54 protein-coding genes and 2 pseudogenes (1 of these 56 only partly in view) are annotated in these 56,463 nt (G+C 62.6%); 32 read left to right on the plus strand and 24 right to left on the minus strand.

Features of this window, described 5'->3' with window-relative positions; genetic code table 11:
* Positions 1–243: 243 nt before the first annotated feature.
* From ACQQ2N_RS17185 to ACQQ2N_RS17195, 3 genes are all read right to left on the minus strand, one after another.
* The gene (locus ACQQ2N_RS17185; protein WP_440222791.1) at positions 244–1,086 is read right to left on the minus strand and encodes a GAF domain-containing protein; all 843 of its coding nucleotides are present in this window, start codon (positions 1,084–1,086) and stop codon (positions 244–246) included.
* Positions 1,087–1,107: 21 nt separating this feature from the next.
* Entirely contained in the window at positions 1,108–1,578 is a 471-nt protein-coding gene (locus ACQQ2N_RS17190) for a hypothetical protein (protein WP_440222792.1), read from the minus strand.
* Between the two features lie 234 nt (positions 1,579–1,812).
* Entirely contained in the window at positions 1,813–2,169 is a 357-nt protein-coding gene (locus ACQQ2N_RS17195; RefSeq protein WP_440222793.1) for a hypothetical protein, read from the minus strand.
* A 99-nt stretch (positions 2,170–2,268) separates the two neighbouring features.
* On the opposite strand from ACQQ2N_RS17195, the gene ACQQ2N_RS17200 reads away from it, so the two are divergent.
* The gene (locus ACQQ2N_RS17200) at positions 2,269–2,676 is read left to right on the plus strand and encodes a hypothetical protein (RefSeq protein ID WP_440222794.1); all 408 of its coding nucleotides are present in this window, start codon (positions 2,269–2,271) and stop codon (positions 2,674–2,676) included.
* An 8-nt stretch (positions 2,677–2,684) separates the two neighbouring features.
* On the plus strand, positions 2,685–3,857 hold the full coding sequence (locus tag ACQQ2N_RS17205; protein ID WP_440222795.1) for an extracellular catalytic domain type 1 short-chain-length polyhydroxyalkanoate depolymerase: 1,173 nt from the start codon (positions 2,685–2,687) through the stop codon (positions 3,855–3,857).
* A gap of 88 nt (positions 3,858–3,945) precedes the next feature.
* On the opposite strand, the gene ACQQ2N_RS17210 is transcribed toward ACQQ2N_RS17205, so the two are convergent.
* The 9 genes from ACQQ2N_RS17210 to ACQQ2N_RS17250 form a co-directional block, all read right to left on the minus strand.
* Positions 3,946–4,479, minus strand: a complete 534-nt coding sequence (locus tag ACQQ2N_RS17210; RefSeq protein ID WP_440222796.1) for a hypothetical protein — start codon at positions 4,477–4,479, stop codon at positions 3,946–3,948.
* A 29-nt stretch (positions 4,480–4,508) separates the two neighbouring features.
* Entirely contained in the window at positions 4,509–4,931 is a 423-nt protein-coding gene (locus ACQQ2N_RS17215) for a BON domain-containing protein (RefSeq protein WP_440222797.1), read from the minus strand.
* A 181-nt stretch (positions 4,932–5,112) separates the two neighbouring features.
* Positions 5,113–5,832 (minus strand): glycosyltransferase, encoded by a 720-nt coding sequence (locus tag ACQQ2N_RS17220; protein ID WP_440222798.1) that lies wholly within the window; start codon positions 5,830–5,832, stop codon positions 5,113–5,115.
* Positions 5,784–6,380, minus strand: a complete 597-nt coding sequence (locus ACQQ2N_RS17225; protein ID WP_440222799.1) for an SAM-dependent methyltransferase — start codon at positions 6,378–6,380, stop codon at positions 5,784–5,786. Before ACQQ2N_RS17225 ends, ACQQ2N_RS17220 begins: the two co-directional genes overlap by 49 nt.
* On the minus strand, positions 6,374–7,084 hold the full coding sequence (locus tag ACQQ2N_RS17230) for a PIG-L deacetylase family protein (RefSeq protein ID WP_440222800.1): 711 nt from the start codon (positions 7,082–7,084) through the stop codon (positions 6,374–6,376). Before ACQQ2N_RS17230 ends, ACQQ2N_RS17225 begins: the two co-directional genes overlap by 7 nt.
* A gap of 20 nt (positions 7,085–7,104) precedes the next feature.
* On the minus strand, positions 7,105–7,734 hold the full coding sequence (locus ACQQ2N_RS17235; protein ID WP_440222801.1) for a dehydrogenase: 630 nt from the start codon (positions 7,732–7,734) through the stop codon (positions 7,105–7,107).
* A gap of 365 nt (positions 7,735–8,099) precedes the next feature.
* Positions 8,100–9,287: a UDP-galactopyranose/dTDP-fucopyranose mutase family protein gene (locus ACQQ2N_RS17240; protein ID WP_440222802.1), complete on the minus strand. Its 1,188-nt coding sequence runs from the start codon at positions 9,285–9,287 to the stop codon at positions 8,100–8,102.
* On the minus strand, positions 9,284–11,479 hold the full coding sequence (locus tag ACQQ2N_RS17245; protein ID WP_440222803.1) for a family 1 glycosylhydrolase: 2,196 nt from the start codon (positions 11,477–11,479) through the stop codon (positions 9,284–9,286). The genes ACQQ2N_RS17240 and ACQQ2N_RS17245 overlap by 4 nt, the downstream gene beginning before the upstream one ends.
* The gene (locus tag ACQQ2N_RS17250) at positions 11,476–12,711 is read right to left on the minus strand and encodes a glycosyltransferase (RefSeq protein WP_440222804.1); all 1,236 of its coding nucleotides are present in this window, start codon (positions 12,709–12,711) and stop codon (positions 11,476–11,478) included. Before ACQQ2N_RS17250 ends, ACQQ2N_RS17245 begins: the two co-directional genes overlap by 4 nt.
* Positions 12,712–13,249: 538 nt before the next feature.
* Between ACQQ2N_RS17250 and ACQQ2N_RS17255 the strand changes: the two genes are divergently transcribed.
* From ACQQ2N_RS17255 to galE, 9 genes are all read left to right on the plus strand, one after another.
* Positions 13,250–14,227, plus strand: coding sequence for a methyltransferase (locus tag ACQQ2N_RS17255; RefSeq protein ID WP_440222805.1), 978 nt, complete (start codon positions 13,250–13,252; stop codon positions 14,225–14,227).
* A gap of 316 nt (positions 14,228–14,543) precedes the next feature.
* Entirely contained in the window at positions 14,544–15,386 is an 843-nt protein-coding gene (locus tag ACQQ2N_RS17260) for a dimethylarginine dimethylaminohydrolase family protein (protein WP_440222806.1), read from the plus strand.
* 470 nt (positions 15,387–15,856) lie between these two features.
* The gene (locus ACQQ2N_RS17265; protein WP_440222807.1) at positions 15,857–16,999 is read left to right on the plus strand and encodes a PAS domain-containing sensor histidine kinase; all 1,143 of its coding nucleotides are present in this window, start codon (positions 15,857–15,859) and stop codon (positions 16,997–16,999) included.
* Positions 16,996–17,400, plus strand: a complete 405-nt coding sequence (locus ACQQ2N_RS17270; protein WP_440222808.1) for a response regulator — start codon at positions 16,996–16,998, stop codon at positions 17,398–17,400. Before ACQQ2N_RS17265 ends, ACQQ2N_RS17270 begins: the two co-directional genes overlap by 4 nt.
* Before the next feature lie 108 nt (positions 17,401–17,508).
* A complete protein-coding gene (locus ACQQ2N_RS17275; protein WP_440222809.1) occupies positions 17,509–18,879 on the plus strand; it encodes a sigma-54-dependent transcriptional regulator in 1,371 nt (456 codons plus the stop codon).
* Between the two features lie 278 nt (positions 18,880–19,157).
* Positions 19,158–19,682 carry a hemerythrin domain-containing protein gene (locus tag ACQQ2N_RS17280; protein ID WP_440222810.1) on the plus strand — a complete coding sequence of 175 codons (525 nt, stop codon included), beginning with the start codon at positions 19,158–19,160 and terminating at the stop codon, positions 19,680–19,682.
* A gap of 94 nt (positions 19,683–19,776) precedes the next feature.
* Positions 19,777–22,170 (plus strand): catalase, encoded by a 2,394-nt coding sequence (locus ACQQ2N_RS17285; protein WP_440222811.1) that lies wholly within the window; start codon positions 19,777–19,779, stop codon positions 22,168–22,170.
* Between the two features lie 97 nt (positions 22,171–22,267).
* Entirely contained in the window at positions 22,268–22,453 is a 186-nt protein-coding gene (locus ACQQ2N_RS17290) for a hypothetical protein (protein ID WP_440222812.1), read from the plus strand.
* A gap of 50 nt (positions 22,454–22,503) precedes the next feature.
* Complete coding sequence (galE, locus tag ACQQ2N_RS17295; protein WP_440222813.1) at positions 22,504–23,505, plus strand: UDP-glucose 4-epimerase GalE; 1,002 nt, start codon at positions 22,504–22,506, stop codon at positions 23,503–23,505.
* 60 nt (positions 23,506–23,565) lie between these two features.
* Here the strand turns inward: galE and ACQQ2N_RS17300 are convergent, their stop codons facing one another.
* Both ACQQ2N_RS17300 and ACQQ2N_RS17305 read right to left on the minus strand, forming a co-directional pair.
* Positions 23,566–23,973, minus strand: a complete 408-nt coding sequence (locus ACQQ2N_RS17300; RefSeq protein ID WP_440222814.1) for a fasciclin domain-containing protein — start codon at positions 23,971–23,973, stop codon at positions 23,566–23,568.
* A gap of 1,109 nt (positions 23,974–25,082) precedes the next feature.
* Positions 25,083–25,298, minus strand: coding sequence for a hypothetical protein (locus ACQQ2N_RS17305; protein WP_440222815.1), 216 nt, complete (start codon positions 25,296–25,298; stop codon positions 25,083–25,085).
* A 183-nt stretch (positions 25,299–25,481) separates the two neighbouring features.
* On the opposite strand from ACQQ2N_RS17305, the pseudogene ACQQ2N_RS17310 reads away from it, so the two are divergent.
* Together ACQQ2N_RS17310 and ACQQ2N_RS17315 are read left to right on the plus strand one after the other, a co-directional pair.
* Positions 25,482–26,402, plus strand: a pseudogene (locus ACQQ2N_RS17310) (integrase core domain-containing protein); the annotation flags it as partial.
* 1,212 nt (positions 26,403–27,614) lie between these two features.
* A complete protein-coding gene (locus tag ACQQ2N_RS17315; RefSeq protein WP_440222816.1) occupies positions 27,615–28,376 on the plus strand; it encodes an EAL domain-containing protein in 762 nt (253 codons plus the stop codon).
* 109 nt (positions 28,377–28,485) lie between these two features.
* Here ACQQ2N_RS17315 and ACQQ2N_RS17320 read toward each other — a convergent pair whose 3' ends face one another.
* The 4 genes from ACQQ2N_RS17320 to ACQQ2N_RS17335 form a co-directional block, all read right to left on the minus strand.
* Entirely contained in the window at positions 28,486–28,764 is a 279-nt protein-coding gene (locus ACQQ2N_RS17320; protein ID WP_440222817.1) for a hypothetical protein, read from the minus strand.
* A gap of 256 nt (positions 28,765–29,020) precedes the next feature.
* Positions 29,021–30,445 (minus strand): Ig-like domain-containing protein, encoded by a 1,425-nt coding sequence (locus ACQQ2N_RS17325; protein WP_440222818.1) that lies wholly within the window; start codon positions 30,443–30,445, stop codon positions 29,021–29,023.
* 549 nt (positions 30,446–30,994) lie between these two features.
* A complete protein-coding gene (locus tag ACQQ2N_RS17330; RefSeq protein WP_440222819.1) occupies positions 30,995–32,071 on the minus strand; it encodes a serine hydrolase domain-containing protein in 1,077 nt (358 codons plus the stop codon).
* A gap of 423 nt (positions 32,072–32,494) precedes the next feature.
* Positions 32,495–32,920, minus strand: a complete 426-nt coding sequence (locus tag ACQQ2N_RS17335) for a CBS domain-containing protein (RefSeq protein WP_440222820.1) — start codon at positions 32,918–32,920, stop codon at positions 32,495–32,497.
* A 52-nt stretch (positions 32,921–32,972) separates the two neighbouring features.
* On the opposite strand from ACQQ2N_RS17335, the gene ACQQ2N_RS17340 reads away from it, so the two are divergent.
* The 9 genes from ACQQ2N_RS17340 to ACQQ2N_RS17380 all read left to right on the plus strand — a co-directional run bounded on the left by ACQQ2N_RS17340 (position 32,973) and on the right by ACQQ2N_RS17380 (position 40,528).
* Positions 32,973–33,812, plus strand: a complete 840-nt coding sequence (locus ACQQ2N_RS17340; protein ID WP_440222821.1) for a transglutaminase-like domain-containing protein — start codon at positions 32,973–32,975, stop codon at positions 33,810–33,812.
* A 173-nt stretch (positions 33,813–33,985) separates the two neighbouring features.
* Positions 33,986–36,388 carry a DEAD/DEAH box helicase gene (locus ACQQ2N_RS17345; RefSeq protein ID WP_440222822.1) on the plus strand — a complete coding sequence of 801 codons (2,403 nt, stop codon included), beginning with the start codon at positions 33,986–33,988 and terminating at the stop codon, positions 36,386–36,388.
* A 107-nt stretch (positions 36,389–36,495) separates the two neighbouring features.
* Complete coding sequence (locus ACQQ2N_RS17350; RefSeq protein ID WP_440222823.1) at positions 36,496–37,212, plus strand: ribonuclease H-like domain-containing protein; 717 nt, start codon at positions 36,496–36,498, stop codon at positions 37,210–37,212.
* Between the two features lie 122 nt (positions 37,213–37,334).
* The gene (locus tag ACQQ2N_RS17355) at positions 37,335–37,682 is read left to right on the plus strand and encodes a hypothetical protein (protein WP_440222824.1); all 348 of its coding nucleotides are present in this window, start codon (positions 37,335–37,337) and stop codon (positions 37,680–37,682) included.
* 839 nt (positions 37,683–38,521) lie between these two features.
* Entirely contained in the window at positions 38,522–39,538 is a 1,017-nt protein-coding gene (locus ACQQ2N_RS17360) for an SDR family oxidoreductase (RefSeq protein ID WP_440222825.1), read from the plus strand.
* Entirely contained in the window at positions 39,535–39,861 is a 327-nt protein-coding gene (locus tag ACQQ2N_RS17365) for a hypothetical protein (RefSeq protein ID WP_440222826.1), read from the plus strand. The genes ACQQ2N_RS17360 and ACQQ2N_RS17365 overlap by 4 nt, the downstream gene beginning before the upstream one ends.
* 8 nt (positions 39,862–39,869) lie before the next feature.
* Positions 39,870–40,103: a VOC family protein gene (locus tag ACQQ2N_RS17370; protein ID WP_440222827.1), complete on the plus strand. Its 234-nt coding sequence runs from the start codon at positions 39,870–39,872 to the stop codon at positions 40,101–40,103.
* 14 nt (positions 40,104–40,117) lie between these two features.
* Positions 40,118–40,285 carry a VOC family protein gene (locus ACQQ2N_RS17375; RefSeq protein WP_440222828.1) on the plus strand — a complete coding sequence of 56 codons (168 nt, stop codon included), beginning with the start codon at positions 40,118–40,120 and terminating at the stop codon, positions 40,283–40,285.
* A 78-nt stretch (positions 40,286–40,363) separates the two neighbouring features.
* On the plus strand, positions 40,364–40,528 hold the full coding sequence (locus tag ACQQ2N_RS17380; RefSeq protein ID WP_440225823.1) for a hypothetical protein: 165 nt from the start codon (positions 40,364–40,366) through the stop codon (positions 40,526–40,528).
* A gap of 23 nt (positions 40,529–40,551) precedes the next feature.
* Here ACQQ2N_RS17380 and ACQQ2N_RS17385 read toward each other — a convergent pair whose 3' ends face one another.
* Positions 40,552–40,701 (minus strand): hypothetical protein, encoded by a 150-nt coding sequence (locus tag ACQQ2N_RS17385; RefSeq protein ID WP_440222829.1) that lies wholly within the window; start codon positions 40,699–40,701, stop codon positions 40,552–40,554.
* 410 nt (positions 40,702–41,111) lie between these two features.
* On the opposite strand from ACQQ2N_RS17385, the gene ACQQ2N_RS17390 reads away from it, so the two are divergent.
* The 4 genes from ACQQ2N_RS17390 to ACQQ2N_RS17405 all read left to right on the plus strand — a co-directional run bounded on the left by ACQQ2N_RS17390 (position 41,112) and on the right by ACQQ2N_RS17405 (position 42,798).
* Positions 41,112–41,498 (plus strand): BON domain-containing protein, encoded by a 387-nt coding sequence (locus ACQQ2N_RS17390; RefSeq protein WP_440222830.1) that lies wholly within the window; start codon positions 41,112–41,114, stop codon positions 41,496–41,498.
* A 29-nt stretch (positions 41,499–41,527) separates the two neighbouring features.
* Positions 41,528–42,052 (plus strand): hypothetical protein, encoded by a 525-nt coding sequence (locus ACQQ2N_RS17395; protein ID WP_440222831.1) that lies wholly within the window; start codon positions 41,528–41,530, stop codon positions 42,050–42,052.
* Between the two features lie 53 nt (positions 42,053–42,105).
* Positions 42,106–42,303 (plus strand): CsbD family protein, encoded by a 198-nt coding sequence (locus tag ACQQ2N_RS17400; protein WP_440222832.1) that lies wholly within the window; start codon positions 42,106–42,108, stop codon positions 42,301–42,303.
* A gap of 84 nt (positions 42,304–42,387) precedes the next feature.
* A complete protein-coding gene (locus ACQQ2N_RS17405; protein ID WP_440222833.1) occupies positions 42,388–42,798 on the plus strand; it encodes a CBS domain-containing protein in 411 nt (136 codons plus the stop codon).
* A 111-nt stretch (positions 42,799–42,909) separates the two neighbouring features.
* On the opposite strand, the gene ACQQ2N_RS17410 is transcribed toward ACQQ2N_RS17405, so the two are convergent.
* The 3 genes from ACQQ2N_RS17410 to ACQQ2N_RS17420 all read right to left on the minus strand — a co-directional run bounded on the left by ACQQ2N_RS17410 (position 42,910) and on the right by ACQQ2N_RS17420 (position 47,499).
* Complete coding sequence (locus tag ACQQ2N_RS17410; protein WP_440222834.1) at positions 42,910–45,087, minus strand: hypothetical protein; 2,178 nt, start codon at positions 45,085–45,087, stop codon at positions 42,910–42,912.
* Positions 45,088–45,131: 44 nt separating this feature from the next.
* Positions 45,132–46,586 carry a hypothetical protein gene (locus ACQQ2N_RS17415; RefSeq protein ID WP_440222835.1) on the minus strand — a complete coding sequence of 485 codons (1,455 nt, stop codon included), beginning with the start codon at positions 46,584–46,586 and terminating at the stop codon, positions 45,132–45,134.
* Between the two features lie 667 nt (positions 46,587–47,253).
* The gene (locus tag ACQQ2N_RS17420) at positions 47,254–47,499 is read right to left on the minus strand and encodes a helix-turn-helix domain-containing protein (protein ID WP_440222836.1); all 246 of its coding nucleotides are present in this window, start codon (positions 47,497–47,499) and stop codon (positions 47,254–47,256) included.
* Positions 47,500–47,947: 448 nt separating this feature from the next.
* Between ACQQ2N_RS17420 and ACQQ2N_RS17425 the strand changes: the two genes are divergently transcribed.
* The 6 genes and pseudogenes from ACQQ2N_RS17425 to ACQQ2N_RS17450 form a co-directional block, all read left to right on the plus strand.
* Positions 47,948–48,412 (plus strand): hypothetical protein, encoded by a 465-nt coding sequence (locus ACQQ2N_RS17425; RefSeq protein ID WP_440222837.1) that lies wholly within the window; start codon positions 47,948–47,950, stop codon positions 48,410–48,412.
* A 700-nt stretch (positions 48,413–49,112) separates the two neighbouring features.
* Positions 49,113–49,793, plus strand: coding sequence for a hypothetical protein (locus tag ACQQ2N_RS17430; protein WP_440222838.1), 681 nt, complete (start codon positions 49,113–49,115; stop codon positions 49,791–49,793).
* The gene (locus ACQQ2N_RS17435) at positions 49,790–51,649 is read left to right on the plus strand and encodes a hypothetical protein (RefSeq protein WP_440222839.1); all 1,860 of its coding nucleotides are present in this window, start codon (positions 49,790–49,792) and stop codon (positions 51,647–51,649) included. The genes ACQQ2N_RS17430 and ACQQ2N_RS17435 overlap by 4 nt, the downstream gene beginning before the upstream one ends.
* Positions 51,646–52,605: an ATP-binding protein gene (locus tag ACQQ2N_RS17440; protein WP_440222840.1), complete on the plus strand. Its 960-nt coding sequence runs from the start codon at positions 51,646–51,648 to the stop codon at positions 52,603–52,605. Before ACQQ2N_RS17435 ends, ACQQ2N_RS17440 begins: the two co-directional genes overlap by 4 nt.
* Before the next feature lie 4 nt (positions 52,606–52,609).
* Positions 52,610–53,941: a hypothetical protein gene (locus ACQQ2N_RS17445; RefSeq protein ID WP_440222841.1), complete on the plus strand. Its 1,332-nt coding sequence runs from the start codon at positions 52,610–52,612 to the stop codon at positions 53,939–53,941.
* Between the two features lie 319 nt (positions 53,942–54,260).
* Positions 54,261–54,554: pseudogene (locus ACQQ2N_RS17450) on the plus strand (VC1465 family Xer recombination activation factor); the annotation flags it as partial.
* 135 nt (positions 54,555–54,689) lie between these two features.
* Here ACQQ2N_RS17450 and ACQQ2N_RS17455 read toward each other — a convergent pair.
* Together ACQQ2N_RS17455 and ACQQ2N_RS17460 are read right to left on the minus strand one after the other, a co-directional pair.
* Positions 54,690–56,291 (minus strand): hypothetical protein, encoded by a 1,602-nt coding sequence (locus tag ACQQ2N_RS17455; RefSeq protein WP_440222842.1) that lies wholly within the window; start codon positions 56,289–56,291, stop codon positions 54,690–54,692.
* Positions 56,292–56,295: 4 nt separating this feature from the next.
* Positions 56,296–56,463, minus strand: the 3' end of a protein-coding gene (locus tag ACQQ2N_RS17460; protein ID WP_440222843.1) for a hypothetical protein. Its footprint extends 186 nt past the window's final position; 168 of the gene's 354 nt are visible here — the last part of the coding sequence; its start codon lies beyond the right edge, outside the window; its stop codon occupies positions 56,296–56,298.

Below are 56,463 nucleotides of genomic sequence, written 5' to 3' on the forward strand. Positions count from 1 at the left end.
TTGCAGACGCGGCCGAGGCTTCGTCGACGACGGGTATGCCGAGCATCTCTTCGCTGGCCTGATCCGCGTGCTCGTTGGCGCGTCCGAAGTCGTCGAAGCTCCTCGCCGTATCCCCGAGATGTGGTGACGGAGATTTCGCACGCAGGAGCCAAATCAATGATGAGCAAAACCGGCGATGTGATGGTGCTTACGGCGGTCGTTCAGGATTCCACAAGCTTTGACTGCCGGCTCCCCGATACGGGACTACTGCGGGCCGCCGGAATGAAGATGAAGGTGCGACGCAATGCTTGCCGCGAGTGACTCGACACGGGCGAGCACATCGGCGCCGAGTTGGGCAGGTTTGGGATCGAGCACGCACAGCGTGCCGAACAACGTGCCGTCAGCGAGATTGAGCGGCACCGAGATGTGACTCTCGAAGCCGTAGATCTGTGGGGCGTGGTGTCTGGAGTACACCGGATCCTTGCTAGCTTCGCCGAAGCTCGTAGTTTGACCGGCCCGCAGCTCGCGGCAGATCGTGGTCTCGAGGATCAGGTCTTGACCGGGGCGCAACCCGAAATCGAGAAGGTCATTCACCGCGCATGTCGTCCACCTGTTCTCGGTCACGCGTGCGACGGCCGAGAAGCGCATGCCCGTGACGGTGCACACCTCCGCGAGGATCTTCTGCAGGTCGGGAACCTGAGATACCGCGGCGATCTCCGCGGCGCGAACATCGTGCGTATTGGAATCGCCGTCTACCTCTTGATGCGACAGCTTGACGGCCTCAAGCGTCGCGGCCTCAACCAACCGCTGAACGGCCGGCGCGGACGTGCGAAGCCAACCCGTCGACCCCACGAGATGGATGTGCTTTCCGATCAAGCGCACGTCAGCGAGGCGATGCTCGGCAATGAATCGTCCGGCGTGGCTCAGGAAAATCTGCTGCCAAGACTGGCTAGGCGCACGGTCAAGAAGTGCGACCAGTATGGTTTCGCGGGCAGGCTCCGACGCCGCGCCGGGCATGTCGAATCCGACGAGGTAAGGCGTGTCAGCCATGAGGTGTGCGGTGTGTGCCGCGACGGCGGCGAAGTCCGCCAGTGTCTCACCTTTCACGTGGCCACCGGGATCGAGCCCTCATGGCGCTTCCATCATCGGCTTGCGCAGCCTGAGCCGGCCGAAGCGCACGTCGAGCGTCTGCAGGAACATGCGTAGGTCGTCCTCGCGGCCAGCGACTTGCTGGTGGAGCGAGGCGGCCCTGAAGCCGGGTTCCCTGCGCTCTGGGTAGCCGACGCGTAACGCGCGCTCGGCGATGATCACGCGCAGCACAGCCTTCTCCCTCTCGTACCACGGTAGGAAGCAGGACTCGAAGCTTTCGTCGCGACTGTTCAGTGGTCGACCAGGCCTGCGCTTGCCGCCCGGCAGCAGAGGTCCCCACTCGATCATGCTCGAGACTGCGCGGAGCAGCCAGTAGGTGTCCTGGACGAGCTTCCGGGGTTGCTGTGGCGTGAAGGGTCCAGGCTCCTTGAGCTCACGGGCTCGCGTTGCGGAGTCGAACGCCAGCTCTACGAGAGCCAGCTGGCCGTAGGAATTGAGGAGGTCGCGCATGGCAGCGGCTGGACGGGCTGATATCGTACAGTCGTACGTATCATGTTCCAATGGGCAGCAACGTATCGCCATCCGGGCGACATACGCGAGACGCGCCTAGGGCTGGTCTGGTCCGGCTTGAAACTACTCGGAATTGAAGTCCGGACGATGTGCGCGAACTGCACTGCCCCAGTTGGGATCCGGTCAGCAGGCCGCGGGCATACAGGCGCCACAAGACAGGGGAACCATATGCGATCACGACACAGTCTCGCCGATGCGCAGCCACGCGACGGGCAACTCGTCTACTACACCGCCGATGGACAACATGGCGTAGCCCGGTACGTCCGCGGCACGCTCATCGACAACACCACGTTCGATGTCGTAACCGGAGAGGAGGGCGTGCTCTGGTGGGCGACGGCATTCGATGTGGAGCCGGCGACGGGTTGATGTGTTGCCACGCTCACCACCCAGGATGCCCTCGAAAGCTCGCGTGAGACTGAACCATGCGCACAGAGCTTCGGCGTCGATCGTAGGGGTCATTCCGCCGTCAGGCTCAAGGAGGCCATCACGACGTTGCAGGAGAACCCCGAGGATCGCGAGCTCAGCGAGCATCGGCATCACATGTAGAGAACGCGCATCAAGGATAGCTCACCATCCATTTGCCATCCACATGGATGGTGATAGGATGGCGAACTATCAAAGGAAAGTCAGATGGATCAGCGCTCCCGCCCTCCCGTCGACAGCGAAAAGATCACCATCAACCTCGGCGTCATCGATCTTGGTCAGATCGATCTCCTCGTTCAGGAAGGCTTCTATTCGAATCGTACCGACTTCATTCGCACCGCCATCCGCAATCAACTGAGTGTCCACGCGGACGTGCTCCGGGAGACGGTCTCGAGGAGAACTCTCGTACTCGGCCTACAGGACTATTCTCGATGCGATCTGGAGGCGGTGCGCGATTCGGGGCGGCGCTTGCAGGTCCGCGCTTTGGGAATGGTCCGCATCGCGGCAGATGTTTCCCCGGAACTCGCGCGCGAGGCGATCGAGTCGATCGCCCTGCTCGGTGCACTGCAGGCAACTCCCCAGGTCAAGGCCGCGTTGGCTGACCGCATCATTTGAAGGCACCCATGAATCCATTGAACGACACCATGCGCCAAGCCATGCGCCTCATGAAGGAAGGTGACCTGCATGCGGCCACCCGCGCACTGCAAAAGGGACTTTCCGCCAACGTGACGCTGCAGGTATCGGTCATTGATGACCATCGACCCGTTGAACCCACGTCCGGTGCGCACGAATCGGACACTGCGCCGATCGACGGAGAGTGGAGCGTGGTGGATTTCAGGCCGGCAAACCGAGCCCGAGCCGATCGGACGCAAACTTCGTCCGGCACTTGGCCCCGACCTACTGGTTCGCAGGAAAGCACCGACTTCACTGCACTCCGCTTCGACGGACCTGCTGGCGCGATCGATTACAGGCTTTACGTGCCTGAAGGGCTTAACACACACGGCGCTCCCTTGTTGATCATGCTACACGGTTGCACGCAGTCGCCAGAGGACTTCGCGCGCGGTACACGTATGAACGCGCTCGCCCTCGAGCAGGGCTACGTGGTCGCCTACCCTGCCCAGACCGCCGATCGGAATCCCAATCGATGCTGGAACTGGTTTCGCCCCCGCGACCAGAAGCGTGGTGGAGGCGAAGCCGAACTACTCGCTGCTCTGACGCGAGACCTCGTCGCGACACATCAACTCGACGGGCGCCGCGTTTTCGTCGCGGGGCTGTCGGCGGGAGGCGCGATGGCCGCCGTCCTCGCACAGGCATATCCCGAACTCTATGCCGCAATCGGCGTGCATTCCGGCTTGCCAGCGGGTGCGGCACGAGATGTCGCGTCTGCGTTCGCCGCCATGCGCACGGGCGCCCGGAAGCAAGGTGGAGAAAGTGCCACCGGGAAGGGTTCGGGCCCCCGAGCGATCGTGTTCCACGGTGATCGTGATGCGACGGTGCACGCGAGCAATGGGCACGATGTGATCGCGCAGTTCACTGCTGAGCACGGTAGCCACACAGCAGGAAAATCTTCGAGTACTTTCCAACAGATGGGCGTGTACGGCGGGAGGCTTTGCACACGAATCATCCATCGTCGCCCTGACGACACGGTAAGCGCGGAGCACTGGATCATCGGTGGTGGCGGTCACGCCTGGTCAGGAGGTGATGCCTCCGGAAGCTACACGGATGCTTCGGGCCCGGAGGCTTCACGCGAGATGCTGAGGTTCTTTTCCGAGCATGGCTCTCCACGTGACGTTTGACGCAAGAGAGGCTGCGTACGCAGCCTCTCTTGCTTGTCACGCGTCGTCCAAAAAAAGCTTCTGCCGACGTTTGACCTGCCGCTGCGTCTCAGGCGGCAGCCACCTTGGGTGCGCTGGCTTCGGAGCCGGTGGAGATGTCGTCCGCATCGCGGCGCTTGAAGACATCCTTGGCAACATCGCGCTGCTTGCCGTCTTCGGTGTGTACCGACAAGAGAATATTGCCATTGCGCACCTTTTCCTCGTAGCGCTTAGCCTCGAATTCGGGGATGCCCATGCCGACCAGTGCACCGATCACACCACCTGCCGCACCGCCGACCGCGCCACCGGCCAGGGCAGCCATGATCGGGCCTGCGGCGATCAGAGGTCCCACGCCAGGAATCGCGAGTGCACCGATGCCAGCCAGCCACCCGAGTGCCGCGCCGACGCCCAAGCCGGCTGCACCACCCGCGGTCGCACCTTCCGGCGCCTTGGTGTTGTGCTCGTGGGCGAAGTCCTTGGTGGTGCGCTTGTCGGGGAGCAGCGCAGAAATGTCGTTGCTCGTGAAGCCGGCTGCCTTGAGGTCGCTGATGATGAGCTCAGCTTGTTCGGTAGTGCGGGCGGTGCAGTAGACGGAAGCTTTCATGGGAATATCCTTGTAAACAGAATGGGGTTTCAACGTGCGACGATGTCGATGTGGTTCGCGACGTGCTTCACGCCTGCCACACCGCCGACGATCTTCTCGACGCGCGCCTTGTCTTGGCTTGAGGAGACGGTGCCACGCAAGATCACTTCGCCATCCGCCGCGATGAGCGTGACGTTCTTCGCAGCGGTCGACAGCGATTCGTCGCCCACGAGCGCGGATCGAGCAGCTGCCGCGAGATCGATGTCGACTTGGTTGTTGGGCTGATCAATGGCGGTGACGTGACGATCATGGGTGCCTCGTGCGGTCTTGGCATCCGTAGTCTTCGTGTCGTGCTTCGTCGTCTTGGCGTCGTTGGCCATCGGCTTGGCATCACGTGCCGGAGGATCCGCAGCAATGGCCAAGCTGAAAGCGCTGGCACTCGCCAACGCGAGGCCAATAAGGGTCGATTTCATGGGATGATCCTCGGTGTACATGCTGGCCAAGAGTGGCCGGCGGGGTGTAGTCAGTAGGCCACTTCGCGCATGAACATGAGCCTGTTTTCGCCGACTGTCTGCCACGCGTGTTCAGACAGGTGCATGGCATCGCGTGTCCACAAGCGCCGCGACCCATTGCGCGCATCGTGCAGCGAGTCGCTCAAGCAGTCTCGCGTGACGAAAGCCGCAGCTCCAACTTCTGCAGGTAGTCGCCAAAGCCACCCACCGCGCGCGCGTCGCGGCGTGCACTCGTCACCACGACGGGTTGAACACGACGCGCGACCACGCCGCCATGACGCACCACGGCGGTGATCAACGCAACGTCCTCACTCACTGCCACCGACGGAAATCCGCCACAGGTGCGGTACATCCCGGCGCTGATGCCCATGTTTGCCCCATGCACGTGCGGATGGCCATCGACGACGGGATGTTCGCCGACGAAGGTCTCGGGCATGGAGGCTGCGTAATCGAGCCAGTCGTCAACGCGAACCGTGCCGCAAAAAGCGTCCGCGTCATACGCGAGTTGCTGCTCGAGCCACTCGGGCGGCACGCGGCTGTCGGCGTCGGTCATGGCGATCCAACGTGCCCCCTGCGCGAGCACATGATCGACCCCCGCGGCTCGAGCCAATCCCACGTTGCCCGCATGCGTGCTCAGCGTCTGTGCACCGCATGCAGATGCGATCGAGGCTGTCGCATCGGTGCAGCGATCCAGCGACACGACGATGCACACACGCTCGCCGCCCAGCGCGGGAGCACACGCCGCGGCGTGGATCGAACGCAGGCACTCCGCGATAAGATCCTGCTCGTTGTGTGCGGGAATCACCACGCCTATCACCGCAACCCTTCCCTTTCTGCGATCGACGATGTCGACAGGTCCCATACGTCGAGCCGGACATCATGATCACGGTACCGAATAGCGGGTTCGCCATGGGTGAGGATCAGATGATCGTGCACCTCGTCACCCAGGAGCGGCGCAGCCTCGAATGCGTGCAGCCAGTGGCAGGCCACGAGCACGCCGTCTTTCACGAGTGACGTCGCAACACGCCCCGCCAAGGTCGCCATCGCCGGGGCATCCAAGTAGTAGCCCATCTCGCTCAGCACGATGAGATCGAACTCGCCCTCCATCCACTCCGAAGGCTGGGAGGAGTGGAAAATCTGCACATGCGGCAATGCCTGCACGCGCGCACGAGCGAGTGCCGCCGCCGCGGCAGAGACATCGGTTCCGAACAAGGAGTCGCAGCGTGTGCCAAGCTGTGCGGTCAGCTCACCGTTGGAACAGCCGATCTCCCACCCCCTTGCGAATCGCTCGCGCGGAAGCATGGCCAGAAGCAGCTCGCGCTTTCGCTGCTCGTACCAACGGCCTCGATATCCGAAAGGATCCTCGATGCGATAGAGCGCATCGAAGTAGTCAGCGAGCGTACTCACCATAGGAAAAACTCGGACCCCATCTGGTAGCGTTCTACTACGGGAGGTGGAAGCACCGGCCGATCGAGCCTCGCGTCCCCCTCGCCCGTCTGCGTGGCGAAGCAAGCGATCGCCTGCTGCTTGTGCATGCGCACCTGTGCGTCCAGCCGTAGCCTCACGATTGGAGCATCGGAGGCTGACGTTGCCAGCCATGGACACCCCCAGATGGGGAACTGCAGGACGAGGCCGCCTGCAGCGCAGGCTGCCCTTGACACGCTTCGGTACGCCGCCTCGTGGTCGGGATGTCCATCCCGCTGCCACGTGGTCAATACGAGATCGGTGTGTCGGAGAATCGTGTCCAGCGCAGCGGTAACCTGTCCTTCCATGCCCCGAACCTCACCATCGGGCACGTGCAACGACACGATCTCCCTGCGCTTGATGCCGAGACGTGAGAGCGCATTGGCGAGTTCCATGGCACGTGCCACACGCAAACGCGCGGGCGTCCAGAAAGCATGGCCTGGATAGCACGCCTCGCCATCCGTAACCGATACGATCATGATGGGAAGGCCCGCTGCCGACGCGTAGGCGAGCAGTCCGCCGCAACCGAGCACTTCGTCGTCCGGGTGCGGCGCGACGACGACGACGCGTTCCGCGCGCCCCAGCAGCATGCGCCAGTGTGTCTCGGGCAAAACATCCAGACGCGGCGGCTGCCAAGTGTCGCCGTCCATCCGCGACGACGCCTGAGCGACTAGAGCGACCATGGTGCATGCACTGACCCATGCGCCGCGTGGCCGATCGCCTCCGCGTCACGCTCGGCGTGGCTCTGGCGAATGAACACTGAAAGATCGGCGCATCGCCTGGCATGGGCCAGGTCTTCGCAGAGAGGACCCGGCCCGAGCGCGCGCCCTACCCGGTCAATGACCTCCGTCGCAGCGCGCTCCACGCATGCGCGCACGCGCATAACCTCGTGTCGATGGGGTTGGAGCGGCTGGGCATCGATACATGCGGCTGTCTCACGCAACAGGGCTGCTGCCGCCGAAAGCGCCACGTCTACGGCCCCCAGATGGGCGGCCGCGTGGGGATCGCTACGCCCACGCACGTGGACGCGCAACGTCTCACCGATCGCTGCCGCAGCCCCGTACCAGCATGCGGCGATGCCGGCGCCTCCATGCCAGAACCCGGGCCTTTCAAGGTACGCATCTGCTCCGCCGATCAGCTTGGCAGGCGCAGCGTCGAATGCGAGCGGCGCGCTGACAATGCGTGCCATACCCACGGCATGCCATGTCTCGGCAGGGCTGGACACGCCCGCTGCATCGAGATTGAGCGAAATCAGCGCTCGAGCGTCCTCCCGACACGCGGTCATGAGCGCGTGGTCCACGATGCCTGCTCCCGAGCACCACGCCTTGCGGCCAGTAGCGCGGCACGCCGCGCCTTGGACATCGTGGAGCGCAAGGCGGAATCCCGGCGGTTCCGCGGCCCAGACGGCCCAGATCCCGCCCCCGTATGGTGGAGGCACACGAAGCTCCATCAAAATCGCCAGCGCGTCGTAATGGGCTTCGAGCACCTTCGCCAGACACACGTCTTCCGCGGCAAACCCAGCGAGCCGACGCCATCGTGCGAGGGTCTTGCCTGATCCCGGAGAAGGCAACGCAGCGAAGTGGTGGATGACCTCCCTCGCCCTGTCTGCAAGCGCTGAAGTCGGACGGAGAGACGACGAATGCAGGTTTGGCTCAGCGAGTCGTGTCACGGCGACGTCGAAATCCGACCGCCAACGCTCTCGCTATGCAAAGGCCGCACGCTGAACGCACGCGTTTTGTCGATGCCGTGCGTTATCACATCCGCCGCCAGCGCCAACGATTCCGCGATCACGACGTGCATGTCGAGATAGCGATACGTTCCGAGGCGCCCGATGAAGGTGACCTCGCGTTGAGCCTCGGCGAGCTCGACGTACTCGCGGAGCATGGCCTTGTCGTCGGTGAGGCGAAGCGGGTAGTACGGTATGTCGTCGTCGCCGGCGAGTGAACTGTACTCACGGAAGAGCACGGTGTCGGCGTGGGATTCCCAGGGGGCGAAGTGCTTGTGTTCCGCAACGCGTGTGTACGGAACGTGTTCCTCGCAGTAGTTGATGACCGCATTGCCCTGCTCGTCTCCGTGCCCGTCCATGCGCTCGAAGCGAAGGCTTCGGTACTGCAACCTTCCCTTGCGGAAATCGAAGTAGCTGTCCATGGGGCCGGACCAGTACACGTGGTCGTATTCCTGTGCGCTTGCAGGCTTGAAAGTCTCGCCCACATGCACCGAAACATCCGGATGATCGAGTATCCGTTCGACGATCGCGGTGTAGCCGTCTAGCGGGATGCCCTGGTAAGTCTGGTTGTAGTAGTTGTCGTCGTAGCTGAAACGTACCGGCAGGCGCTGCAGGATGGACGCCGGCAATGCGGAGGGCTCGACGCCCCACTGCTTCTTCGTGTAGCCATGGAAGAAGTTCTCGTACAGCTCGCGTCCGAGGAAGCGCAAGGCTTGGTCCTCGAACGTGACGGGATCCGTGATCGATTGATCTCCAATGCTCTCGACGAACCGGCGCGCCGCTTCGGGCGTGAAGTTCTCGCCAAAAAACTGGTTGATGGTCAGCAGATTGATCGGAAGCGAGAACGTGCCTCGCGCCGTGCGCGCCTTGACGCGATTGACGAACGGCCCGAACTCGCCGAATCGGTTGACATAGTCCCATACGTCACGGCGGCTCGTGTTGAAGATGTGCGGCCCGTAGTGATGGACCATGATGTTGGTGTGCGGGTCGCGCGACGTGTGACAGTTGCCGCCCACGTGCCCGCGCGACTCGAACACGTCGATCCGGTAGCGGCCGGACTCCGCAAGCGAGCGCGCGAGCACTGCACTCGCGAACCCGGCCCCGACGCAGGCGATCCTGGTCTTCATGCCGCTTCTCCACGGCTGTGGGCTGCCGCTGAAGCACGCTGCTGGAAGATGCGGTCGAGCACGGACGCGAGACCTGGCATCAGAACCCCGCGCGTGCTGAGAAGCGTGCTGTCCGCTGGAAGGCGCGCACGCCGTGCTCGCTCATGCTGCGGTACGGGCCGGATGAGGCTGGTATCCATGCCGCCGCGCTCGGCGCAGTCGTACGCGAACTGCGACCACGTCGTGCGGCCGTCGTTGGACAGGTGCCACAGACCACGCTCGCCGTCGATCAGCAGATCGAGGGACGTGGTGGCCAGGTCGGGGAGATATGCGGGGGACACGGTGACGTCGCTCAACACCGGGAGTCGGGATCCCGTGCCGAGATGGCGCAGCGTCCTCTGGACGAAGTCGCCCTCCTCCGGTCCACCTATGAACGGGCCGCTGCGCACGATCAGCGCACCGGCAAGCGAACGCAGCACGCTAATTTCCGCAGCCCGCTTGCTTCGTCCGTAGGCGTTCAACGGCCCGGTTTCGTCATCCTCGCGGTATGCGCGGCCCTTGGTGCCCGCAAAGACCATATGGCTGGAGAACGTGAGCATCGGCAGATCGGATTGCGAGCATGCGATCGCGATGTTCGCCGCGCCATGCTCGTTGGAAGCCGTGCAACGGTCGATTTCGTACTCGGCTCTTTCGACGCAGGGAAAACCCGCTGCATTGATGACGGCCCAAGGCGCATGGCGCGCGATCAGCGCATGCACTGAAGCGTAGTCGGCAATGTCCACGGCATCGCGCGTGGCGCAGACTACGGCAAGATGGCGTCGTTCGCACTGACGGAGGATCTCGACACCCAGTGCACCGCCCGCACCGAACAGGAGGATCGGCGCGCGCATATCGCCTGCAGGCAGCGATACTCCGTGCGACGGCAGGGCGCAGGTGTCGCATCGATCCCACCATCCCGCGCCGTCGAGCACCGGATGTTCGAAACGGCCCGTCGCGGAAAGCGAACGAATCATTCCCGCGAGCGCGGTCGCGCGCGGCGGCGTCGTACGCGCGTCGAAGACCCCGGCCTCGTAGCGGTTCTCCTCTCGCGTCACGAGGCTTTCCCAATCCATGCTGCCGAACAAGGCCCAAGGCGTCACGGCAAGGACGTCGATGCCTCGGCTTCTCGCTTCGACGCAATCGCTCCACGCCTCGTGCAGCCAGCGCATCTGCTCCTCTCGCGTGCAGCTCAGCTGGACCTCGGTCAGGGCAAGTGGGAGACCGTAACGGGACCACGTCTCTTCGAGAATGGCGCCGAAGCCACTGCGCAGGCTGTCGGAATGGCGGACCGACTCGACATCCACGTATACGTCGCGGCCGTTCCCACCGACGCGTGCGTGAGGGTAGCGAGACGTACGCTCGTCGAGATGGCGATTGCTGGTCACGTAGTGGTTGATGCCGATCACGGCGGGTGGCGTCGGATTGGCCAAGACTTCCCGCAACACCCGACGTGCGGCAGCATCGTCGTGCAATGCGTCTTCGAGGTGGCCGCACGGGGTCGGATCTCCGCACAACAGATCGAGACTCCACCATCGCCGTGCATTCTCGTAGTCGCGCTGGTAGGCAAGTGCCGGGGTGCTCGACGCGAATCCGATGTCTTCGGTCTGGACGAGGTTGGCGCCCGGAATGATCTCGCGGATCGCGCGCATCGCCGACCCGATGGCGCGCACTTGGTGTACGAGCGCCACCGCAAACGACCCGGCATCGCGATGGTGCGGATACCAGTGGCCATATAGCCCACTGAAGCGCGCTGTCGTAAGCGGCTCGTTGATCGGCGTCCAGTCGATCACCCACGGATAGCGCTGTGCGACCTCACGCGCGAACGCCGTGAAAGCGCTCGGAAACGCCGGATCGAGGAGATCGGTGCCGACGGGACCGCTACCATGGTGAAGAAGACCGATGATCGGTCGAACGGCACTGTCCGCGCAGCGCGCAAGGTAGGCGTCGCTCCACGCCCAATCGCCCTCGAGGGAGCCCGATGGGTGCACGCGCTCCCATAGGACGGGCACGCGGAGGCGCGAAACCCCGAGCGAGATGACATCGTCGAGATCGTTGGATCGGCCATCGTGCCCCGTGCGGCGCAGTTGGTCGAAGAGGCGATCGCCGACACGGTTGACGGTGCACTCGGCTCCGCCCCAGATTTCGAGCCGTGCAGTTCGCGCGCGCGTGGTCATGAAAGCGAAGCGACGGTGACACGCGCGTGGGGAAGGTGGCCCACCCGGCCGCGATCGACTCGCGCGTCAAGAACCTCATCGATCAGCATCGCCATGCATTGCCACGTGAGATCCCACGACGTGTTGCGCAGGAAAAGGTCGACTCGTGTCAGCCATGCCGCGTCCGCCTCGCGGACCGCGCGTTCGCACGCCGCCACGAACGCCTCGGGCGTATCGGCAATGTGGACCAGTCCCAGCTTGGCGTAGGGATGCACGACGTCGTGAATACTCGTCGACACCACCGGCTTGCCCCCAGCGAGGTACTCGGGCGTTTTGGTAGGACTGATGAAGCGCGTCGATTCGTTCTTCGCAAACGGCATGATCGCCACGTCCCATTGCGCGAGCCAATTCGGAAGTTGTTCGTAGGCTGCGAGGCCGGGGTAGCGGATACGCTCCGCGCACGGCAACGAGGCGGGATCGATCTTGACCACCGGCCCGACGAGCGTGATGTCCCAGCCCGGCCGTAGTTCGGCAACCCCGGCGATCAACGCACTGTCGAAACGTTCGTCGATGACGCCGAAGAATCCCAAGTGAAGACGGCGCATGTCCGGGAGACGTCGGTCAATCGGAACGACGCGTGCGCTCCGGAAATGCGCAGCGTCGATGCTGCTAGGAAGCGCATGGACATTGGCATGCTGGGTACGTTTGGATTCGTACAGACTCCAGCCCCCCGTGAAGACGACGTCAGCGCGCTTGAGCAGACGCACCTCATTGAGTCGCATAGGTGCCGGAGCACCCTTGAACGAACTGAGTTCGTCCATGCAGTCGTAGGCGACGAACAGAGGATCGAGGTGTTGCGTGAAAGGCAGCGCCATCGGCGTGTAGTAGAGCGAGCCGTACCGCTCGATGTCCTCGTCCTGGATCAGGCCGTCGATGAGCAGACTGATTGCCGCGTCGTGCCACGACGCCGGCATGCCGACCGGCAGGATTGGCGTCACGACGAAAAGCGTGGGTCGTACACGTTCCATCCGGAGTGCCGGTGAAGCGATACCCTCGAAGAGCGGCTCCTCGATGTAGAACACTCTTCGCTGCTCGCTGAAGCGCGTCAGCAGGTGTTGGGGACGCTGGAAAACGAAGTGCCAGCGGAGGTGCGAGAAACAGAGCAGGTCGTACGGACGGAACGGTATCGAAGGCTCATCGGTGATCGACGCGATGTCGGCGTCGGCCTCGTGGCGTACGAACAGATCGGTCATGCAGATTCCTTGGGTAGTGGTGGCGAGGGGCAAGCCGTCCCTGGCTAGGAATCGAATGTCCTGCCCTACTCCTCTTCGCCACCCGCCGGTCGCGTCGGGCGATTCGATCCGCGGTCGTCCTCGCCTTCTTTCGGTTCCGTGCGGGGCTCGTCGTGCTGCTGCGATGAGATCGTCATGTCGCTTGTCCTCAATGGGGGGCGCGATGTGCCTCCATCCTTACTGCAACACGCATGCCCAAGTCGCCGAGCCCGTTGCCGCACGGCATTGCTCGAAAAGCCAGCGTGACTCAGGTCGTGGCTTTCCTGTAGGGAGGAAAAATTTTCCGAAGCGCTTGCCGTCGCAATCGGATGCTGGCCCTCAGGCGCGGATGTGGGTGAGGTCCGTTTCCCGCGCATGCGTGGTGGCGAGGATGCCGCGAGGTGCGCATGTCGAGAAACGCGTGCGTCGCCGGTGCATGGCACATCCCTTGCTCTATCCGGTAACCGTGCGATGCCGGCTCCGATACGCCGGCGTGCGCCAACTTCGAGCAAGGTGTTCAGTGACCGCATTCGATACCTTGCATGGTCTCACCGGGCCATTCGCCGTCACGGATGACCCGGGCGATGGCCTAGTCGAACTCGGAACATGGCTGCTCGCGCAGGGCTACCGGTTCGTCACGGTGACGCCGGAGACACACCGCATCGTGCATTCAAGGCGAGGCATCTCGAACGGGTTCGACCTGCGCGACATCTTCGGCTGGAGCCGCACGTTCACGGAGGACATCGTCCCGCTCGAAGTACGCGCCCTGCTCGACAGAAGCCATGCCATTGCCGCGAGCGGCACCCGATGCGCGAGCCGGGTGCGCTTTTCGACGATAGGCGATGCCATCCTGATGCATTCGGCCTATCCGGCATCGGACGCCGACAGCGTGTTCTTTGGTCCCGACACGTACAGGTACATCCAGTTCGTGCACCGGCATCTTCCATCATGCGGTCGCGCCCGCCGCATCATTGATGTGGGGTGCGGAAGTGGCGCCGCGGGGCTTTCCGCCGCGTCCGCTCTGCCGGGCTCGACGCTCGTCCTTGCCGACATCAACGCGAAAGCGCTCGCCTATGCACGCGTCAATGCCCGGCTCGCGACAATGCCATCGGCCGCGTTCGCGCTGAGCGACGTGCTAGACGATGTCGCTGGCGCATTCGACTTCATCATCGCGAACCCCCCGTACATGAAGAACGCGCTCAAGGGCACCTTCCGCGATGGCGGCAACCACCACGGCACCCATCTCTCGGTGCGCATCGTCTACGAGTGCCTCTCGCGCCTATCGGGCGGCGGCCGGCTCGTGCTCTATACCCTCGCCCCCGTCATGGAGGGCGTCGACCTGTTCTTCGCGTCGGTTTCAGCGTGCCTGCGCGAGGTCCACTGCTCCTTCACCTACACCGAGATCGATCCAGACGTCTTCGGCGAGGAGCTTCGCGGCGCCGACTACGCGCGCGTGGAACGCATCGCTGCCGTGGGACTCGTCGTCGATCTCCCGTGACGCCCCTTCCATGAGGAACTCCATGACCACCTTGTCTCCCAAGAATACGCTCATCACCGACGTTGACGCGGATCTGCACGAGCGCCTCGCATCGGTGACATGGACGCGCACGTCGCACCGTTCCTGGCCCAGACGCAGGTATGTGTCGCCGTGGCTGTGGTGATCGCCGATGCCAAGGAAACTCATTCGTGCCGTCCTGCGTGGCGAATGCCTACCCCTTGTATACCCGCACGGGCGACCGTTACGTGAATCGAACGCTGGGACATTCCGCTCAGCACGTGCTCGCCAGCGCGTCGACTTCTGAATGTGACGCATCGTGAGCGCCGTCCTCATGTGTCCGCCGACTCACTTCGACATCGACTACAAGATCGATCCGTGGATGGCGCAGGCCGGGCGCGGAAGCGTTGACCGTGCGAGGGCACAAAGGCAGTGGGCGTCGCTCGTTGCACAGGTCCAAAGCAGCCGACATGTCGACTTCTTGGAAGCGGTAGCTGGCGCTCCTGACATGTGTTTCACCGCGAATGCGGGGTTCGTGCGTGGCCGCGATGTCGTACGCAGCAACTTCAAATGCACGCAACGGCGGGTTGAGGAAATGCCGTTCGCGGACTGGTTCTGTTCGCGGTCGTTCACGTGCCATGCATTGCCGCGCCAGGTGAACTTCGAAGGCGCGGGCGACGCGGTCCTCGACATCCAGCGCCAGCGCCTCTGGATGGGCCATGGCATGCGCTCCGACATCGAGGCCGCGTCATGGCTGCACCACCTCCTCGACGTCGAGGTCGTACCACTGCGTCTCGTCGACGCGCGCTTCTATCATCTCGACACCTGCTTCTGCATTCTCTCGGACGGCCGCCTCGTCTATTTCCCGCCCGCGTTCGACGAGCACGGCATCGCGGCCATCGAGGCGGCCTTCGCCATCGACTCGCGCATTGCGATAGGCGCGACCGACGCGAGGAACTACGCGTGCAACATGATCGATCTCGGCGACCGGGTGCTTCTCGCGTCGGCCAGTTCTTCGCTGCAGGAGAGATTGGCCGCGGGAGATATCGACGTCGTGTTCGTCGAGATGGACGAGTTCATCAAGGCAGGCGGCAGTGCCCGGTCTCTTACGCTGCCTTTCATCCCTCCGCTGTCATTACTCAAGCCTTCTGCATCGACATGAAGTCCGCCGCCTGGAGGCTTCGGCCGCGCGCTCCAGGCTTGTTGCCGACACGTGATGGATTCGATCGTTATCCGTCGAAGCGGGTTCTATCGGCGCGTCGAGGAGGACGGCTATCGCCTGCTGTGCCGACGTCGCGCAGGTTGCCTCATGCCCTGCAACGGCGCATGCGGCTGCCCCGGCCGCACGATGTGCCGCCTCGATCGAGCGGGAGCTCGGTGAAGGAGCGGGTATGGAAGCTCGCGGTGTGCTCCACGCGTGTATTGGCGGTGCCTCCCACGACGGCGTGGCGGCGGCGCGATGACGAGGTGATGAACCTGAGTGCGACATGCTTCCCTGCCCGTCACGTCGTGCACCGAGAGCGCTAAAGAACTTCGATCCCGCACCGGCATCTACATCGGCGTATGCTGCCCCATGACTTCAACCGCGCTTCGTGTTTCGAGTCGGGCGATCACCATGCGCACGGATCTCGCGTGAACTTGACGGCTGCGGACGGCGCGCATGGCTCTGCATGGCCCGAACTTCTGCTCGAGCAGGATACCGAGCATGCGGCGCTGGCGCTTTCACTCGACGCGACCATCGTGTGGGCCAATGCCGCCGCAGCGCGCATCCTCGGCTATACGTTGGACGAGCTCCATGGTTTGCACGTGTCCGCGATCTTCACGCCCGAGGACAAGTCGTTCGGTATCCCTCATCTGGAAGTGGACGTCGCCCGCGCTGGGTCTGTATCCGAAGACGATCGCTGGCAACAAACGCGCGACGGGGCGCGGTTCTGGGCCAGCGGCGCACTGGTACCTCTGTACGACAAAGGCGGCACACTCACGGGCTTTGGGAAGGTGTTCCGCAACCGCACCGATCTACGGCAGCAGTTCGATACGCTGCAGAACCAGCTCGACGCCGCATTGACGATGGCGAGGCAGCGCGACCACTACATTGCGACGATCGCACACGAGCTGCGCAACCCGATGACACCGCTTCTCATGACGAGCACGCTTCTGCGCGCCGCGAGTGACGATCCGCGCGTGCATGACGCCGCGGCGATCATCGAGCGCCAGATCGCGCAGATGACGCGGGTCATCGACGAGGTACTGGAGACGGCGACGGCCACGTCGGGCGAAATCGTCCTGGCACGAGAGCCTGTCTCGATGAACGATGTGATGGCCGAGGTTGAAGCGCTTCTGGCGCCCTCGTCCGCGCAGCGCGGGCAGTCGCTTTCGTTACTGGTTCCCGAGGTCCCTCTGTTCGTGCGCGGAGATCGGGGCCGCCTCGTCCAGGTGTTCACCAATCTGCTGGCCAATGCCATCAAGTTCACGCCCCCTAGAGGGCGCATCTGGATGAAACTTACCAAGGAAGGTGCGGAGATCGTCGCACGCGTCGAAGACACCGGCGTCGGATTGGCGAAGGACCAGATGGAACGGATCTTCGACATGTTCGCGCGGGCGGATCCCGCCGGGGAAATCTCGGGTTTCGGCATCGGACTCGCCATCGTGAAGGCCTTCGTCGAAGGGCACGACGGCACGGTCCAGGCCGAGAGTGATGGGGTGGGCATGGGCTGCAAGTTCACGGTGCGGCTGCCGATGCTGCTGGCCCCTCCTGGTATCGAAGAACGCCCATGACGCACGTGGATACCCCACGTTCCGTAATGGTGGCCGACGACCAGCCTGACATCCTCCTGGCCGTATCGTCGATCTTGCGACGCGAAGGGCATGTGGTGAGCTGTGCGCTAGATGGTGCAGAGGCGCTTCAGATGGCGTTGGAGGACCCTCCCGACGTGGCCATCCTCGATATCGACATGCCGCTGAAAAGCGGGATCGAACTGGCACGCGTGCTACGCGCAGACCCGCGCACCGCGCATGCGCGGCTGGTGGCGATGACCGGTTCGGCGGCGCCGGGACTGCATGCGCGATGCGTGGCTGCCGGCTTCGACGTCGTGTGTTGGAAGCCGTTCTCGGCTTCGACACTACTTCAGGCCTTGTACGCGGAGCCACCCGATGCCGAGCCGCCTGCGGGATGGTGAACGCCAGGATTCCGCACAGGCCCGGTTCACCGTGTATTGCCTGCGCACGCGGTTTGATCGGCAATCCCCCGAGGCGATGCGGCTCGGCAGAACGCACGAGGTGGACCGATGAGCGCGAATCCCCAAGGTCATGTTCTCGTCGTCGACGACAACGAGGATTTCCGCCATGCCATGTCGTCGGTCGCCGCCCTGTTCGACTGCCGGGTCTCCGGAGCCGCCACGCTCGCGCGCGCGAAAGCGATGGTCGCGACCACGCAATTCGATCTTGTCCTCGTAGATCTGTCGCTGCCGGACGGCCACGGATTCGACCTCATCGACGAGCTGGACTTGGCCGTGCAGGGCAAGGTCGTGATCGTCACGGGGCACCCATCGCTTGAAACGGCGATGCGTGCGGTGGGATCGTCAGTCGTGGAGTACCTCGTCAAGCCGATCGTCAGCGCACAGCTTGAGGCGCTCTTCGTCGAAGCGGCGCATCGTGCGCAATTGCATCCTCCGGCACCGGCCGACCAGCTGGGAGAACTGAGCGGGAGCAGTGGCGTCATGCACGACCTGTTCGCGAAGATCCGGCGCATCGCACCCACGGATATCACCGTCCTCGTCAGCGGCGAGAGCGGCACAGGGAAGGAACTTGTGTCGCGCGCGCTCCACGACCTCAGCGGTCGCGCGGGCCGTTTCGTCGCCGTGAACTGCGGTGCGGTTCCCGAGGATCTGCTCAGCAGCCAGCTGTTCGGTCACGAGCGGGGATCGTTCACGGGCGCCACGCAGAGCCATGCGGGATTCTTCGAGCAGGCGCAAGGCGGCACGATCTTCCTCGACGAGATCACGGAGATGCCACTCGCGGCACAGGTCTACCTGCTGCGCGTCCTGGAGACGCGACATCTCACGCGAGTGGGCGGAACGCGCGAGATCCCGCTTGATGTGCGCGTCGTGGCCGCCACCAATCGCGATGCATTGCTCGCTACCACCGAGGGTCGGCTTCGCGAAGACCTCTACTACCGTCTCCTCGAATTTCCCTTGCGCCTCCCTCCGTTGCGCGATCGGCGCGGCGACATCCCTCTCCTTGCGCAGCATTTTCTCGATCGCCTCAACGAGCGTTACGCCACGCGCAAGACCTTCGCACCGGATTCGCTACGCGCGCTCGAGGATGCACCCTGGAAGGGCAACATCCGTGAACTTCGGCACGTCGTGCAACGGCAGTACATCCTCAGCGACGACGCGCGCGTGCGCTTCGTTCCGCCTCCCTTGCATCCGGTGGACGCGGGAGACGGCGCGATTCGCTTCTCGATCGGCATGAACCTCGAGGAGATGGAGCGCGAGATGCTGCTGAGGACGCTCGCGCACTTCAACAACAACCGCCGGCTGACCGCCGAAACCCTCGGCATCACCGCCAAGACGATCTACAACCGTCTCATCAGGTACCGCAGTCTGGGTTTCGTGTCGGACGACGTGGTCGGGCCGCCGCCGGACGACAACGCCTGAGCCTTGCTTGGCGCCGCCCGCGGCCTCCCCGGCCACCGTCGCTGCTGAGGTTCTGAAGTTTTTTCTGCAGCGTGGACATTTTTTCCGGCTTCGTGGTCGAGCTCGACGACGCGTAGGTCTCGCTGGGCATACGCGGGATGCCGTGTCCCACGGCTGGTACGCAACGTGCACTGCCTCTCTATCGATGCGAGCCACTGCCTGCGACGCATGGATCACGACAGCCCGATCCCGTCCGCCGACGCGGTCTGCAAGCCCCCTGACTGGATAACGAGAGCCCCATGCGCAGCATCCTTGTCACCCTGAAGACCGAGCACGGCACCCTGAGGGACTTGTTCGACAGCATGGAGGTGACGACCGATCGCGCGCAGAAGCGTCGCCAGGCTCTTCTCGAACAGATCGAAGGCGTGCTCATACCGCACGCGAAATGGGAGGAACTGGTGTTCTATCCCGCTTTCGCAGAACGCGCCGACCACGAAGCGTTGCTTCAACATGCCGAGGCGATTCAGGAGCACCGTGCAGTGGAACTCGCCGTTCTGCCCGACCTGCACGCCTCGCCATTCAATTCGCGTCAGTTCGCGGGCTCCGCAAAGGTGCTGGCGGAGTTCGTCACCCACCATGCGCGCGAAGAGGAAAACGAGATGTTCGTGAAGGCGCGCAAGCTCTTCAGCGTGCAGGAGCTGGCCGGGTTCGACGAACAGTACGAAGCATGGAAGGTTTCCGACGCCGCATCGCTCGTAACCGCCCATGCCAAGGCCAAGACCCTGGTCAAGGCCGCGTTCCGCACGCCTATCGCGCCTGGCTGAATCGTCGTGCTTTACACGCGACTCATCTCCGGCAGCGCCCCCTCCATCCCGGCCCTGCGCCCCAAGCCGCGGGTCCCTCCACGAGATCGACACCATGGCCACGAACAAGCGTGTTCCCACGGGCAACGTAGGCGACTCCACCATGACGCCCGCGAAGGTCGCGGCGCGCACGACCGATAGTGCCCCCTCCACCGTCCTTCCCGTGCACGATCAGGCGGTGCAGCGCGCACTGGCCGCGAATGCCTTGGCGGGCGCGATGCCCTTCAACGTAGGTAAGGAAGCCGAGTATCAGGCCGGTGGCGGATCGCAAGCGTCGGAGGGCGCGCATGCGAGGGAAATCCCCGCAGGCGTTTCCGCCAGCACTTTGTCGGAGGGCAACGTCTCCAACAAGACCGGTGACCCGGCGAACGAAGGCGCATGCGACCCGCGCGGAACGCTGGATCGCGTGCGCGAGAACGCAGAAGGCCAGCGCCTCACCACCAACCACGGCGTGCCGATTGCCGACAACCAGCATTCCCTCAAGGCCGGCTTGAGGGGACCCGCGCTACTCAAAGATTTCATCCTTCGCGAGAAGATCACGCATTTCGATCACGAGCGCATTCCCGAGCGCATCGTGCATGCGCGCGGAAGCGCTGCTCACGGATTTTTCGAAGCCTACGAGTCGCTCGGTGCGATCACGCGCGCAGCGCCGTTCCAGGCGGCCGGTAAACGCACGCCTGTGTTCGTACGCTTCTCCACGGTCGCGGGCGAACGGGGCTCCAAGGACACCGCACGGGACGTACGCGGCTTCGCGGTGAAGTTCTACACCGACGAAGGCAACTGGGATCTCGTCGGCAACAACATCCCGGTGTTCTTCATCCAGGATGCGATGAAATTTCCCGACCTCGTGCACGCGGTCAAGCCGGAACCCCACCACGCCATGCCGCAGGCAGCCTCGGCGCACGACACTTTCTGGGATTTCGTGTCGCTCATGCCCGAGTCGACGCACATGCTGCTCTGGCAGATGTCGGACCGTGCCATTCCGCGCAGTTACCGCATGATGCAGGGCTTCGGTGTACACACGTTCCGGTTCGTCAACGAGGCGGGCGAGTCGGTGCTCGTCAAGTTTCACTGGACCCCGAAGCTCGGCACCCATTCGCTGGTATGGGACGAGGCCGTCAAGATCTCGGGTGGCGATCCGGATTTCCATCGCCGTGACCTGTGGGAGGCGATCGAAGGCGGCGAGTATCCCGAATGGGAACTCGCCGTGCAGGTATTCACCGAGTCCCAGGCGGATGCCTTCAGTTTCGACGTCCTCGATGCGACCAAGCTCGTACCCGAAGAACTCGTCCCGCTCAAGGCAATCGGTCGCATGGTGCTCGACCGCAACCCAGATAATTTCTTCGCCGAGACCGAGCAGGTCGCGTTCTGCACCGCCCATGTCATTCCCGGCATCGACTTCACCAACGATCCGTTGCTGGCGGGCCGCATCCACTCGTATACCGACACCCAGATATCGAGGCTGGGTGGACCGAACTTCCATGAGATCCCGATCAACGCCCCCTTGGCGCCGGTACACAACAACCAGCGTGACGGCATGCACAGGCAGACGATCCACCGTGGCAAGGTTTCGTACGAGCCCAACTCGCTGAGCGGCGGGTGCCCCTTCCAGGCCGGACCCGCAGGCTTCGTGTCCTTCCCGGAGCCCGTTGCACAGGACGAACTGCGCGGCAAGCGCGAGAAGTTCGCGGAGCATTTCAACCAGGCCACGTTGTTCTACGAGAGCCAGACGGCGTCGGAGCAGCGTCATATCGTCGCGGCGTTTCGCTTCGAGCTCAGCAAGCTCACGGTTCCTGCGATACGAGAGCGCGTGCTGTCCATGCTCGCCAACGTGTCGGATCAACTGGTGCAGGATGTGGCTGCCGGTCTCGGAATGGACGCACCTACCGCCATGCCGCGTGCACTCGCGTCGCCGCCTAAACCGGAAGTATTGCACTCGCCGGCGCTTTCGCTGACCGCGCGTCCCGGGGACGGCGGCGTCCGTACCCGCAAGGTGGCGATCCTCGTCGCCGCGGGCGTTGACGGAAATGCGGTGTCGGTCGTGCAGACGGCGCTGCTCGAAGCCGGTGCGCTGGGGAGGATCGTCGGGCCTCGGGTCGGACCGGTACGCACCATGAAGCGGGACATGCTCGATGCCGATGCCTCCTTCGAGAACGAAGTGGCCGCGTGCTTCGACGCCCTCGTGCTGCCGGGTGGGCTCGGTGCCATCGAAGCGCTTGCGGCCGACGGCCGGGCACTCGAATACGTCCGCGACCACTATCGCCATGGCAAGACCATTCTCGCTCTCGGCGATGCGACGAGCCTGCTCGAGGCGTGCGGCATCGACGTCTCCGTGCCGGACCCGGGCATCGTCGTGGCGAGCAAGGGCAAGCAGGGCGTCGCCCCCTTCCTCGCGGCACTCTCGCGGCACCGTCACCCCGAACGCGAAACGGATCCGCCGCGCGTCTGATACACGCGGCCTCGCAGGGCTCCGCCGGGATACCCTGCATGGCTTTCTCACTGCAGCCTTTTGCCTCCGAAGCCTGGACATGCGCCGAATCGTGGTCATGGAATACGAAGACGGTTGGGAATTCGTCAAGGCCGATGGCGAAGCCGTGCGTGGGCGCGATGCGCTCGTGATCGCCAATCGAGCGGCCGCCTACGGCGAGTCGCTTCGCGGTGGCGTGCTCGGGTTCATCATCAAATTGCGCGTAGGCATGGTGCTGGTGACTTTGCGAGCGAGAATCTTCTGAACATCGCGACCGACGTCCGAGCGGGACCTGCGTCAGGCGGGCAACTCCCTATGAACGTTCTTCTGACCGGAGGAGCGGGCTACATCGGGAGCCATGCCGTCCGGCACCTGCTTGCAGAAGGGCATCGCGTGGTGATCGTGGACGATCTCCGTCACGGGCATCTGTCATCGTTGAACGCCGCGCGCTCGGCCTCTCCGGAGCGTGCCGTGTGGATCAATGCAGGCGTGGAAGACTACGCTGCGATGCTGGCCGCACTCGTCGACTACGAAGTCGACGCGGTCATGCACTTCGCGGCCTTCATCGAGGTGGGCGAAAGCGTCGCCGATCCATTGCGCTACTACGCGAACAATGTCGGTGGATCGCTGGTTCTGCTCAAAGCCTGCATCGATGCGGGCGTATACCGCCTAGTGTTCTCCTCGACCGCAGCGGTATACGGTGCCCCGACAGAAGTACCCATCACCGAGGATGCCCCGCTCTCGCCGATCAATCCTTACGGACGCTCGAAATGGATGGTCGAGCTCGCACTCGAGGACGCGCGACGCGCGCATGGGCTCGGCTATGCGATCCTGCGCTACTTCAACGTGGCAGGTGCTTCTTCCGACGGCGTCATCGGCGAGCTTCACGATCCGGAAACCCATCTCATTCCGCGCGCCTTGGCGGCCGCGGCCGCTGGGTCGAGTGTCTCCATCTTCGGCGACGACTATCCGACGCAAGACGGCACCTGCGTGCGAGATTTCGTGCATGTCGAGGACCTCGTGGCAGCCCACTCACTGGCCATGCACGCGATCGTTCCAGGCATGGGAAACGCCTACAACTTGGGCAGCGAACGCGGCTTCTCAGTGCGTGAGGTCATCGACGCCTGTGAGGCTGCATGCGGGCACGCCATTCTAAGGAATCCCGAGCCGCGGCGCCCGGGAGATCCGCCAGCGCTGGTCGCCGACAGCAGCCGCATCCGCGAAGCATTGGGATGGATGCCGCGCAATCCCGACCTTGCCACGATCGTTGCACACGCGTGGACTTGGGAGAAGAAGCGGCAGTCTCAATCGCTCTAAGTCGTAGCCAGCACCGCGATAAGACGGCGGTGTGCCTCCACGGCCTCACAACGTGTAGCGTTAGTACTTCTTGCGAGGAATATTGACCTTGTCGACTGCGTGCAGCACACCGTTGGTCGACAACATGTCTTGCGAGGTCACGTTCGCGCCGTCAACGCTCACGTTGCCGCGTTGGTGCACGATCGTAAGGTGCTCTCCGCACAGGGTTCTCGCCTTCTCGCCCTTCCGTAAATCCCACACCGTCCGACGGCCGATAATGATGTGGTAATTGAGGATGGCTGCGAGCTCCTCCCTGTTTTCCGAACGATACATCGTTTCGAGCCATCCTGAAGGCAAGTCTCCAAACGCCTGGTCCGTCGGCATGAAGACAGTGAAAGGCCCCCGGCCGCGGAGCTGACTGAGGAGCCCCGCGTTGCGTGCCGCCACGGCAAACATTCGAAAGGAGCCCTGCGCCTCCGCGGTACCCATGACATCGAGTGTAGGGAGCGTCGTAACGGGAGGCATGTCAGGTCCTAGTAAGAACGCAATCATCGTAAAATGTTAAAGGGGAGAATGCGAGCGGCACATGAAAAGCTCAACCCGTACTGAATCCGTACATTGCACATCCTTCTATCCGCATGCGATCCAAATGTGATGAGCAAAGGATACAGCATGCGAGAACAATGTCGTCATTTTATTTGGTAGCAATATTCTTTCTGACATGTCATATTGTGTGGTGATCATCACGCCATGCAACGGCCTGGAGGCTGGTCAATAATGGAGCTTTTTTATGATAGTTAAACGTGGGCATGACTTCGAAGGGCCTATCCGAAGTGCAATGACCCTGCTGGAGAGGTCGGTAATGGACGATCAGTCTCTACCCGTGATTGCCACACGCTCGGTAGACGGCGCGCGGTTCGACGAGATGGCGGCATCTTTTTTTCGTGGAGACCATGCGGTGGAATCACGCCGCATGACTCGCGATTCAAGATAACTCCTCGTACTAGAGGTACCGATTGGCTAATCTTCGAGCGGTCGGTCTCTCGCGGTCTTAATTCGAAGAGCACAGCGTGAAGCTCGTGGAGCCATCTCTTTCTCGGATTTTTCCTTGAGTCGATGCTCGGATCCAAAGTCGGAATCCGACCAACCAAGCTGAATGTAGCGTGCACGGATCCCACAAACTGCACGCCGCCCCTCTGCCATTCGGTGCCGCGCCTGCCGCTATGCGGGCGCTCCGCACTCTCACGACTCCTCATTCCCGCGGGCGGGTCCCCTCATTCGGGCAATAGGTCAAGTTCGGAGCTTCACGTGTCCAGCTGACCACATCGATAGCGAGAATTGCCCGGCGACCGGGCGCCGAGAACATACCGCCCCCGGCACCCGTCCGATATTTTGCAAAGATGTACAGCAAAACACGGATCTCGACCCATACCCACTCGCCCTCAGATGGCCTAGCCAACATGGCTGGTAACCTCTAGAAAAGCTCGAGAGCCGCATGCATAGGAAGGGACGCAGCTACTTTTCCACGGAAAAGTTGTCAATGGAGGCCGGAAAGATAATCCAAATTGTTTTGGATCGACAATCCGAGATTGTCAGCTTCAACCTCCGCCGCTGCGTTGCTGGTCGGCTTTTTTATCACCGTGTTTCGAAGAACGCTTCGGATCGTCCTTTTGGCCCGCCTTCCCCGCCCCCTTCCCGGAATCGACCGGGACATCCTGGCCGTCCTTGCGTTGCATCGCATTGTTCGGGTCGTTCTGAGTGCGACCAGGATTTTTCGATGCGCCGGAACTGGGGCGTTTATTTTCGTTGTTCACGATGCTTTCCTCTGATCCCGGCAAATTCCGGTCAGTCACTATCGCTCTTCCACTTGTGAACCCACGCTAAGGATAGATGACTCATGCCAACTAACTTGCTATATCGAAATATTTTACCTAAATAAAGGCTTTGCTCTCCTGTTCGAATTGCTCATTGCATGATCTGATGTCGGCGCCATGACGATCAGGGCGCTGTGCAAGAAGCACAACGTCACCGATCAAACGTTCTTTCGCTGGCGCAACAAGCTCGGCGGCTTGGACGCGCCTGATGCCCGTCGGCTCAAGGATCTGGAATCGTAAAACACGCATATGAAACGGATCGTCACCGAACTCATACTGGTGATCGAAGGTATGAAGGAGATCGTCCGAACAAAATGACGACCCCATCGGTGCGTCGCGATGCGGTCCAGACGCTGGTTCGTCGGGGACTTTCCAAATGGAAGGCGTGCCGGTATCTCGGCCTGAGCCGGCGCATGAGCAGGTACGAGCCCTGACAGACCTCCAAGGACCGGGCGTGGCGGAGAAACTGCTGGCAGCGTCGCCGCAGGTCCCTCGCTTCGGCCATCGCCGCATGGCCGCGTGGCTGGATCTGGGCGAGGCTCGCGTGCGTCGGCAATTGCGTGTGCTGGGGTTGAACATCCCGCGCCGATGGTCGACGGCCGCGCCCTGAAGCTTCTGTGCGTGATCGACGAGTACACAGAATGCCTGGCGATCGAGGTCGGTGCGAGCCTCAGGGCGCAGGATGTGGTTCGCGCCTGATGCGGCTTTACGGAAAGCCAGCGTTCGTGCGCTAGGACAACGGCGACGAACTCACCGCGGCGAAGGTCATGCGCTGGATGCGTGACGCCGCTATCGGTCCGGCGCTCATCGCGCCGGGCAGTCCTTGGCAGAACGGTTTCTTCGAGAGCTTCAAGGGCAAGCTGCGCGACGAACTGCTCAACCGCGAATGGTCCGTGCCCCGCGGAAGCGAAGGTGCTGATCGAGCAATGGCGGCAGTTCTACAACGAGAAGCGGCCCCACAGCGCGCATCGCTACAAAACTCCGGCCAGCATCCGCAAGGACTGGCGGGAACCCGCTACCCTACCAACGGAACTCACTACCTGATTGGCTACAAGTTTCGTACGCACGTCAATCAGGACTAGCAGTATTCGCGCCATCACGACGGCGCGTGATGCTCGATTCCGCGTCGTTCGTATGATCCACGGTGACAACTGTCGCTTGATATGATCGGTATCCGACGCTCTCTGCGGCCGCGACTCCCACACCGTGCCGCGTCGGAACGGAGCGAATCGATGCAGTGCGAGATCACGTTGGCCATACGTGGCGCGTCACCCCTGAGTGAGCAGCGTCCCCTGCATCTTCTCCACGCCTCCATGCATGTGACGAAGGTGACGGACACGGTCGTTGTGGATCTGGACCTCTCCTCGTCGCGAGCGTCTCAGGGCAACGGGAGTGGTCCAGCAGGAGCCTCCCCTCATGAGGCGCTCTCCCACGCGGACCGAATCTGCGGTATCGAGTGTACCTTCTCCGCACGCCAACTCGATCCGGATCAGGAGACGGGAGCACAGACCATCGCCTTGCTAAGTGTGGCCGCTTCAGGACTTAGCCGATCAGCACACGCTGTTCGTGTCCGTTTCACCAATGAGGAATGGAGGCTCTACGTCATACGCGATATGCAGTGGGCTCCGGACTGGTTGCTGCTGGAAGTGGATTGCGTCGCTGCAAGATGACGTTGCACCTGCTCGGAGCCACAACACTCGACCATGCTCACGCGTGCGAATCGTGAGGCTCCGATAGCGGGCGGACCTGGGCGAGGCCCCGCCGGGTCCTGGGGGTCATCAAGGTTGCGTGCTCGGACGTGCAGCGCTCCAGTCTCTCGGCAAAACGCTGAAGCTTTTCCACGAGAGCCTGCGAACGTGAAATTCTGCCCCGCACGAACGTGGACTGCCCACACGTTGTGCACATCATGGTGCATCCCGCCGAGGTGATGCGAGCGTGGATGGCCGACCAGAGCTCGCACTTCGAACAGTAGTTCGGAAACACTGCAGCAATCTGGTGGGTGGAATCGTGGTCCATGGAGCCCTCCTTCACCACGCCGCGCTGCCCAATGACAACGTGGCGCCAAAACACATGATCGGTAACAACGATACGCTAGCCACGCTCGATCGGGGATCTTTTCGCGGAAGCGGTGAGGATGGTTCGCGCGCCCTGAAGGGGCCATGATAGTGTGCAAGCAGAACTCGCATGCGGCGATCGAAATGTCGTGGCGTCATGTTTCCGTCGCAGTGGATGTCTCTCTCGTTCGGAAGCGCTGGAATGTCTGGCTGGATTCTACGGGACAAGGACACCGGAACTCCCGGGAGCTCAGGCGTCTCGGAAGGCGACGAGGTGCGACGCATCCTCGGGGCGGGCGCTATACGCGCCGTTTTCCAGCCCATCGTGGATCTCGTGGATGGGCGCCACTTGGGCATGGAGGGACTCAGCCGATTCGACACGGCATGGCCCGAGCCGTTCGGTGGCTGGTTTTCGGCAGCGGTGAGATGCGGGGTATCGCAGGACTTCGAACTGGCGTGCCTCCACACGATCACGCGTGCTCGAGCTTCAGTACGGGGGGTGAACGGTTACACGTCGGTGAACATGTCACCCGATACCCTGATGCGTGTCGATCTGGAAGATCATCTGCCGCGCGAGCACGCCAGCGAGTGGGTGTTGGAGATCACCGAGTACAGCGAAGTGCGCGACTACAAAGCGTTGGCGAGTCGTGTACGCGAACTCCAGCATGCGGGGTGGCGCATAGCGGTAGATGACGTGGGTGCAGGCTACTCCACGATACAACACGTGTTGCGCATCGAACCCAACATCCTGAAGCTCGATAGCTCTCTCACGCGCGATATCGACGCACAGCCGCGGCATCGCGAACTCGTGGCGGCCATCACCCGATTCGCATCCGACACGGGCGTGTCGATCATTGCGGAAGGTATCGAGACCGAGGCCGAGAAGGCTACGTTGATGCAACTGGGCATCCGCATTGGGCAGGGTTTCTTGTCGGGGCGACCCGCCGAACTTGGGTCACTGTGAACGAAGCGCTGGAAGCTTTGGACGTCCGAAGCTAGAGCGAACGGTTGAGCCACAATCCTTCACGCTAGCGGCATTTGAGCGGCACAAATCGTGAAGCCCTAGTGACGCTTCAAGCTTCGATGGGCCGATCGTTTCGCTTGGATTGCCATGCGAGCTTCATCGCGAGAAGCTCGTAACCAGAGCCTGCGAAGAAGTCATGCATGTCGCTCCAGAGCATGAAGCCCATGGTCTCACGTTGCCTGTAGTGTGAAGGCACGACGTCGTGAGCGGTGACGTCGCCAGCTTCTGGTTTGAGCACCCCGAACCAAGCGAAGATCCCGTGCACGCCGCAATCAAAGAGCGTGATCGCGCGGACGCTACCATCATCATCGGACTCCGGTGCGCGCACGTGCGCGACCCTAGTTCGCATCATGATCTTCAGTCCGCCTCGCACGCCTGGGTCGCCATACCTACCCAAGCTTCGACGCCAAGCATCCGACGCAGCAACGTAGAAAGGAGTGCCTCGCCTGAGGGAGTCAGGCGAGGCCGGAAGAGCAGGAACTGGGGGAACTCTTCCGAGCGATCAGGCGATCGGCATCACTCCACCTTCAATCTAAGGCCATCCCTTCGGGCTCGCAAGATGGAACAAGGACGCCGCCCTCTCGTCAGGGGAGCGACGCGGGACGAACACAAGGTCCATCGAAGCCATGGGCGTGCAAGGGATCGCCGAGTCCGAGGTTGCGTAGATTGAACTCGAACGACGGAAGCAGGGTGTGGCGCACACCGGCTGTAACGACGTAACTGCCCTGGATGCTGTTGGCTCGCGCCTCGGCCCATGCAAAGCCGTCGCCATCGGTGACTGCCTCGAGGGAGACACCGCTCGAGATGTCATTCGAAAGGATGGCCGATGGTCCGGTCAGCGGTGCCAAGAAGTCCACCACGATGCCGGGAAGCGGCAGGCCCTCTGCGTCGCTTACGTGTACCAGAAGAACGCAGGAGAACAGACCATTGACCTCACCGAGCAAGCGCGGCTCACCTGTGACGATCGTGATGTCGTCCGGCAGGATGTTGCGCACCTGAAACGCTTGAGAGGGTACGCCCGGCACACTGGCCACAATCGAGTAGCTGCCGAGTTCCGCATTGGCTACTGCGGTTGCTGTTGCAGTCCCGTTCGTGTCTGTTGTCACCGGATTGGGCGCTATGACGGCACTCGCACCTGTGATAGGTGCAGTGAAAGTGACGTTGACGCCGGGTATGGGATCGCCCAGGGCGTCGACCACGGTCACAGAGATCTCGGGCGTAACCGGTGACTCTGGGAACGCGGTGTAAGGGCCAGGGTTGCCGGGGACGAGTCCCGCCGGCGTCTGCGTGAGGAGTTGAGACGCGAGTGCCACGTCGTCGAACGTGATCGATGACAGCAGGTTCGCGGAAAGTACTCCGCCCGGTTCGGCGAAGAGATGGATGAAGACGTTCCCGCTAACGCTCGCATTCGTCTCGTGCGTGAGCGTGATGCGATAGCGCGTGCCGCTCAACAGCGTGAGCGTGACGGGAGCGCCGGTGGCGGACGAGGCGACGCGGGAGGCCACCGTGTTGGACGTGGCCAACGCAACACCCACGTTACCCGAGGTCAGAACCCCTGCGCCCAACAGCACATTCGCATCCACGTCGACCGAAACTGTATAGCGGCGGTTGCCGATCCACGCGGCCCCGGTGTCCAGGTGGAAGCGCCCACTGTTGTTGAGAATGCCGGCGACGTTGATGCTGAGCAGTCCGTCGATGCGCGCTGCGCCTGCACCGATCGTCAACGTGGGCGGAAGAAGAAGTCCCGCAACGGCCACCGAGGTTCCCGACCAGGGACCACTTCCGATGGGTGCAGTGCCTGCCGTGTTGATCGTTCCATTGTTGGCAGGGTTGGAGAAGTCCCCGTTGGGTACAACGATGGGAGCCGCAACGGCGGTCAGTACCCAGCCCGCGAGCAGCAGACTTGCAAAGCAACTCAACCACCTGAGAGCCGCGCGTGTCCCTGTGACGGTGTCCGAAACGTTTGATGCGCCTGATAGAAAAGACATAGCGACGATTCCTTCCGACATGCAATCCCCACGTGCCGTGAGGGGACCTGTGGTACCTGTCAGGGGCAGGTCGAACGACTCAGCTGGCGCGAGCTCCGGCGGAACGTTCTGGCACAAGCCATACAAGCACTAAAAATGCTATGTGTACAAGTGGAAAAAATTCTTTATAGTTGAGATCAACCGTTCAAAATGCCGACGATTAGGGTTCGCGGCGTGAGCAATGCCACGCTTGCCGCGAGAATGATGATCGATCAACAGACGGGGGTGATCAATTCATTTGTAAGAATGAACTGTGCGACATTTTTCGGTTGAAAGAGCTAGGTGCTCGTTCAGGAAAGCTGTTCCTCTAGGACGCGCCACCTTCTGCATGCTCGCCAGCGGACTGCTGCTCGTGACCCAGTTGAGCTTCGCGCGGCCTTCCGACGGGCGCGATCGACTTCGGCGTGACTAATCTCCGCGCCGAAGCCCCCGCGCATCTGCGTATCGAAGCGCCGGCCAACCCGGTTTCGTAGCCATTCGGAGCGCCAGACCAAGCGCGAGGAGCGAGAGACCTTGGCGACGCTCGGGTGACTATCGCAGGTCGGGAAACACGACGTCGTCGCCGTAGACGATGCTCACAATGGTTTCCAGGAACACATCGGCTGGGATGCGCTCGCCATTGGTCGCGTATGAGATCGACACCTCATCCTCCAGGTTGTAGATCAACCGGGCGTGGGAGCCGAGTACGTCACCACCATGTCCAAGGAAGCGGCGTTCCCCATACCTGAACTCCGCCAAGCCTTTTCCCCAGCCGCCCTTCCCGGGAACCGGCTTCATCTCCTCCACGGTGTCCCTGCGAAGCAGCCTGTACCGGAACAACGCGGACATCAGCGCATTCAGATCCCGCGTCGTGCTGGCGATGTCACCGACTCCGATCACGTTCGCGTAGTCGACATCCTTGATCGCCTTCCACTGCCCTGCGAACACATGCGATCCGAGTGTACGGTTGGGGTTCGACAGCGTCGACGCGAAGTTCTTCAGACCCAGCGGGCCGGCGATGTCCTGTGCCACGATCTGATGATAGTCACGCCCGTCCGTCCGTTCGATGATCGTCGTGAGCAGAAAGTAGGCGGAGTTGGAGTAGGCAACGCGATCGCCAGGTTCGAAAGCAACGCCCTGCCTCCTGATCTCTCCGAGGATCTGCGCCCGACTCAGCGCGTCCACCACCCAGACAGCGCCATCCCTTATCGCGAAATTGCCGAGTCCGCTCGAGTGCTCAAGCAGGTTCGCGATCGTGATGGTCCTCGCGGACGGCATGTCTGGATGGAAGTCCGACAAGGGCTGATCAAGACGCAGGCGCCCGGCCTCGATCAGCCTGAAGGCCAGGATCGCCGTCACCATCTTCGTGACCGACGCGATCTGGTACTTGCTGGTCGCGTCAGGGACGGCGCCATGCAGGTTTTTCTGCCCGAAGCTCCTGGCGTAGATCTCCTCGTCGCCCCTGAAGATCGACAGACTGCCAGCGCCACCGTTGCCGGTCTCGACATGATCGAGGAAGTCATCCAGCCTCTGAAGATGATCCGCGCGCGACGTCGCCGGGGCCGCACTCACCGCATGTGACAGCGCGGCGGCCAGAAGAATAAGCACCATCGCGATCCGTCTCGTCATGTGGCTCGTCTGTATCCAAGGTTGATGCAGCTGTGCCGCGAGATGCTTCCCCGGCGTCAGCAGTGGCAGGAACGAACAAATCGCTGCCCATTCTCCCGCAAGCCATCGTCAGGCACCCCATGCCGGAAGCACGGGTACCCGTCGCTACACGGATGCGCATTCCGGGGCATGCGCGGAATGTTCGGCACCGTAGTCAGCAGGCCCGGTGATCACGAGTGCCGTCAAATGCTTGCTCACGGCGGCCGCTCAAGCGCAGTCGGCGCGACTCGCCTCGTGAACGCTGTGCACCCGTTGCCACCTAACACGGGTGCCGAGCGCGTGGGGCCTACCCCAACCTGGATTGCTCGCGCTTCATTCTCTACTACGACAAGGAGACTTTGCCAAACGGCTGATCACCAGGCATCAAACTGTCGTACGTTCTAGTCAATGAGGCGTGGCGATAGACTCGAGGAACTCGCGCTTCGCTTCTCCATCGCGGGTCTGGGTCAAGTTGGCAAGTGACACCATCCCTATCAGGCGCTCCTTTCGATCGAGAACGGGAAGCCTCCTGACCTCAAGACTCGCCATGGTGCGAGCAACGCTTTCAGCGTCCTCATCGTCGTAGCAGAACTTCACGTCGGCCGACATGAATCGATCAACGCTGCCGTCGGTCTTCCCGTCCGCGACTTCACGGATGACCACGTTCGACGTCGTGACCGGCGAGGAAAGCGTGCTCTGGTGGGCAACGGCGTTCGATGTGGAGCTAGCGACGAGTTGATGTGTAGCCGCGGTCACCAGTCTGGATGCCTCGAAAACGCGCGTCACGCTGAACCAAACTCTTGGGGCGTCGACGTCGACCTTAGGGGTCATTCCGCCGTCAGGTTCAAGCGTGCAGGCTTCGCCGCCCTGACGGAGAACTCGCATGCGCTACGAGGTCGGTTGTTCGCTGAGCTACATTATTGAGCAACCGTCTGTAGCGGTGTTCAACATACGGCCTTCCGTCACGCCCCAGCAGTGGATCGAGCATGAGTCGCTCGAGCTTCCCACGAACGCTGCCGTGCAGTTGCTCACCGACCCTACGAACGGAACACGGTGGGACCGTACGATCCTCCAGCCTGGTCCGCTTCGAGTCGAATATCGCGCGAGCGTGAACCTCTGGCCTCAGGAGCACGACCCTGCGCTCGTCAGGGAAACGCCGCTGCAGGAGCTTCCGGTCGATGTCCTGCCCTACCTGTTGCCGAGTCGCTACTGCGAGGCTGATCGACTGGCGACGTTCGCGCGCAAGACCTTCGGCGCGTTCACCGGCCATACGCGCGTCACGGCCATCGCCAACTGGATCTACGATCACATCGAGTACCAGGGCGGCACGAGCACCACGCATACGACGGCCGTCGACACCTTGGCCGACCGCCAGGGTGTATGTCGCGACTTCGCGCATGTGGGGATCACGTTCTGCCGTTCGCTCGGGATCCCGGCACGCTTCGTGAGCGTATACGCGCTCGGACTTGAGCCTCCCGATTTCCACGCCGTGTTCGAGGCCTACCTCGATGGCCAGTGGTACCTGTTCGATCCCACGCGAAAGGCCGATCTGGCGGGATTCGTCAGAGTGGCGACGGGTCGGGACGCGGCGGATGCAGCCTTCGCTACGTTCTGGAACGGACGCGTGGTGCCCGAAGACATGTCCGTCTGGATCAGGCCGACGAAGGACGTCGACATCGACAGACCTCGCACGGTCGAGGCCGTCACCATCGGCATGGTGTGACGCATACGCCTCGTTGACGACGACGGGCTGATGGACGTACATTCGTACGCATACAGCCCGACCGCCATCACCTGCCACGCCCGGCGTCGTCTCGGAAGGCGATCCGTCGCCCGCTGATCTCATGCATTGAGATCGAGGCTTCGTAGAAGACGCGGCTCCCCCATGGAGCTGCCATGAGCATCGCTTCCGCGTTTGATCGTCCTGCGTTGCCCGCACCAGCATCCGATGGTGGCAGCTTTGCCTTACGTCTCGCGTCGAAGTACGACGGCCTGATCACCGGCCACTTCGTGCAGCCCGGCCGGCCCGGATCGTTCGCACCCCTCCCCGACGGCCTCCCCGATCGCTTGGCTCAGGCGTTGCGATCGCGCGGCATCGAGCAGCTCTACGCACACCAGGCCGAAGCGTGGACGGCGATCTCACGCGGCGGCCATGTCGTGTTGGCCACGCCGACAGCGTCGGGAAAGTCACTCTGCTACACCTTGCCCGTCGTCAGTGGCGTGATGACCCAGCGCACGAAGGCGCTGTACCTGTTCCCCACGAAAGCGCTCTCGCAGGATCAGGTCGCCGAGCTGCTCGACCTCAATCGCGCAGGTGATCTGGGCCTCAAGCCCGCCACGTTCGATGGCGACACGCCGGGAGACCAGCGCCAGGCCATCCGGCTCAACGGCGACATCGTCGTCTCGAATCCGGACATGCTGCATCAGGGCATCCTTCCGCATCACACCAAGTGGGCTCAGTTCTTCGAAGGCCTGCGCTACGTCGTCATCGACGAGATCCACACCTACCGCGGTGTATTCGGCTCACACCTCGCCAACGTCATCCGCCGCCTCAAGCGCGTGTGCGCGTTCTACGGCTCGAATCCGCAGTTCATCCTCTGCTCCGCGACGATCGGCAACGCGAAGGACCACGCCGAGGCTCTACTCGGTGATGAGGTCCACGCCATCACCGAATCGGGTGCGCCTACGGGTGACAAGCACGTCCTCCTCTGGAACCCGCCGATCGTCAATCCGGATCTTGGGCTCAGGGCCTCTGCGCGATCGCAGTCGAAACGCATCGCGCGCTCAGCCGTGAGGGCTGGCCTCAAGACGCTGGTGTTTGCCCAGTCGCGCACAATGGTCGAAGTGCTGACGAAGTACTTGAAAGACGTGTTCGACCACGACCCGCGCAAACCGCCTCGCGTGCGCGCCTATCGCGGAGGCTACCTTCCCACCGAGCGGCGCGATGCCGAGAAGGCCATGCGTGCAGGCCACATCGACTGCATCATCTCCACGTCCGCGCTCGAGCTCGGCGTGGATATCGGCAGCCTCGATCTGGTCGTGCTCAACGGCTACCCTGGTTCGATCGCCTCGACCTGGCAGCGCTTCGGCCGAGCGGGTCGCCGGCAGCAAGCGTCGTTGGGGGTGATGGTCGCGAGCTCCGACCCGTTGGACCAGTACGTCGTGCGGCACCCCGAGTTCTTCAGCGCGGCGCCGCCCGAACACGCCCGCATTGCGGCCGATCAGCCCGTGATCCTGCTCGATCACATCCGGTGCGCGGCCTTCGAGCTTCCCTTCACGAAGGGCGAGCGCTTCGGTCCCGTGGAGCCTGAGGTCTACCTGCAGCTCCTCGCCGAGGATGGCGTTGTTCACGCCGAAGGTGATCGCTGGGAATGGATCGCCGACAGCTACCCCGCCAATGCGGTGTCGCTGCGATCGGTGGCCGATGGCAACTTTGTTGTCGTGGACCGCACCGATGGACGCCAGGTCATCATCGCAGAGGTCGACTACTCGTCGGCGCCGTTGATGCTCTACGAGGGTGCGATCCACATGGTGCAGTCCGTGCCCTACCAGGTCGAGCGCCTCGACTGGGAGGGACGCAAGGCCTACGTCACGCGGACGCACGTGGACTACTACACCGATGCGATCGACTACACCCGCCTGAAGGTGCTGGAGCGATTCGACGGTGGCATCGCCGGCGCCGGCACGTGTCATCACGGTGAGGTGCACGTCGTCCGACGCGTCGCGGGCTACAAGAAGATCCGCTACTACACCCACGAGAACATCGGCTACGGACCGGTCACGCTGCCCGATCAGGAGATGCATACCTCGTCGGTCTGGTGGCAGCTTCCGCAGCACGAGCTCGAGCGCCTCTTTACGTCGCGCCAGGAGATGCTCGATGCATTCCTCGGCGCCGCGGCCGCGCTGCACCTCGTGGCCAAGGTTGCCGTGATGGCCGACGCTTCTGACCTCCAGAAGGCCGTGGGCAGCGGCGACGGCGCGTGGTTCGCGAGCGGCGATGGTCGTGGCCGCGGAACGCTGCGGTCGACGGACGGAAGCGTCTCCAATCCTGATCGGCACGACACCTTCGTACCGACCGTGTACCTCTACGACAACTTCCCGGGCGGTATCGGCCAGAGCGAGCCGCTGTGGCATCGCCAGCGCGACATGGTCACACATGCTCGCGAGCTGGTAGACCGCTGCGCGTGCAAGGCGGGCTGTCCCGCGTGCGTGGGCCCGGTGCTGGCCGTCCAGGAGACGAGTGACGTCACGCCCAAGGCGTTGGCGCTGCGTGTGCTCGAGGCGCTGTCCGCTGCATGAGCATGACGCTTGCGAGACTTCAGCAGCTCAAGCGGCAGGCGGGAGGCGCACGCACGCCTGCTCCGAGTGCACCTGCCGCCGTACCGACTGTGGATAGGTTGCGCAGCATGCTGCGCCTTCACGACCGGCGTGTTGCTCCCAACACGTCGTTGGATCGATCGTTGCCTGGAACGCTGATTGCGCCCGGCCTGCACTACGCCGAAGAGTTCTTGCCTGAGGCAGTGCTTCCCGACTCCTTCGACGGCGCGTTCGATCGTGGCGACGCGATCCGTTCCGAGGACCTGCTGTTCTTCGACACGGAGACCACGGGGCTTGCCGGCGGGACCGGCACGCGCGCCTTCATGGTCGGGGTCGCGGACTGGCATCAGCGTTCGCTCCGCATCCGGCAGCTGACCATCGCGACCATGTCGGCAGAATCCGCGATGCTCGATGCGTTGGCGTCGTGGGTCCAACCGTCCTCGATCCTCTGCAGCTACAACGGCAAGTGCTACGACGCGCCGTTGCTCGCCACGCGCTATCGGCTCGCGCGGCGCCAGCATCCACTCGCCGGTCTGAGACATGTCGACTTGTTGTATCCGACGCGACGCCGCTACCGCGGCGCGTTCGAGAACTGCCGGCTCGCGACGATCGAGCGCGAGGTCCTGCGCGTTGTGCGCGAGGACGATCTGCCAGGATCGGAAGCGCCCGCGGCGTGGCTTGGCTTTCTGCGAGGCGGAAGCTCTTGCTTGCTCAAGCGCGTCCAGGCTCACAACCGACAAGACGTCATCACGTTGGCCGGGTTGTTCCGGCACCTCTCCGAACTGGGTGTGGTCGTGCGGGCTTGAAGACTGCGTGCGCGGATGACCGCTTCTAGGGAACTGCGACGCGCGTCACGCGCCTTTCTCTGCAGATAACGTTTCGTTACCGCGATCACCGTAGGCTGTTCAGCTCCGAAAGGAGGTGCACCATGCAGAACGGCCCGATTGCTCACGTGTCTGACCGAGAGCGCTTGAGCGATGGCACGCGTTACGCCGTGACGGTGCACTTCCGTGGGGACTTCGGGATGATGGTGTGGGCTGGCCGACTGGATGCTTCAGCCGCTGACTCGGACTCGGACGCCATCTCGCCACGCGACTACGTCGAACGGCAGTCCGTAAATTTCATGACGTGGGCTGACGCGCTCGAGTACTTCGACCGCGCACCCTTCCGTCGTCTTCTCGAGGAAATTGCGCGTACCACCACGCAACTCGCCAAGCCTGCCGATCACCGTCGAACATCGACCTCGAAATCCAATGGTGCCGAGCCTCGGCTGTAGGCGACGCGCAGAACTACGCCCGCTCAAGTCGGAGCAGGTGGTTCGATGTCGAAGGCCGTGTCCCACCAGAGCACCGATGCAGCCTCAGGCACGGCGTCCAGTGTGAACGTGTCGATCAAGCTGCCCCGCAAGAAACGTGCAACACCGGAATGCCCTTCTACGGAGTAGTAGACGAGCTGACCCTCACGGGGCTTCACGTCGCGAAGGTCGTGTCGTGATCGCATGAGAACCCCTGCTTCGAATGCTCCCGTCAGCGTCGCATCGCCCCAGCGGCGGCTCGCGGCTCGTTGCGGGTGGTAGAGGTGCGCCCTCGCACCGAGATGAGAGCTTCCCGATGGCGGGGGAAAGTCACGGCGACGAGGGCGTGCGCGGAGTCTGTCATGCACGTGTCCGCGCTTCCTAGAGCCCTCGAATCGGACGCTTCCCTAGTGTTCACGTTGTCGATACTGGGCGCCCGCGCGTGAGTTGGCGGAGCCATCAGGCGATGACTCGAAGGTCTTCGCTTCGCCTCAGATCCTGATGTCTGGCTGTACGGCGAAGGGCGCATAGCACCCTCGATGGATCACGTTCACGGCGCGAGGCGCACAAGAGACATTCTTCCGCGCTTGGATGGATGCCATGAGCAGTTCGACAACACCGACCTGTGCCCACTCCTCTTGCTCGTGCCCCGTGAGTGCGAAGGGCGACTTCTGTAGCGAGCATTGCCGCAAGCACGACGGCCACGACGGTCCTTGCGAATGCGGCCACTCGCATTGCACGGAGCATGCGGCATCGTTCTGATGGCCGCTGCATCGACACGTGGTGCTGCTACAGCAATGCGCCGACACGAAGGAAATGCGATGAGCACACGATCGAAGAAGCCGGCGCGCGACCCGAACAACGCGGCCGACGTCTCAGCCGGCAAGGCCGCGGCAAAGCATCAGCGCGCCATCCAGAAGAAAGCGATGGCCAGCAACGCCAAGCGCTCGAAGCCTGATCCGAAGCCCGTGCAGGCCGGTACGAGAAAGCAACCTGCCACCCCGCTACCCAAGCAGCACTTGGCCAAGCCAGGGAACGAGCGAGATCTGGAGGTTGCGCCCCGATTTGAAGCGCCGGACTACCGCGGCAGCGGAAAGCTCGAGGGTCGCGTCGCGATCATCACCGGAGGCGACTCCGGAATCGGTCGTGCCGTGGCCGTCCTCTTCGCACGTGAAGGTGCCGACGTCGCCATCGTGCATCTTGATGAAGAGAAGGATGCTCGCGACACCGTGAGAGCTATTGAGGCCGAAGGCGCTCGTGCACTGGCCATCGCGGGCGACGTCAAGGATTCGGCTTTCTGCGAACGCGTCGTTGCCCAAGTCGTGAAGACGTGGGGCCATCTCGATGTCCTGGTCAACAACGCCGCCTTTCAGCAGCACTGCAAGGCCATCGAAGATCTCAGTGACGATCATCTGCAAGAGACCTTGCAGACGAACATTGCCGGCTACTTCCACATGGCGCGTGCGGCGGTACCCCACATGAAGCAGGGAAGCTCGATCATCAACACCGGCTCGGAGACGGGCATCATCGGAAGTCCGGCCTTGCTCGACTACTCGGCAACCAAGGGCGCCATACACGCCTTCACGCAGTCGCTTGCGAGCCACCTGCTTCCTCGAGGCATCCGCGTGAACGCTGTCGCTCCGGGTCCCGTGTGGACACCCCTGAATCCTGCAGATCGAGAGGCTGACGACGTATCGACGTTCGGCAAGGACAGCGACATGGGGCGGCCCGCGCAGCCCGAGGAAATATCGCCGGCCTACGTCTTCCTCGCTTCGCCCGTCTGCTCGAGTTACGTGAACGGCGTGATCCTTCCCGTCATGGGAGGGCCCCGCGGATGAGCGCGATCTCGGCTCGAATCTTCGACGACAGAATCACGATTACCCGATGCGGTGACGTGGCGGGTGGCCACTGGGAAGTCCTCGCCGTGTTACGGCGTGATGGCTTGCTACGCGCCACCCATCTCCACGCATGGCATGGATTCTCCACGTCACCGTTTCGCCTCGAACCTGGTGCTGAGCTCTTCGAGAACGAACTCGCCTTGCAGCACGCGATGGCACAAGCGGCGGAGTCGTTCTTCGAGGATCTTCGGCAACGAACTGCGCGGCACGTCGAGACATCCATCCTGACCGTCAGGCATGGCCAGCACGCCGTCTGCGTATAGGAAGCATCATGGAACCGAAGATCACGGTCATCACACTCGGCGTCGACAATCTCGAGGCCGCGCTCCGCTTCTACCGCGACGGCTTGGGCTTTGCGACCGAAGGCATCGTCGGCGAGACCATCGAGCATGGAGCTGTTGTCTTCATCGATCTGCAGCCGGGGCTTCGTTGGCCTTGTGGCCGCGCGCCAGCATCGCGCACGACACTCGGCTTCCGGTCGGCCCCGCGAGCTCGACCGAGGTAACGCTGGGCCACAACGTGACGTCACGCGATCAGGTCGACGCGATCATGAAGATTGCTGAGTCGGCCGGCGCGACCATTGTAAAAACCGCAGACAAGACCTCATGGGGTGGCTACTCCGGCTACTTCCGTGATCCTGACGGCCACCTCTGGGAAATCGTGTGGAACCCCGAGTGGCCGGGGTGATCGCTCACGCGCGTGCGTACGCCGCTGCAATGCGCACTCCCAGCTGAGGCTCTCCATCAGAACGAGAGGATTCGCGTCATGTCACAAGGTGACAAATCAGCCTACACCGCGAAGCAGAAGCGCAAGGCGGCACACATAGAAGAGGCTTACGAGAAGAAGGGTGTCTCGAAGAAGACCGCCGTCAAGCGCGCATGGGCGACGGTGAACAAGCAGGACGGTGGGGGTAAGAAGAAGGCGAAGTGATACCGCGACGTCGGCTTCTCACATCATGCGGAGAGCGGCACATAGTCGTCTTGCATCGGATCCGGCAGCTCTTCGACATGCTCGAGCGCCATGATGCTGTTGAGCATCGCCAGCGCGGGCTCGTTCCACACGACCTCCAGGCGTTCGGCACACACCATGACGCACGGTGCCAAGCCGCGCGTCCTTACACAGCAGGCTGACTCGGACCGAAGCGCTGCAGAAAGCGACTCGAACGTTGGCACATCGGGCATCACCGCTCTGAGCCACATAGCGCGCATCTCCTGAGGGAGCATCCACGTTCGCACTTCTCTCCCGACCTGATCCTGAAGCGCGTTCGGCTTGGCTCGCGAGGTAGGCGTGTAGCAGGTGGACTACGCGAAAGCGAAACGCGTGTGCTGCACTGGAGCCGAGCGCACCCCGAAGGAGCGCCGACAGTCGAAGCTGCATCTTTCTTGCTTTTGCATATTCGTAAACCTCATCGGTCAACGAGCCTGAATGCTGCGAGCATCAGTCATGTTGAAGCGGGCTGATGTTCATCCGCGCAGTGGCCTACTCGCAGCACCCCGGAGGCCACATCGCCTCCATGGACACCAAGGACATCCCCATGAAACTCACTCATATCGGCCTCGCTTTGGCGAGCGCCAGCGCTGTCGGCTTGGCCTTTGCAGCCGATCCGCCTGCGCAGGACACGACGACCACGAAGCACGCTACCGAAAAGGGCGTGACGGCACTCGATCAGCCGAACAACCAGTCGGACATCGATCTCGCTGCGGCCGTTCGATCGGCGATCGTCGACGACGAATCGCTCTCGACCTCTGCGAAGAACGTGACGATGGTGGCTGCAGCCGGTCACGTGACGCTGCGCGGCACCGTCGCCTCGGCGGACGAAAAGGCGCGCGTGGAAAGCATCGTCAGCCGCGTGGCGGGCGTAAAGCGCGTGACCAACCAGATCGCCCTCGATACGCCCTGATTCAACACCTCGATTCGCAGGAGACCCACATGAAAGCTTCCGTGTACTGCACTGCCCGCACCGTCGACCAGGCTGAGCTCATCATCGCCGACCTCAAGGCGTCCGGCTTCACGAGCAACGACATCTCGGCGCTTCTCCCGGACAAGCGCACGACCAAGGATTTCGCGCACGAGCACAACACCAAGGCGCCCGAAGGCGCGACGGCGGGTGGTGCTGCTGGCCTCGGCGTCGGAGCGGCGCTGGGCTGGCTCGCCGGCATCGGTGCACTCGCGATTCCGGGTGTCGGCCCGCTGATCGCTGCCGGCCCGATCATGGCCGCACTTGCGGGCGGCGCTGTCGGTGGCGCCGCGGGCGGCGTGATCGGTGCGCTCGTGGGCATGGGCATCCCCGAGTTCGAAGCCAAGCGCTACGAGGAGAAGGTGCGTAGCGGCAACATTTTGCTGTCGGTCCACACCGAAGACAGCAAGCAGCGCGACGCCGCGAAGGACATCTTCAAGCGCCACAACGCCGACGACATTTCGACGGGTTCGGAAGCCAGCGCTCCGAAGGCCTGATCCAGACCCAACACCCTTGTGCGCCCAGAGCGCACCACACGTGGAGTACCGCCATGAACGAAGATCGCATCAAGGGCAAGTGGAAGCAGCTTTCCGGCACGATCAAGGAAAAGTGGGGCAAGTTGACCGACGACGATCTCAAGGTTGCAGAAGGCAACCGCGAGTACCTCGCCGGCAAGATCCAGGAGCGCTACGGCTACGCCAAGGATGAGGCGGAGAAGCACGTGCGCGACTTCGAAGGCACGCTGTAAGCCGAAGCGAAGGGGCTGCTGCTACGGCAGCCCCTTCGCACGTTCGTTTCCCACCAGGCGCACATACCGAACGAGGACGCTCACATGAAGATCCGCGAAATCATGACCAAAGACGCGCACGTCATCGACGTGGCCGAGGACATCCGTGCCGCCGCTCGCATGATGCGCGACGCCGACATCGGCTCCCTTCCTGTGCGGAGCGGCCAGAAGCTCGTCGGCATGCTGACCGATCGGGACATCGTCATCCGCGCAGTCGCGGATGGGAAGAGCGACGGCACGGTCGATCGCTTCATGTCGGCGGACGTGAAGTTCTGCTACGACGACGAAGACGCGGAGGCAGTGGCACGCACCATGGCGAGTCTTGAAGTGAGGAGGCTGCCCGTGCTCGATCGAAAGGAGCGCTTGGTAGGCATGGTGTCGCTCGCCAACCTGACCCAGACCCGCGATAGCGAAGCGAAGCGTGAGTTCCTCGAGTCTATCGCCACGCCTCACTGACCGGAACGCACGATCGTTTGAGGCCCGCAGCTCAGCCGATTGGCGAAGTCGCTCTACGGCACAGACGCATATGCAACAGCCATTGCTCTGCGGGTCATGTCGGCACGAGCTTCACTGGAAGCCCGAGCGGAAGATCGTCTCGTTGAACGTCATCACCACCACGCGGCCGACGTCCGTACCGGCCACACCGGTGCCCGTCTTCGGCCACCCGACGTACACCTCATCTCCATCCATCGCGAGCGAGAAGCGCGAGCTGTAAGGGTACGGTCCTGGGACGCGACCACCCGCGTTGACTCGCCAAGGTGAACTCTGGGTCGCGCGTGTCGCGCGGTAGACGTAGGGTGCGCCATCTGAGCCCTTGGCCAGGCATACGATCTTGTCGGTCAGATCAATCGCAGCGACCTCGCATCCTTGCCAGGTGATCATGCCGTTGCCATAGACCGCTTCGCGGTAGTACTCCCCATTCGAAGACACGCGTCGCGCGTATACGTAGGCCACGATGTCGAATTCGGCGCTGTAGGGCACGACGACGTAGAGGTCGTTGCCCGCCGCTCCCGTCGCGCGCGGCGACCACGCCAGCGGCGTCCACAATCGCTCGGTGGGAGCGAAATCGCTGTAGACGCTGGATCGCTGATAGCGCATCACGCCCGCGACGAGTTGATGGTCGTAGAGGTTGACTCGCGTGCCGTAGCCGAAGTCCGGATAGTCGCCTTTATACGGAAGCGTGATGCTCTGCGTCAGATTCATGCCTTGGCCTCGGTTGCTGAAGACCTTGACCTCGCCGATTGCACCACCGGCGACCTGCAGCCGTCGCCATGTCAGCGCAAGCGTATTGGTGTCCACAGCCACGTCGATATCCAGGATGCGACCCGACAGCACCGGCGCAATCAGATCACTCGCAGGCGCCGGCGCAGGTGCTGCGGCTCCGTATGGCGTCACGCGTACCTCGTGAGGTTCCACAGTCGTCTGAGTGCGAGAGGCAACGGCGACGGTGTAGAAGTAGTCCGCGCTGATCGCCGCCCCGTGACCGCGCGAGAGCGCAGGCGAAGCCGGCGACAAGGGGCCCGCGGCAGGAAGGGTGCTGCCCGGCCTTGGGTAGACCCACACGCCACCCGACGCATGGTCGGGCGCGGACCATCCGGGGCTTCCGACCCAGAGGCGCTTGTTCGTAATCGCAATCGCGCTTCCAAAGCGCGCGTCGTTGAGGTCGGGAAGGCCAACGACGCCATTGGGGATCCACGTGCCGCCGGCGAGCTGGAATCCCTGATGGCCCACGAGCGCGAACGAGCCCCGCCATGCCATGGGCCCGAACGCCAGCTGCTGGAAGGGAATCATGACGGCGGACACTTCGTCCCACACTCCGCTGCCATCCTTCGCCAACATGGCGACTCGCCCATCGAGTGAACGCCTCACCACCAGACGATCACCGTCGATATCGAACTGCTCGACGTATTCCGCCATTTGAGTCTGCACCCAGCTGACACCTTCCCTGCGGTGGAAGCGCACCCGTTGATCTGCGCCATGAACGAGCAGCGTGCTGCCGATCAGCGCGACAGGCCCGGACTCGCTCACGACACTCGCTTCAACGCTCCACTCAAACGGCGCGCTCTGAATGTAGGTGCGACATGCCTGTGCCGTACAGACCGCCACACGCTCACCGTCCGTGTAAGCGAACGCGTCGGAGGTACTCGCCGCGAGGGAAAGGCCTGCCGGTATCCAGAGGCCACTGAGAGGGTCACGTCGATAAGCTTCCACACGGCCGATGCCGGCGCTCGTCGTGCCGGTGACCGCCATGAGCTCGCCTCGCAGCGAGATTGCCCGACCGAACTCCGTCATGCCGGTGGGCGGCGCGATACTGTGTTCGTGCGCCCAGATACCCGCATCGAGGCGGTAGAGGTCCACGCGGCCCCCACCGGATGCTTCCGCAAGTCCAACAGCCACGCGTGGCGTATCGGCCTCTACGGTTACGACTTGCCCGTCGGCAAGCGTGCCTTCAACCAACGGCATCGAGCCCGCCCAACCGCTCGCCGTTCGCGCGGCAACATGCACCCGGTAGCCTTGTGTGGGCGTGCCCGCGTAGGCCACGACGGCGACGTCGTCCATCAGCGTGACATCGGCCATGATGGGCCTGGCAATGTCAGCGCCAGGGGGTTCCAGAACAGCGATGGGCCAAGCGCCTGTGGATCCTGACTGGGCGATGGCGCCAGTCGCGGCGGCGTTCCACACGAGCAGACTGACGATGATCGCGCGCCACGATCTGGCGCGCTGCCCACACGGTTGATCGATCATGACGAAGCCTCCCCTTGGCTATCCGGTGTATCCCCTCGCCCAACTCAGCGCGGACGCTCCCTTGGCGAAGGTGCGTCCGTCGGCCGGACCGCCCGAGGCGGTACGCAGGCCGAGACGAGCAGCGATGCGTCGCTGGGCACGGCGGCCTTGGCCTGCCGCTGCGGTGAACATGCGGCGCCGGCATCGCCGGCGAGATCGAAACGCGCGAGCGCCAGGCGACGCACGCCCTCGCCGTCCGACACTTCGGCGGCTGCGTAAACCACGCCGTCGTCGAGGACATGCCAGAACGGGTGCGCGATGAAGTCGGGAACACTCGCACCATGAAGGCGCAATCGTTGTTGAGTCCGAAGCGTAGTCGCGGAAAGAAGCTCGGCGGAGGCATCGTTGCGATCATGCACGGCGAGGAAGCCGAAAGGCGAAGCAGTCGGATTGAACCAGGCGATCACATCGACAGCGCGGCGCGAAGTGAGGCGACCGTGACGGTCCATCAACGCCACGTGTTTCGGTGTCGCGCCGGATGCCGAATAGAACACCAGCCGTCGGCCACCGATGAGCGGCGAGACGCCGTCCACGCGCAGGTTGCCTAGGTCGGAAAGCGGACGTGAAGCTTCATGCGCACCATCGGCGCTGATCGAGACCAAAGCAGGCGCTCCGATCTCGTGGGCCACTACACCCGTTGCCGAGCCATCGCTCTCGAGTGCTGTGACGGCATCGGCCTGTCCCTGAAAATCGTAACGCCAACCGAGCACGCCGTGCTGTTCGATGCGCAGGACCGCGGTCCGAGGACTTGCACAGCCCAGTGAGCAGAGAAGTTCTTCCACGACCGAGATCACCGTCGCGCCATCGCCAAGGGTCCGCATCGACACACGACCGCCGGAATCCTCCCAGATCACATGTCGACCGGAACCTATGACGTTTCCTTCAGCATCCAGCCGCGTGTAAAGGAAGCTCGAGCTACCGGGCGGCGAAGCATCGACCACCACCGTCAAGTCATTCTGGCTCGCCTCCATCGCGTGCACCCCCGCGAGCGAAGCGTCGGTAAGCACCACCTCCCTCACGACGTTGCCCACCGGATCCAGGTGAACGGCGGCGAGAGTCGACCTCGCGCTGGAGGCATCGACATTGCGTGTGCTGCGAATCGCCCAAACGCCGCCATCGTCCCGAACGACAGCGCGCAACCATGTGGTGTATCCCGCCGATCCGGCCGGAGGGCACGCTGTCGATGCGCACGCAAGCTTCTGCCAACGATCCTCGCCGTCAGACCCTCGCGCCATCAGCGTGTGGGAAGTAGCGACGAGCATGCCGTGTGAGCCGTGGGCATCCAGAGATACCGCGTACTGGTACGGTGCCGCCAGGACATGCTGCCATGTAGGCGATCGATCGGTCCCTTGGGCGAATGTCGTGGCGGACACGGTCAGCGAAAGCGTAAACGATGCCCATGCCAGGGTTCGCGATGTCGTCAACATGGCCGACTTCTCCATTTGATCGGACTTGCGCACAGTGTACGGCCTTGGGGAGATGCCGAGCGCTCAGGCATTGTGGCGCTCGGAAGTTCCGGCAGCGCGGCTTGGATTCCTGACAGGAAGCAGCTCGACGCCGCTCTGGCGCGTTCAAGCGCACAATCGACAAGACGTGTCTAAGCTTGCCCCGCTGTCCCGATACCCCGCAGGAACGTTTGACCGCGGACGGGCTCGTGCCAAGAGCTCAGAAGAGATTGCCAGCGAGCCGCGAGCGGATCCGATAGCCAATGGCCCGTCAAATTTTGCGAAGGAGCTCTTGTGTCTGACGAGCAACGCGAAGCAACTCTAGCGCTCCGTAACCGATTGCTACGTGAGCGCCTATGGATCACCGACGTTCAGCTCCTCACGCGCGCATCAAAGCTCGGGCTGGGTACGGCGAGCACTGCGGAGCTCCGGGATAATCGAGTCGTCTTCTGGGTCATGTACCGGAGCGAGTTCATTTATCCGGCTTTTCAGTTCGACTCTGCGGGCAGGCCAAGCCTTTGGATGCCTGAGATCCTGTCGCTCATCCACTGTGGCAGCACGGGGTGGCCAGGCGCATTCTGGTGGTTTCAGCCCACCCGATTGCTCGGCGGAAATTCGCCATCGGAGGTGTGGCAGGCGGACGCCCTAGCGGTCCTGTACGCCGCGCACGAGGACCATAGACTTACGAACTAAGCTCTCGCATGGCGAGAGCTATGGCTCGATTGGGTGACAGCTGCAGCACCCGCGACAGTTCAAGATACTCAAGTACGTCGAGCCGTCGCGCGCAAGCCTCGGCTGACGACAATTTTTGCTGCGGCCACCCAAGTTCGCGAGCGACCGCAACCTGCGACAGCCCAAGGTCCACCCGCCTCTGTCGAAGGGCATCGAGCAACCTTCTGTACTCTGGGCGGTGAATCGTCTTGGCCATGACGGGCGCATGCGGGAGACGCCGCGACCGTACGTTCACGTACACGATTACATGAAATTCGTGTAGATCGACGCCCTACTCTGCTGATAGGATGGTCTCGATACCGTCCCCGCAGCGCTTGCGCTTGACCGACCATGCAAGCAAACCGACCCTTCTCGCCCCCAGCACGGCACCGGTCGACGAACCATTGTGTTCGCAGCCGTTGGTCGTCCTAGCCGCGCTTCTCTCCTTCAAACGAGCGACTACCAAGCAGGGGCCGATCAGCCCGTGCTCTGAGCTTACGCATGCGCTAGCGGCGCTCCTGTCGGACCGGAAGGTCCTGGACATCTGCTCAAACTTTGCCCGCGACACTGCGGCCCACAGAGCGACATACGACCCACTCTGCTGGAACTACTGTGGAGCTTGGGGCCGCATAGATCAGCCCAGTCTCGAAAAGCGGATACGCGAGATGTCATCCGACATCGAGCGCGCGCCCGAAGTGCTCAGGATCTGGCAGGCCCTCGCGAGCGCCGAAGTCGAAGGCTATCTGACCCATCTTCTTCGACGGTACGCCTTCGAGCCCGAGTGGGCCGAAGATGTGCGCCGTCTAACGGTCCCTTGGCCGAGCGGAATTTCCGTGGCGCAGATGAGGTATGCGTGCGGCGAGGCGATCAGGACGGCGGTGGATGCGTTCGCGCGCTCGAAGGGGAATCGAAGCCTTACGAGGAAATCACTCCGTTCGAGCTTGGTGCATCGAACCCAGCAGCTCCGCGACGTTCGCGGCCATGGCAAGGTCTTCACTCCGCCGCCAGGCTATCCACGATCTGCGCTCTCGACGGTGTTCCTCGTTGAAGTAGCTCGCATTGGAGATGCGTACTGGCTCATACCGCCGTCGGTCGAGGTGGTCAAGCTCCATCAAAGGATGGCTGGCTGACCTTCAATGTTTCGTCAGAACCGTCCCGACGCGCCCAAGCTCGAAACCACTCACTAAGTCCTTGAAAAAGCGGTGCAAAATATGGTTTTCTGAACCATTTTAAGCGCTCAGAACAAGCCATTATTGCAACCGATTTGTGCATTAACGTCGCTCTATTATCGAGAGGCTCGGACACTCGGTCCGGGAGGCTCGAACGACGCTCTACGGGACTATTCCAATAGGCCACCAGATGGGGCTACATTCGGCGCCATCTTGGGAAATTCGGGGGACTGCCTATCGACTAGCGACGCTGAGAAAGCAGAACGCCACGTCACTGGTTGCACAGTGACGTGGCGGGGGGCGGCTTTTCAAAGGAGCACCCTCATTCTGCCCCCGGTGTACCTCGATTGCAAGCCCACAAGGGAGGAACGCGGCCGGCAAAATTTCTTGGAAATCTATTCCAAGAACGTCCAGTTAGCGGGACTCGATCCTCCCCACGCCAAGCCTTGACGGAACCCCCTGCAATCGAATCGGCCGATGCGCCGCACGAGACCGTGACAGCACGGTAGCTCCAGAAAAGACACGTTCGAAACGGCCTACAACGGTTAGGCGCGTCGAGCCCTCGTCCACGTGAATTCCGCGATACGCGATCTCCGAGGTGCCATGTAGGCCCGCGGCGGCCGTGCTCGCTCATTTGAGATGGGAACCATGAGGAACCCGCATGAACATGACCAACGAAGAGCGCGAACCCTTCTCGCCCCGCCTGCTCACTCACCACGAGCAAAGGCGAGGTGACATCTACCTGTTCGTATCCCCCAAGGTACACCGGCAGGTAGCTGTTTTTCGTCCAGCCGCACTCGCGCTAGCGCTGGAGTACGAGTTCAGCCCGGCAGTGATCGATTTCGTAGAACGACCTAGGCGGATCGCCTCAAGCATGGGCGAGACAGAGCTCAGCTTCTGGAGTCGCACAAAAGCTGGACGCGAGACCTTCACGTGGATTGCTCACGTGCCCCATACCCGCCAGGCGTCACCCCGCGAAGAAGAGCGGCGCGCTGAGGCCCTCAGGTCAGCGGCCCAAGCGGCGCAGATCACCCTGTCCGTCGTCTCGGAACCCCATCTGTGCCGCCAGCCATTGGTCAACATGAATCGGCTTCGGCTCCTGCCCTGGGTTCAGACTGCGAAAAACCTGGACCACGCCGAAGAGATTCGCTTGCGGGTACTCGAGGCGTTCCAATTTCGCCCTCGCCTCTCGTTCGTCCAGCTCGAATCGGACCTACGCGCGTACGACTGGAGAGATGTCAGAGCCGTCGCCAGCTCCCTAGTGCACGCCGGGCAGGCTTCGATTGACTGGACGGCCAGGCTCCAGCCCCACAGCGTGCTGACGATGGAGGCGACGCCGTGAGCCCTCCTTTGCCGACAGAAGATGACCTCAACGCGTGGGAGATGCCTGACGTCACCCATCTGAGCGAGAAATGGCGCAGCCAGTTCGAGGATCGCAGGAAAGCCATGTCCGCTGTGATCAGGAGCGGACTGAAGGTTCAGAAAGCAGCTAAGCACTTCAAGGTTACACGGAGCACGCTGAGCAAGGCCCTCGAAGTTGCCTTGCTCACCGCACCGGACGGTGAGCCTTGGGGATGGCGAGCCTGCATCCCTTTCCGTGCGCAGCGGATCCGGTCAGCGCCACAGTGCGCTTTGCCGGTGAAGCCGTTGCCGCACGCTCTGCAGCGCCTGCTTCAGCGTCTGCCCGCACTCAGGACTCTCCTTCTGGACTTCCGCAAGCCGCTTCCCACGCGCGATCGCAAGTCCTCTGCGTTCGACACGTTCTTCAAGAACTTCCTCGCGGCTGTCGAGAAAGAGACCGATGGGGTCGGCTACCCGTTCACCTCGCCTGACAAGGGGCGGCGCGCACTCGTCCGGTTCATACACTCCAACCGACGCGAGACACCGGCGGTGGAGCTGGAGACCTACCACGAGGAACGAACCAAGTCCGCTCAGGTGCAAGAAGTGTTCGCGTTCGATGTCATGGAACGCCTCGAGTTCGACGCACACAGCATGGACTGCAGTTTCACCGTCGAGGTGGTCGATTCTCATGGCCGCGTCACGCTTCAGCGGATCAGCTCGCTGACCCTCCTCGTGATGATCGACGCAGCAAGTCGACTCGTCATCGCTCATAGCATTGTGGTGGGAAAAGGCTACACCCAAGTCGACGTTGCACGTCTGTTCGCCAAGGCACTTCAGATCTGGGAGCCACGCGAGCTGATCGTGCCCTTCATGGCGTATCCGGATGGCTCGGGTGTCGGAACGACGCCTGCTGTGGGACGTGTTCAGAGGTGCTGCCTGACGGCGGCAGACAACGCGCAGGCACATGTGTCCAAGTTTTCGACGAGCTCGCTCCCTGAGCACTTCAAGGGCGTCTTCAACTTCGGCTTCCCTCACGTCCCCGAGACCAGGGCGATCATCGAATCGTTCTTCAAGTCCATTGAGAACGGCGCCATTCGCAGCTTTCCGGGTGGATTCACGCCGAAGAGGAACGACAACACGCCGAAGCCCTCGACCACAGGCTACCGGTCCGAAGATCACCCCTTGGATATCGCGGCTATGCGCGATCTCATGGACGTGATCGTCTCTGGGTTCAATGCCACGCCGCTCAAGGGTGGCGATGGGTTCTCACCCATCGAGATCGTCAAGCGCTTCGGAAGTCGCGGCGGCTGGAGCTTCGAGAGCTCACGAGACGACGTGGATGCATGTGCGCTCACGAAGATGCGAATTGTCGTAACGATCAAGGGCGACAGGAAGAATGGCAGGCAGCCGTATGTCAGCTGGATGTACGCGCGATACCGCAGCTTCGGCCTTCGCGACCGGTGGGATCTCCTCAACGCCACGTTCAATGCGTTCGTCAATCTCGATGACGTTCGCGAACTGACGCTTCTCGACAGGCACGGCGATGTCTTCGCGGTGCTGAAAGCGCTTCCTCCCTGGAGCAGCACGAAGCACGACTACGACCTGCGACGGCTCGTCCATCGCTGGGGCAAGCGCGGCCTTTTCGAGATTACCGGCTCCGATGACGCGATAGCGAGCTACATCCGCCACGTTCGCGCGAACGCGGCCACCAACTCGGTCTCTGCGGAGCAGGTGATCAAGTACCCGAACATTCACAAGAACTCCCCTACCCGCCCGGACACCGCGCCCCGAGACGAAGTCATTCTCCCGAGGAGCGGCAGCGTGTCCTTCGCAACGATCAAGGACTCCTCCAAGTGAACAATCATCCTCTGGTGAGATCCATTCGCGCTCCCCTTGCGACGCCCCCCATCGAGACCCTTGCCACCCACATCATCAGCGCTATCGAGGGTGAGTACAGGGGCATCGTCATCCACGGCATGGCTCGTTTCGGCAAGTCTTGGGCGATTCGATACCTCATCGAGCTCGCGATGTGGGCACCTCATTCTGCTTACCTCACCAAGGTTGGCATCCCGAAGAACCACAAGCGTGTGGACGGCGCCTTCTTCAGTCTTTTCCTGGAGAATTTCGACCTGAAGCTGCCGGAACGGTGCTCGGCGCTCGACCGCTTGCACCGGTTGAGGAACCGCATCATCGAACGGTGCAATGAGCACGGGACCAACCTGTGCATCATCTTCATGGACGAGGCCCAGCGCCTCTTTCCCGATGACTATGAGCATCTATGCACCCTCGACAACGAAATGACCGACCGTGGGTACATGCTGTTCGTGGTGTTCGTGCACCAGAGCGACTTCACGAGCGCTGTGAACGAAAGAATCTACGAGGGCAATCCGCCGCCGCACGTCTGGAAGCGTTTCCTGATGCGGCACCACGTCTTTAAGGGACTCGCTGACAGCAAGGCCGTGGAGTACGTGCTCAACCGCTACGACGAGTGCACGGAGTATCCCCCTGGTTCGGGCATCAGTTACACGAAGGCCTTCGCAGAGGAGGCTTTCTCGTCAGGCTGGCGCCTGACCCACCACGCCGAGCAGCTGTATGCGCACGCGGAGCGCCTGCGCCGCGAGAACAAGCTTCCGTCGCCGTGGACGTGGCCCATGAAGTCCTTCGAGCTGTGCGTTAACTACCTCCTGACAAACATCGCTAAGGCCCGTAAGGCTTTCACCGGCTTCAGCGAGGATGACATCGCCAAGGCCTTGTTCGTCTCCGGCTTCCTGGAGATGGAGCTCAACCGTCACACGTGGAGCAACGAGGACTGACGACATGAGCGAAGAACATCCTCTCCAAGGCTTCGTCCACGTCCCCTTGGCCGCCCAGATCGGCTTGTCGGGCTTCGGCGCTGTCCTGCAGATCTCGCGCCTCAACTACTTCCGGTGCCGCGACTTCTTGGCCGCTTTCGGCATCGGCTACCGGCGCAGCGACGACCTCTCCGAGGTCCTTGTGAGGTCCTCAAAGCGTAGGGACATCCTTGCGAGCGTCTTCGAAGCTCCGGAGTCGCTGACGTCCCTCTGGCCAGTTGACCCTTGGCAGCCCTTCACGGGGACTGATCCGTGGAAATACGTTCCGTGGCGACTCAGGGCATGTGCGACGTGCCTGCGTACGGGCTACCACTCCAATCTGTTTCAGATGCCATGGGTCACCAGGTGTCCTTGGCATCGTGAGCCCCTGATTGAGTCGTGCAAGCGGTGCGGCAAAGGCCTGCTCGAGCAGACGTCGGGCAGCGACCTCCTTATGCAATGCCGTTGCGGTCTGGATTACACGAGCGACATCGCGATTCTCGGCGGCGAGAGGCCTGACGTTGCTGGCGAGCGCGCGTCGTGCGTGAAGACCTATCTCGCCTACGCCGCAGCGCGCCGGGAAGCCGGCGATCTCCTGATTCCGCCTGAAGAGTTCGACAAGCACGCGCGCGACGGTCTTCGGGCGCTGTTCGGCGTTGGCACGACGGCATCCGGTGCGATGCCGCCCTCCGAGATCCATCTCCACGACTGCACAGGCAGATCGGCTGCTTCAGCAGGGCCTCTGTTCACTCGAGAGGACATCATCGGCACGGTAAAGAACCTCTGGCCTGACAAGCCAGGGGTAGCCATCCTGCCCCTACCCCTTTGGCCGGGCTTGCGTGGTGTCACTCGCAACGTAGCAAAGGGCGCTTCAGCTGCTGCTCTGAGCGTGAGGGAGCGCGAGGTGCTCGAACTGCCTCCTGCCCCCGGCGCTAGGTCGGTTCATACGCGTGCAGAGCTCCTCTTGCTTCCAGCGCGGGCCTCCAAGGTTTACGCCTTCCTGGACACCAGTGTGCTGCACAGGTCGGCGCGGCGGGCGATGTCGAATCTCGCATCGCAGTTGTCGCCGGACTCGTCGATGGGCGCTAGCGGAGATACGGCCGCGGAAGCCGTCGTCCTTCGTGCGCTTCAGGCCGGTCTCTCGAGGGCGTACGCAGATGGCCTCAAGCACGTCCTCGGTCGACATGTCCCTGCGATCTTCGACGGGCCGAGGATCCGATCAGGCCCGAGGATTCCTTGGATCTTGGTGAAGAAGGCCGATGGCACCATTCAGAACGTACGAACGGTCTGGACGCGACGGCGCCCTTGGGATGCCTGACGCGTAGGAATCGGCGTTGTGATCTGCTGCGCAAGGCTTCGTCCTGCGAGGCTGCGTGGCAGATCGCAACGGCTGTACGCCGTGTCGGCGCTTCGTCGATCACTGTCGCAACCTGTTGGCGTGCCGTCGATCGCTGTAGCGACTTGTTGGCGTACCGTCGAAAACTGCCGTGACCTGTTGGCGAACTGTCGAAAACTGTACGAACTTCTTGGCGATGTCGATCACTGTCTCGACTTGTTGACGAACCCCAACGTCAACACCGGCCGCCACTTCGGCACCGCTTTTCTTTTAGATCAAGTGCTTACAGAGTTCGCACTTTTTGACGCTCAACACCCCGGACGGCTTCCGGGAGCTCCGTCTGAGCCTCGGCCTGAGCCAGCCGGCATGCGCCAAAGCCCTCGGCGTCTGCCTGCGCACCGTCCGACATTGGGACTGCGGCCGCAACCGCGTGCCGTGGTCGGCCGTGCGTCTGCTGCGGCTCCTGCGCGGCGGCGACCTCGGCGAGCTCTCGCCCAGGTGGACCGGCTGGCGGCTGGTCGGCGACCTCCTGGTCACGCCGGCCGGCGTCACGTTCGGTGCGCACGAGTTCAGGTGGTGGCCGCTGACGTGCCTCCGGATAAGGGCGCCGAATTCACTGCGGCTAACTCATCGTTCGGACTCTGATTTTTCGTGCTCTTCGCTGCGTCCGGGCAGGCGCTCGAAAGCAGGCGCACGGATTCGCCCGCCCCCATTGTCCGGGGGGGCGATGCTAGATGGTGGATTCGGGTACGCGCGAACGTTCCCACTGAAGCATTTTCCTCAAGCTGAGCAAAGCTGTCTCCAGCTCAGCGCGCTCCGCCAGCTTAGGCGGGTACTTCGCGAGCAACTCAGCCGATCGATCCCCCAGCAGTGTGGCCGACGTGTCTTCCACATCGCTCAACAGCGGCCGCAAGGCTTCTAGACAGGTGTTTTGTTCGTCCTTGAGGAAGGCGTCCAGCGCGGCTCCCAAGGCCGCCGGCTTGGCGCCCGATGTCCGCCATGCGTGCGACAGGTAACCATAGATCAATCGCTGTACCTGCCGAACGAATGGTTTGACAATGATGACTGTGAGGTGGTCGTAGCGGGCGTGCGACTTCATGAAGTGGAACTTGATGTCCGAATTGGCGAACACATCGCCCATTACTTTAAGGATCTCCTGTTTGCGCGTGGCATGCCCCCGGGTGCTGGACAGCGCGCAAAGCACCACCACCTTCTCCGCGGACCGAAACTCCAGCGGACGCGTGCTGACCTCGCCCCCCGACTCCACAGCCTCGAGCAAGGGACGCAACTCCGCCTCACGCAGGGGCACGGACAGCCCAACCACGCGCTGCTCATCGCCGTGAAACTCCTGAAGCTCGGGGTTGCCCAGCGCCTCCTTCATCAGCCGCCGAGCCAGGCGGCGTTGTTGGGCTTCATCCTCACCGTCCTCGGTTTCCTGGATGCCTACGCCGGCGATAAGCAGACCTCCGGAAAAGGCATTCGTCATTTCGACCGGGTCGAAGTCGGGGTGGCACTGTGCGTCCGCGCTGTTCGCGTAGGCCATGTGGAAGAAGATGCGCGCGGCGAACGAGTTAAGCAGCGCCTCTGGACGAAAGACATCCTTATGCTCATTGGGGTTGAGAAAGGCCGTGCCGGAGTTACTGATGAGCAACAAGCCGTCGGCGCGCTGCTTGGGAGGTGCGGCAAGCCACCTGACCAGGAAACGCCCTGCGTTGATGGCATGGTCCTTCTCCGCCTCCACGAACGCCGCGCCGCTGATGGTGGACGTATCTTCGGCAGGAAGTACGCCTACGACCAGGTGATGCGTTTCGCCCCCCCGCGCAATGCTCCGGTCCTTGGCGAGGAATACCAAGGTGGACCCGCTTCCGGTGCCGCCGGCCAGCGAAGAGAACCATAGGCGGAACGTCGCCGGATCGTTGGCGATCACGCTGGGCAGTGTGGCTCGAAGCGAGATGGCTTCTGCGACGATTCCGTAATCACACCCGGAGCCGTGATCGCCCAGTTCGTGGCGCTGCCCGGGGAACGCGAAGGCGGTCGCGTCCTTGCTCTGCGCGGCAATCGCGATGGATTGCGCGATCTCGTTCTCGTGATCGGAATCGAAGAACCCGTAGGTCACGTTCAAGGGGACCACGCGTTCGCCGAACATCTCATTGAGATAGTCTCGAACGCGCAACGCAACTATCCGGCGCACGCGCTCCAGCCGGTTGCCACCGGGCATCCGCAGTTCGTATGACAGCGGGTAGCCGCAACTGGTGGCGAAGAAGTCGTAGCACATCCGGGAGCCGCACTTGCCGAATCCCAACACCTTTGCGTCCAGTCGGTTCAGTCTCATGGGCTCATTTCCAGTTGATTGGTACGATCATGAGGAGGCTCAACGTAGTGATGAGGACAAGCGTCCCGAGGACGAGCGGCTTGGCGGCCAGTAGCTTGTCTTTGATCAGCGGGGCAGCAGCGAGCAAGAGCGCGCTCACGTGAGCGGCGAAGCGCTCGACACCCTCAAGTGG

Source organism: Dokdonella aquatica (assembly GCF_051987395.1).
Lineage (GTDB): Bacteria > Pseudomonadota > Gammaproteobacteria > Xanthomonadales > Rhodanobacteraceae > Dokdonella.

What these genes read in the sequence shown, in the direction of transcription:
- ACQQ2N_RS17355 (WP_440222824.1), top strand. Translation starts at nt 37,335, where the DNA reads ATGCAGAACGGCCCGATTGCTCACGTGTCTGACCGAGAGCGCTTGAGC.
- ACQQ2N_RS17300 (WP_440222814.1), bottom strand. Translation starts at nt 23,973, where the DNA reads ATGGGTACCGCGGAGGCGCAGGGCTCCTTTCGAATGTTTGCCGTGGCG.
- ACQQ2N_RS17340 (WP_440222821.1), top strand. Translation starts at nt 32,973, where the DNA reads ATGCGCTACGAGGTCGGTTGTTCGCTGAGCTACATTATTGAGCAACCG.
- ACQQ2N_RS17200 (WP_440222794.1), top strand. Translation starts at nt 2,269, where the DNA reads ATGGATCAGCGCTCCCGCCCTCCCGTCGACAGCGAAAAGATCACCATC.
- ACQQ2N_RS17190 (WP_440222792.1), bottom strand. Translation starts at nt 1,578, where the DNA reads ATGCGCGACCTCCTCAATTCCTACGGCCAGCTGGCTCTCGTAGAGCTG.
- ACQQ2N_RS17390 (WP_440222830.1), top strand. Translation starts at nt 41,112, where the DNA reads ATGGACACCAAGGACATCCCCATGAAACTCACTCATATCGGCCTCGCT.
- ACQQ2N_RS17240 (WP_440222802.1), bottom strand. Translation starts at nt 9,287, where the DNA reads ATGAAGACCAGGATCGCCTGCGTCGGGGCCGGGTTCGCGAGTGCAGTG.
- ACQQ2N_RS17405 (WP_440222833.1), top strand. Translation starts at nt 42,388, where the DNA reads ATGAAGATCCGCGAAATCATGACCAAAGACGCGCACGTCATCGACGTG.
- ACQQ2N_RS17365 (WP_440222826.1), top strand. Translation starts at nt 39,535, where the DNA reads ATGAGCGCGATCTCGGCTCGAATCTTCGACGACAGAATCACGATTACC.
- ACQQ2N_RS17230 (WP_440222800.1), bottom strand. Translation starts at nt 7,084, where the DNA reads ATGGACGGCGACACTTGGCAGCCGCCGCGTCTGGATGTTTTGCCCGAG.
- ACQQ2N_RS17345 (WP_440222822.1), top strand. Translation starts at nt 33,986, where the DNA reads ATGAGCATCGCTTCCGCGTTTGATCGTCCTGCGTTGCCCGCACCAGCA.
- ACQQ2N_RS17455 (WP_440222842.1), bottom strand. Translation starts at nt 56,291, where the DNA reads ATGAGACTGAACCGACTGGACGCAAAGGTGTTGGGATTCGGCAAGTGC.
- ACQQ2N_RS17225 (WP_440222799.1), bottom strand. Translation starts at nt 6,380, where the DNA reads ATGGTGAGTACGCTCGCTGACTACTTCGATGCGCTCTATCGCATCGAG.
- ACQQ2N_RS17400 (WP_440222832.1), top strand. Translation starts at nt 42,106, where the DNA reads ATGAACGAAGATCGCATCAAGGGCAAGTGGAAGCAGCTTTCCGGCACG.
- ACQQ2N_RS17210 (WP_440222796.1), bottom strand. Translation starts at nt 4,479, where the DNA reads ATGAAAGCTTCCGTCTACTGCACCGCCCGCACTACCGAACAAGCTGAG.
- ACQQ2N_RS17370 (WP_440222827.1), top strand. Translation starts at nt 39,870, where the DNA reads ATGGAACCGAAGATCACGGTCATCACACTCGGCGTCGACAATCTCGAG.
- ACQQ2N_RS17245 (WP_440222803.1), bottom strand. Translation starts at nt 11,479, where the DNA reads ATGACCACGCGCGCGCGAACTGCACGGCTCGAAATCTGGGGCGGAGCC.
- ACQQ2N_RS17215 (WP_440222797.1), bottom strand. Translation starts at nt 4,931, where the DNA reads ATGAAATCGACCCTTATTGGCCTCGCGTTGGCGAGTGCCAGCGCTTTC.
- ACQQ2N_RS17335 (WP_440222820.1), bottom strand. Translation starts at nt 32,920, where the DNA reads ATGACCCCTAAGGTCGACGTCGACGCCCCAAGAGTTTGGTTCAGCGTG.
- ACQQ2N_RS17270 (WP_440222808.1), top strand. Translation starts at nt 16,996, where the DNA reads ATGACGCACGTGGATACCCCACGTTCCGTAATGGTGGCCGACGACCAG.
- ACQQ2N_RS17425 (WP_440222837.1), top strand. Translation starts at nt 47,948, where the DNA reads ATGTCATCCGACATCGAGCGCGCGCCCGAAGTGCTCAGGATCTGGCAG.
- ACQQ2N_RS17360 (WP_440222825.1), top strand. Translation starts at nt 38,522, where the DNA reads ATGAGCACACGATCGAAGAAGCCGGCGCGCGACCCGAACAACGCGGCC.
- ACQQ2N_RS17195 (WP_440222793.1), bottom strand. Translation starts at nt 2,169, where the DNA reads ATGCTCGCTGAGCTCGCGATCCTCGGGGTTCTCCTGCAACGTCGTGAT.
- ACQQ2N_RS17280 (WP_440222810.1), top strand. Translation starts at nt 19,158, where the DNA reads ATGCGCAGCATCCTTGTCACCCTGAAGACCGAGCACGGCACCCTGAGG.
- ACQQ2N_RS17395 (WP_440222831.1), top strand. Translation starts at nt 41,528, where the DNA reads ATGAAAGCTTCCGTGTACTGCACTGCCCGCACCGTCGACCAGGCTGAG.
- galE (WP_440222813.1), top strand. Translation starts at nt 22,504, where the DNA reads ATGAACGTTCTTCTGACCGGAGGAGCGGGCTACATCGGGAGCCATGCC.
- ACQQ2N_RS17445 (WP_440222841.1), top strand. Translation starts at nt 52,610, where the DNA reads ATGAGCGAAGAACATCCTCTCCAAGGCTTCGTCCACGTCCCCTTGGCC.
- ACQQ2N_RS17420 (WP_440222836.1), bottom strand. Translation starts at nt 47,499, where the DNA reads ATGGCCAAGACGATTCACCGCCCAGAGTACAGAAGGTTGCTCGATGCC.
- ACQQ2N_RS17220 (WP_440222798.1), bottom strand. Translation starts at nt 5,832, where the DNA reads ATGGGACCTGTCGACATCGTCGATCGCAGAAAGGGAAGGGTTGCGGTG.
- ACQQ2N_RS17250 (WP_440222804.1), bottom strand. Translation starts at nt 12,711, where the DNA reads ATGACCGATCTGTTCGTACGCCACGAGGCCGACGCCGACATCGCGTCG.
- ACQQ2N_RS17430 (WP_440222838.1), top strand. Translation starts at nt 49,113, where the DNA reads ATGAACATGACCAACGAAGAGCGCGAACCCTTCTCGCCCCGCCTGCTC.
- ACQQ2N_RS17350 (WP_440222823.1), top strand. Translation starts at nt 36,496, where the DNA reads ATGCTGCGCCTTCACGACCGGCGTGTTGCTCCCAACACGTCGTTGGAT.
- ACQQ2N_RS17330 (WP_440222819.1), bottom strand. Translation starts at nt 32,071, where the DNA reads ATGACGAGACGGATCGCGATGGTGCTTATTCTTCTGGCCGCCGCGCTG.
- ACQQ2N_RS17380 (WP_440225823.1), top strand. Translation starts at nt 40,364, where the DNA reads ATGTCACAAGGTGACAAATCAGCCTACACCGCGAAGCAGAAGCGCAAG.
- ACQQ2N_RS17315 (WP_440222816.1), top strand. Translation starts at nt 27,615, where the DNA reads ATGTCTGGCTGGATTCTACGGGACAAGGACACCGGAACTCCCGGGAGC.
- ACQQ2N_RS17205 (WP_440222795.1), top strand. Translation starts at nt 2,685, where the DNA reads ATGAATCCATTGAACGACACCATGCGCCAAGCCATGCGCCTCATGAAG.
- ACQQ2N_RS17290 (WP_440222812.1), top strand. Translation starts at nt 22,268, where the DNA reads ATGGAATACGAAGACGGTTGGGAATTCGTCAAGGCCGATGGCGAAGCC.
- ACQQ2N_RS17325 (WP_440222818.1), bottom strand. Translation starts at nt 30,445, where the DNA reads ATGTCGGAAGGAATCGTCGCTATGTCTTTTCTATCAGGCGCATCAAAC.
- ACQQ2N_RS17275 (WP_440222809.1), top strand. Translation starts at nt 17,509, where the DNA reads ATGAGCGCGAATCCCCAAGGTCATGTTCTCGTCGTCGACGACAACGAG.
- ACQQ2N_RS17285 (WP_440222811.1), top strand. Translation starts at nt 19,777, where the DNA reads ATGGCCACGAACAAGCGTGTTCCCACGGGCAACGTAGGCGACTCCACC.
- ACQQ2N_RS17410 (WP_440222834.1), bottom strand. Translation starts at nt 45,087, where the DNA reads ATGATCGATCAACCGTGTGGGCAGCGCGCCAGATCGTGGCGCGCGATC.